The following is a 52,144-nucleotide window of genomic DNA, read 5'->3' on the forward strand; positions in this document are numbered from 1 at the left end:
CGCGCGGCCCGGGCGCGCGGGGGCCCCCCGGGGGGGGGCGGGGGGGGGGGGGGGGGGGGGGGGGTTGGGGGGGGGGGGGGGGGGGGGGGGGGGGGGGGGGGGGCCCCCCCCCCCCCCCGGGGGCGCGGGCCCCCCCCCCCCCCCCGCCGGTCGGGCGCGGTCGCTCAGGCGACGGTGAACTTGAAGGTGCGGTCCTTGTCGCCGCTCTTGTCGAGCAGCGGGGTGAGCGCGTCGGCGACGTCCTGCGCGGTGATCGCCGCGGACTGGCCGTTCTTCTTGATCTTGACCTTGTCGAAGACGTTGCCGAGCTGGGCGTTGAGCGCGTCCAGGTCCCACTTGGGCGTCAGCTTGCCCGAGGCGTCCGGCACGAGGGTCAGCGCCTTGGCGGCGGTCAGCTTGCCGAAGTTAAACGTCTTGGCGCCGGCCGTGATGTGGATCGGGCCGCTGACCGCGGACTTGCCGAGGCCGTCCGCGGCGGCCTGCAGGGCCTGGGCGGAGACCTTCGGCTGGGCGGCCGTGACGTTCAGCGCGATCGGCTGGTCGGGCTTGCCGGCGGCGCGGTCGCGGTAGGCCTGCTCGACCACGGCGACGGCGCTCGCGGAGTCCAGCGCCTGACCGGCCTTGCCGGGCACGACGACCGGGTCGCCGGTGTCGCCGAACTTGACGTAGCCCTCCTGCAGGCCCTGGCCCGCCCCGGCGGCCAGGCCGTCGAGCGCGGCCTTGAGCTTGGCCCGGTCGACCTTGACCTCCGGCGCGACGTTCTTCGTGCCGCCCTGCAGCGACTTGATGACGTCGACCGGGCTGTAGCTGTGCTGGGTGAGGCCGTCGACGGTGGCCGTGGTGTCGAAGCCGAGTCCGGCGACGGTCGGGTCCAGGTCGACGCTCTGGTCGCCGATCTTCAGCTTGAGCGGCTGCTGGCCGGCCTTGCCCACCGTCTCGTCGAGCTGGTGGATGGCCTGGTCGCGGTTGTTGCCGCCGATGTCGGTGCCGAGCACCACGGTGCCCTTGGGGATGTCCGACTGGTTCAGCATCAGGCCGGTGCCGTACGCGGCGGCGCCGAGGAACAGGACGCCGCCGATGCCGTAGACGCCGAGCTTGACGATCTTCTTGCCGGCGCCGCCCTTCTTCTTGGCCTTGCCCTGCGCCTTGGCGGGCGCGGCCTTCGCGGGCTCCGCGGCGGCGGGGGCCGGGCCGCCGGCCTCCGGGCGGGGGCCGGGCGGGGGGGCCGGCAGCGGGGTGACCGCGGTGGCCTCCGGGTCGCGGCCGGGCTGCCGCGCACCGGCCGGGGCGGCGCCGAACGGATCGGTGCCGAACGGGCCGGTGCCGAACGGGTCGGCGGGGGAGGCCTTGCCGCCCGGTGCGCCCGGCGCGGCGGGGGCGCCGGGGAACAGGCCGCCGGGGGCGGCGAACGCGTCCTGGCCGGCGGGCGCACCGGGGCGCTGCGCGGCGAACGGGTCGGCGCCGGTGGGCGCGGAGGCGAACAGGCCCGGCTGCTGGCGGCCCTCGCCGGCACCCCGGCCGGCGCGCTGGGCGCCGTCCTGGGGCAGGCCGGGTATGGCGGCCGGCGCCGGAACGTCCTCGCGGATCGGCGCGAAGCCGTCGACGGAGGTGTCCTCGGGGTCGGCCGCGCCGCCGGCCGGGAAGGGCCGGGCGCTCTGCGGGCCGCGGTTCTGCGGGCGGCCGTCCGGGGCGCCGGCACCCTGCGGACCGCGCTTCTGCGGACGGCCGTTCTGCGGGCCGCGCGGACCGGCGGGGGTCGCCGCGGCGGGAGGAACGGGGGCGAACGGGTCGGCGGCGAACGGGGCCGCCGCGGCCTCGTACACGCCGGGCTCGTCGGCCCGGCCCTCCGGGCCGCCGAACGGCGCGGGAGCCGGGGCGGGCGCGGCGCCGTTGGCCTGCGCCTGGGCGGGGACCGGACGGCCGCTCTGCCGGGCGGCGCCCTGGCCGGAGCGCTGGGCGCCGTTCTGCGGGGCGCCCTCGGGGCGCGCGCCGTTCGGCTGGGGCTTGGGCCGGGCCTGGGCCTTGGCCTGCGGCTGGGCCTGGGGCTCGGCTCCGGCGCCCGGCGCACCGGCCGGGACCGGGGCGGGCGCGGCCTCGTTGGGCGCCGACGCGGCCTTCTTCTGCCGCGGCCGGAACCACGCGCCGGTCGACTCGGACTCGGAGGTCGCCGGCGGGATCGGCGGGATCTGCCACTCCGGCGGCAGGTTCGGCGGCGTCGCCGTGCGGCCGCCGCCCTCCATCACGCCGAGGACGGGGGAGGAGGGCGCGGAGCGGTGGCGCGCGCCGCCCGCCTCGGGGGCGGACGCCGGGGCCTCGTCGCCGGGGCCCTCCTCGTTCTTGACGGCGCTGCGGACGACGACCGGCGGGATCGGGCGCGAGCCGGGGATGTTGATCCGGACCCGGGTGGTCAGGGTGGTCTCGGTCTTCGGGACCTCGTCCTCGCCGCCCGACGCCGCGCCCTGGGCGGCACCGTTGCCGGCCCGGTCGCCGCCGGGCAGGCCCGGTGTGCCGTAGGGCGGGGTGCCCGACGGGTAGGCGTCCGGGCCCGTGCGCCGGGGCGTCGGGTGGGCGTTGTCAGATTCGCGGCTGCTCAATGCTGCTCTGCTCCGGGTTCGCGGGCGGGCCGTGCGGCGCGACCGCGGTTCGTGGTCGCCGGGCCTGGGGCGGGCGGCGGTCGGGTACGGCGTTCTGCGGCACCACCATACTGGGAAGAACTGAGCGGTGAACGGGTTCGGACAGATCCTGATACGTCCGGTTCCTCCGGTATGAGAGTACGGCCGTGTGGTCCTGACTGCGCGTCGTGCGCGGTACCGTACGCGCCGCACTCCCGGGCTCAGCGGGGCGGGTTGGGGACCCCGGGGAACCAGCTCGCGCGGGTGGGCAGGGTGGCGCAGATCACGCCCAGGATCGAGCCGGCGAACATCCAGGCGAGCGAGGTGGCATTGGGCCACAGCACGGTGTCGCCCTCCGGCCGCGGCACGATGACGACGACCAGGGCGATGAACCAGCCGGCCGCGGGCAGGGCGGCGCCCAGCCGGGTGCCGGTGACGCGCAGTCCGCCGTAGAAGGTGGCGGCGGTCGCGCCGAGCGCGAGCAGGACCCCCACGGGCGGCCACAAGGCCTGCACAAAGGATCCGCAGACCGAGACCGCGAAGCCGAGCGCGAAGAACAGGACATACGCCACGAACCGGGCGCCGCGCGGGGGCTGAGCCTCGGCCAGGCGCTCGTCCCGGGTGCCGAGGACGGTGGCGGCGAACGAGCGCTTCGGCGCCTGCGGCGGCTTCCGGTCGGCGGGGCCGGCGGACCCGGCCGGCGTGCGGTCGGCGGACTTGTTCATCGGGCGCCCTCCTCGGCGGTCGCCGCAGCGGTCTCTTCGGCGGTGGTGCGCTCGGCGTCCAGGCCGGCGAACAGGTCGTCCTCGGGCCGTCCGGGCCCCGCCTGCCCGCGCACCAGCTGGTAGTACTCGGTGGCCACCAGCGGCTGGCCGAGGTGGTTGGAGAGCGCGAACGAGGCGCCGTCCACGGTGATCTGGGTGACGTGCGCGGCCATCGCGGCGGCCTTCCGCCCGGCGTACGCGGCGCCGTCCACCGCGGTGGTGACCACCGCGTCGTCCACCACCCCGGGGACGTCCGACGGGGCGGCCGTGCCCGGGAAAGCCGCGCCGGCGGCGGTGGCGGCGAGCCCGGCCTCGATCACCGAGCGGGGCATCCGGTTCCAGTACACCTTGGCGATCCGCCATGCCGGGCCGAGCCCGGGCCCGTACGCCGGGTCGGCCGCGAGGTCGTACGCGCGCATCGCGACCCGGTGCGCCTGGATGTGGTCCGGGTGCCCGTAGCCGCCGTTCTCGTCGTACGTGACCAGGACCTGCGGCCGCACCTCGCGGATCACGGCGACGAGGTGGCCGGCCGCCTCGTCCACGTCGGCCCGCCAGAAGCAGCCGGGCGCGTCGTTCTCGGGCACGCCCATCATCCCGGAGTCGCGGTAGCGCCCCGGGCCGCCGAGGAAGCGGAAGTCGGTGACGCCGAGGGTGGCCATGGCGTCGGTCAGCTCGCCGATCCGGTGCGCGCCGAGGGCGTCGTCCCGATCGGCCGTCAGGTGCGCCAGCCCGGGCGGGATCACCTCGCCGCCCTCGCCGAGGGTGCAGGTCACCAGGGTGACGCGGGCGCCCTCGGCGGCGTACCGGGCCATGGTGGCGCCGTTGCCGATCGACTCGTCGTCGGGGTGGGCGTGCACCAGCAGCAGGCGGCGTCCGGTAGTCGAGGTCATGGGAGGAAGCCTAACGACCGGCCCGGCGGGCGCGGGAGCGCGCGCGGTTCAGAGCTTCAGGCCGTTGATCATCCCGGCGAGGTTGCTGGTGACCTGGCTGATCGACGGGGCGATGGAGCTGGACGCCAGGTAGAAGCCGAGCAGCGCGCAGATGATCGCGTGCGAGAGCTTCAGGCCGGAGCGGCGGACCATCACCACCACGATGACCAGCATCAGCATGGCTGCGGAGACGGACAAAGCCATGTCGGCTCACACCCCTTCTCGGGTGCGCCGCCCCCTGGGGAGGTCGGCGGTCGGACCGTGCGGGACTTGCGGTCGGGCGACCGGCGGTCCGGGACGGGGCCGGACGATCACCCGCCTGATCAGTCTTACCCGATGGGTGAGCGGAGCATTACGTTCGGTGAGTCCGCGCGCGCCGGGGTACGGCAGCACTCGTGGGGCGCATGGGCCGGTCGGAGGGGGTGCGGACCACTTTGGGGCGTACTTCCCGACGATGCTCCGAACGAGTGATCAAAACGCTCCCGGCAGCGCGCGCGAGAGGTCGTAGGGTCTGGTGCCATGACCTCCCACACCCCTGCGGACACCTTCCCCCGGCAGTACGCGCGGACCCTGCGCTACACCGTCGGCGCGCCCCGGTCGTTCTCCGTCGCACCGGACGGCTCCCGGGTCGTCTTCCTCCGCTCCCGCTCGGGCAGCGACCGGGCGAACCTGCTCTGGACCCTCGACACCGCCACCGCCGAGGAGCGGATCGCCGCCGACCCGGCCGTCCTGCTCGGCGGCGGCGAGGAGGACCTCTCCCCGGCCGAGAAGGCCCGCCGCGAGCGCAGCCGCGAGGGCTCGGCCGGCATCGTCGGCTACGCCCTCGACGCGGCCGGCCGGCTGGCCGCCTTCGCCCTGTCCGGCCGCCTGTTCACCGCCGACCTCGTGACCGGCGCCACCGCCGAACTCCCCGCCGAGGGCCCGCTGCTGGACCCGCGTCCCTCCCCGGACGGCCGGTACGTCGCGTACGCCAACACCGCCGGCGAGCTGCGGCTCACCCGCACCGACGGCAGCGGCGACCGCGCCCTCGCCGAGCCCGACGGGCCGAACGTCACGTGGGGGCAGGCCGAGTTCATCGCCCAGGAGGAGATGAGCCGCGACCGCGGCCACTGGTGGTCCCCGCAGGGCGACCGGCTGCTGGTCGAGCGCGCCGACGACACCCCGGTGCGCCGCTGGTGGATCGCCGACCCGGCCAACCCGGAGCGCGAGCCCGCCGAGGTCGCCTACCCCGCCGCCGGCACCGCCGACGCCGAGGTCGGGCTCTGGGTGTTCGACCTGGACGGCGGCCGCACCGAGGTCGACTGGGACCGCGCGGCCTTCCCCTACCTCGCCCGGGTGCACTGGTCCGGGGGCGGCGTGCCGCTGCTGCTCGTCCAGGCCCGCGACCAGCGCAGCCAGCGGATCCTCGGCCTCGACGTCGCCACCGGCGCCACCGAGGTGCTGTTCGAGGAGCACGACGACACCTGGCTGGAGCTGTTCCAGGGCGTCCCGGCCTGGACGCCGGACGGCAAGCTCGTGCGGATCTCCGACGAGGGCGGGGGCCGGGCGCTGGTGATCGGCGACCAGGCCGTCACCGGGGACGACCTGCACCTGCGCTCCGTCGTCGCGGTCACCGCCGACGAGGTGTTCTTCACCGCCTCCGGCGGCGCCGCCGAGACCGACCCCGAGCCCGGCTGGGTCGCCGTCGGCCGGATCGGCCACGACGGCAAGCGGCTCGCCTGGGAGGCCGCCAACGGCCGCCCGTTCACCTCCGTCACCACCGCCGTGCACGCGGCCGGCATCACCGTCCGGGCCACCGCCGAGCCCGACCTGCCCGGCAGCCTCGTCCAGGTCTCCCGGGACCTGCCCGAGGGCGTGGTCGTCGACGACGTCGCCACCATCGCCTCGTACGCCGAGACCCCGGTCATCACCGCCCGCCCGGTCTTCCGCTTCGCCGGCGAGCGCCGCATCCCCGCCGCCGTCTTCCTGCCCACCGGCTACGACCGCGAGCGCGACGGCCTGCTGCCCGTCCTCATGGACCCGTACGGCGGCCCGCACGGCCAGCGCGTCGTCCAGGCGCACAACCCGCACCTCACCTCGCAGTGGTTCGCCGACCAGGGCTTCGCCGTGATCGTCGCCGACGGGCGCGGCACCCCCGGGCGCGGTCCGGACTGGGAGAAGTCGATCGCCTTCGACTTCGCCGGGAGCACCCTGGACGACCAGGTGGACGCGCTCCAGGCGCTGGCCGGGGAGTTCCCGCTCGACCTCGGCAAGGTCGCCATCCGCGGCTGGTCCTACGGCGGCTACCTGTCCGCGCTCGCCGTGCTGCGCCGCCCGGACGTCTTCCACGCGGCCGTCGCCGGCGCGCCGGTGGCCGACTGGGAGCTGTACGACACCCACTACACCGAGCGCTACCTGGGCCACCCGGCCGAGCGGCCCGAGGTGTACGCGGCGAACTCGCTCACCGGGTACGCGGCCGGTCTGGAGCGCCCGCTGATGATCATCCACGGGCTCGCGGACGACAACGTGGTGGCCGCCCACACCCTGCGCCTGTCCTCCGCCCTGCTCGCCGCCGGCCGCCCGCACACCGTGCTGCCGCTGTCGGGCGTCACCCACATGACGCCGCAGGAGGAGGTCGCGGAGAACCTGCTGCTGCTCCAGGTCGACTTCGTGAAGCGCTCGCTGGGAATGTGACCCCGGCAGGGGCGCGCCAAAGCCCCTGACCAGCGGTTTCGGCGGCCGGTACCCCTGACGGGGGTACCGGCCGCCGGCATGACATCCGTCATACGGAACGCACGACGGCGGACACTGCCGCCGTACCCGGCCCGCGCGGGACTCTGAGGTGGTGCGAACGGCACCGGACGCGACACCACCAGGGGACAGGAGCAGGGCGATGGGCACGGATGTGGCCGCCTTCCGCGGCGTCGGCAAGAGCTACGGGCGGGTACGGGCCGTCGACGGGCTGGACCTCGTGCTGCGGCCGGGCGAGACCGTCGCCCTGCTCGGGCCCAACGGCGCGGGCAAGTCGACCAGCCTCGACCTGCTGCTCGGCCTGCGGGAGCCCGACCAGGGCACCGTCTCGCTGTTCGGCACCGGCCCGCGCGAGGCGATCGCGGCCGGGCGGGTCGGCGCGATGCTGCAGAGCGGCGGGCTGATGGCCGACGTCAAGGTCCGTGAACTGGTCAAGCTCGTCTGCGACGTCCACCCGCGCGGCCGCGCGGTCGCCCAGGTACTGACCGACGCGGGGGTCACCGAGCTGGCCGAGCGCCGGGTCGACAAGCTGTCCGGCGGCCAGGAGCAGCGGGTCCGCTTCGCCCTCGCGATCGCCGGCGACAGCGACCTGATCGTGCTGGACGAGCCCACCACCGGCATGGACGTCACCGTCCGGCAGGCGTTCTGGGCGAGCATGCGCGCCCAGGCCGACGCCGGGCGGACGGTGCTGTTCGCCACCCACTACCTGGAGGAGGCGGACTCGATCGCCGACCGCGTCCTGGTCCTGCACCGGGGCCGGCTGATCGCCGACGGCACCTCCGCGGAGATCAAGGCGCGTGCGGGCGCCCGCCGGGTGGCCTTCGAGCTCCACGACGCCGACCTCGCTCCGGACGCCGGCCCGTTCGACGGCGGCGTGCTGCGCACCCTGCCGGGCGTGCAGTCCCTGGACGTCACCGCCCGCGTGCCCGGCGTGCGGACGGTCCGGATCCGGACGGCGGACGCGGACGCGAGCGTCGCCGGGCTCTACCGGGCGGGCCTGTACCCGCGCGGACTGGAGGTCACTGGGCTGGGCCTGGAGCAGGCCTTCCTCACCATCACCGGCGAGCAGGACGACCGCGACGACCGGAACGCCGCCCCGAAGGAGACCGTGCGATGACCACCCTGATCCAGCTGGAGATCCTGCGGACCTTCCGCAACCGGCGCTACCTGTTCTTCACCGTTGCCTACCCGGCGCTGATGTACTTCTTCTTCATCCACGCCTACGGCTCCGCCAACCAGGCGGGCGGCCTCCCGGTGAAGACCTACTTCATGGTTTCGATGGCCACCTTCGGCGCGGTCGGCGCGGTGCTCACCGGCAACGCGCAGCGGATCTCGCTGGAGCGCAAGAGCGGCTGGACGCGTCAGCTGCGGCTGACGGCGCTGCCGGGCCGGGCGTACACCGTCGGCAAGATCGCGGCGAGCGCGGTGACCACGCTGCCGGCGATCCTGGTGGTGTTCGCGGTCGGCGCGAGCCAGGGCGTGTCGCTGGGCGCCGCGCAGTGGATCGGCCTCGCGGCCGCGCTGTGGCTGGGCAGCTTCGTGTTCGCCGCGCTCGGCGTGGCGCTCGGGTACGCGGCGGCGCCGGACTCGGTGCAGCCGATCGTGATGATCACCTACATGGCGATGGCGCTGCTCGGCGGCACCTGGTTCCCGGTGAGCGGTTCGCTGGAGAAGTTCGCCCGCTTCAACCCGGTGTTCCTGTACAACAAGCTGGCCGCCTTCACCCAGCCCGGGCACTCGCTGGACACCGTCGCCGTCGCGGGGCTGGCCGCCTTCCTCGCGGTGTTCGTCGCCGCCGCCACCGCCTTGTACCGGCGCGACACCCGACAGGCATGATGATCCACATGGACGACACCCGCCGCACCCACCGCACCGACGAGCAGCCGGAGGTGGGTGTGGCGCGCGCGTCGTTCATGAACGTCCCCGGATCCCCGGTGGAGACCAGGCGGCAGATGCTGGTCAAGGTCGCCTGGATGCTGCTGTGGATGCTCTACCTGGCCTACCCGGCGGGCGAGCTGCTGCGCGGCGGCCACAGCGAGGCCGCCCGGGTCTTCGGCTGGGTGTGCCTGGTCGGCTTCGTGGCCGCCTACGTCCTGCTGGTGATCTTCCGCTCGACGGCGGGGATGAAGCCGCGGGCCTGCCGGGTGATCGTCGCGATGATGGTCGTGCTCGCGGTCGTGGCCACCTTCGTCCTCGGCGGCACCTTCCTGACGCTCTTCATCTACGCCTCGGTCTGCCTCGCGATCATCACGCCGGTGCGGCTCGCGCCGCGCGCGCTCCTCGGCATGGCGGTGCTCACCGGCGCCACCGGCCTGGCCGTCGACGCCGGTTCGGACGCCACCACGACCTTCGCCCTCAGCGCCTTCCTCTCCGGCATCGCGATGACCGGCCTGCAGCGGCTCGTCGCCACCATGAAGGAGCTGCGCGAGGCCCGGGCCGCCGTCGCGCACCTGGCCGCCTCCGAGGAGCGGCTGCGGCTCGCCCGCGACCTGCACGACCTGCTCGGGCACTCGCTGTCGCTGATCACGCTGAAGAGCGAGCTCGCCGGGCGGTTCATGGACGCCGGGAAGGACGAGGCGGCGCGGGCGCAGGTCGCGGACATCGAGCAGGTGGCGCGGCAGTCGCTGATCGACGTCCGGGAGGCGGTGACCGGCTTCCGCCGGCCCACCCTGCCGGTCGAACTCGCCGCCGCCCGCACGGCGCTGGCCGCGGCGCAGGTGCGGCTGGACGCGTCGCCGGAGCTCGTCGACAGCTGGCCGGGCCTCGCCACCGAGGAGGCGGGCGCGCTGGCCTGGGCGCTGCGCGAGGCCGTCACCAACATCGTCCGTCACGGCGAGGGCGCCACCGTCTGCACCGTCACCGCCGACACGGCGTGGGAGGACAGCGGCGAGCGCTTCGCCGTCCTGCAGATCACCGACGACGGGCGCGGCCCGGGCAAGTCCCAGCCGGGCAACGGCCTCTCGGGCCTGGACGAGCGCCTCGCCCTCGTCGGCGGCCGCCTGGAGCGCGGCCCGGGGGAGCGCGGCAAGGGCTTCCGGCTGCGCGCGATGGTGCCGCTGCGCGAGGTGCCGGCGCCGGTGACGCCGACGGCCGAGCGGTCGTAGGGGGAACGCAGAGGAGCCCGTGCGCGGGTGCGCACGGGCTCCTCCTGCTCACGGTGGGCGGACCGAGCCCCACGGGGTGCCGCCGGTCACCCCGGCCGCTGCGGTCAGCCGCAGGAGCTCGCCACCGCGCCGAGGCCGCTGATGTCGCCGAAGGCCGCCAGCAGGGCCTTCATGCGCTGCTCGAAGTTCTTGCCCTTGATGAGCACCTTGGCGAGCTTCACCACGCCGCCGAACTTGCGGATCTTCGAGACCGCGAGCGCGTTGCCCGCGATGAAACCGCCGACGGCACCCACGCACTTGGCCAGGTGCCACGCGTCGCCCCAGCCCCAGAACTGCGGGGTGACGGCGCCCTCCGGCGCGCCGGTTCCGGTCGCGTCGTCCGAGGACGCGTCGTCCGACGCCGCGGTGAGGTAGGCGAGGGCCGACGCCTGGGCGTCCTCGTCGTCCGGGTACATCGCCTGGACGACCTGGTCGAGCGAGGCGTCCTCCGGCAGGTCCGCCAGGCGGTCCTCCAGCCCGTCCTCGACGATCGTCGGGGCGGGCGTGCCCTCGAAGGCCTGGGCGAGGGCGTGCGCCTCGACGGTGGCCTGCGCGAGCCGGACGTTGTGCTGCTCGGTGGCGCTCGCCATGCCCGCACCACTGCCCAGTGCGAGAGCGGTGACGACCGTGACGGCGGCCATGCGGAGCTGGTTCTTGGTCACTTTCGTTTCCCTGTCTGTTGTGCGCACACAGGGGTCCTCGTATCCGTTCGGGAGGAAGTGCACAACCGCGAGCAGGATCCCCCGAATTGCGGCGCCGAAGCCCCCGAGCGCGCCGATCCCCGTCGGTCCGGGACGATCACGGATGATCGCGCCCCCGGCGGTGGTCGAGCCCGCCGGTCCGGACGAGTGGAAAACGTAGCGGAAACCGGTGACCAAGGCCCGTAAATGAGGGTGACCGGACCAACGTGATAGTGCAATTGTCAGCGGGGGACTGCTACTTGATAGTGGTCCGGACTGCACGGGTCCGAGAATCGGGGGAAGCGGCTGTGCCTGCGCACGGGGGAGACGCGACGTTGACGGCGGGGCCGGCCCGGGAGTCCGGGCCGGACGCCTACTGGTCCGCCACGACGGGTGACCTGGTCGAGTACCGGACCGGACTGGAGCGCGCCTGGCTGACGCTCCTCGACTTCGACCCGGGGATCACCGCCTTCGCCACCCGGCCGCTGCGGTTCGGGGCGGTCGACGACGACGGCCCGTGGCGGCACGCCCCGTTCGTCCTGGCGCGCCGCGCCGACGGCCGGAGCCTGGTCCTGGAGACCGACGAGCCGGCGCCCGGGCACCGGGCCGAGCGGGTCCGGCGCGCCTGCGCCGAACTGGGCTGGGACCACCGCCGGGTGGGCGAGCCGGACCGCCAGCGCTGGGCGAACGTCGAGTTCCTCTCCGGAGCGAGACGCCCGGTCCACCTCGGTGCCGAACTCGCCCCCCGGCTGCTGCGACTGGCCCGCGGCGGCACCACGATCGGCGGCCTGCTGGCCCGCATGCCGTACCCCGACCTGGCCCGCGGCGTGCTGTTCCACCTGATGTGGCACCACCGCGTGGTCGCCGACCTCGACGTACCCCTGCGGGAGGCGACCCTCGTCACGACCGCCGGGGAGCCGGCGTGACCCCGGCCACCCGCGGACCGTTCCGGCTGCACTGCGGCGCCCGGCTCTGGCTCGACGGCCGGCCGCACACCGTCACCGGCATCACCGACGACACGGTCCGGCTCCGCGCGGACACCGGAGCACTCACCCTGATCGGCGCCGGCGCCCTGCTCGCCGAGCCCACCTTCCGGCCGTACGGCCAGGCACCGGACGGCACGGCCCCCGAGGAGGGCCGCCCGGACGCCGGCGCCCTGCTGGACCGGCTGAGTCCCCAGCAGTGGCGCGAACTCTTACGGGCCCAGGAGCACCTCCTGGAACTCACCACCGGCTACCGTTCCGGCTGCCCGGACGACTCCAGGCCGGACGAGCCCCGGGCCCAGTACGCGCCGGGGCTCTCCCTGACCCGCCGGGTGGAGAGCAAGGCCGCCGAACTCGGCTACGCGCCCGTGCAGATGTGGCGGCGCCTGAAGCGCTGGCGGGAGGAGGGCCTGTGGGGGCTGGTGGACCGCCGCTCGCTGCGCCGCTCCGGCCCCGCCGGCCCGGCGGGCGCACCCGCGAAGCCCGACCGGGCCGAGCCGCCGGAGATCCCCGGCCTGCCCCTGGTGGCGCACCGCCCCGGCGCGGTGGTGCTGGTCGACACCGTCCCGCTGGACGTGAGCGCCGTCGACCCGGCCACCGGCGCCGTGACCCCGGTCGGCCTGACCGCCGCCGTCGACCTCTGCACCCGCAGCCTGCTGGGCTGGCGCCTGCTGCCGGGCGGTGCGGGGCCGGTGGACGCCGGGCTCGTGATCGCCGACGCCCTCGTGCCCGAGCCGATGCGGCCGGGCTGGCCGGACGATCTGCGGCACCGGACGCTGCGGCTGCCCTGCGAACCGCTGCTGGCGGCGGACGAGCGGTTCGCGGCCGCCGCGGCCCGTCCGGTGGTCTTCCCCGAGCGGATCGTCGTCGACCGCGGCGCGGCGGTCGTCCCGGAGACGGTCAAGGACGTCTGCCGCCGCTACGGCATCGTCGTCCAGGGCGGCCGGGCGTACCCGCCGGCCGGCAAACCCCAGGCCGTCGCCGCCCTCGCGCACGTCCGGGCGCAGTTCGCCGCCCACCTCGCCGGCCGCGGCGAGAAGCCGGACCGCCCCCGGACGACCGGCGAACTGGAGGAGCTCTTCGCCGAGTACGCCGTCGCCGGCTACCAGCGCCGCCGCCAGCCCGGACTGGCCCTGCCCGGCCTGCCCGGCTCCGACCTCAGCCCGAACGAGGCCTACCGGCTCGCGGTCCACCGCTGCGGCTACATCGCCGCCCCGCGCGATCCGGCGCTGTTCCTCGAACTCCTCCCGATCCACTGGGCCGTGATCCGCCCCGACGGGGTGCACAAGGACGGCCTGCGCTACGACGGCCGCGCGCTGCGGCGCCACGTCGGCCGGCCGTCGCCGTACCCCGGGGGCCGGTGGCCGATCCGCTACGACCCCCGCGACCCCGGCCGGGTCCACTTCCACGACCCGGGCACCGGGACGTGGTCGGCGCTGGCCAGGACCTCCGGCCCGGGCGGGGTCGAGCCGTTCGCGGACCTGACGCCGGCTCTGCGGGAGGTCCTCGTCCACCGCGGCGCCCGCACCGGCGCCGTCCCCGCGCAGCGCGGCCCGCTGAGCCGGGAGCGGGCCGCCGAACCGGCCGGCGGACTCCCGGGGGAGCAGGCCGCCGTGCCAAGATCAGCCAATGAGTGACGATCAGAACGGCCCCTCGATCCGCGTGCTGCTGGCCGAGGACCAGGGGATGGTCCGGGAGGCGCTGGCGGCGCTGCTCGGACTGGAGGGGGACATCGACGTCGTGGCGCAGGTGGGCCGCGGCGACGAGGTGGTGGCGGCGGTGCTGGCGAACGACGTCCAGGTCGCCGTACTGGACATCGAGATGCCCGGCATGACGGGCATCGAGGCGGCGGCGAAGCTGCACCGGGAGGCGCCGGGGACGAAGGTCGTGATCGCGACGACCTTCGGGCGGCCCGGCTACCTGCGGCGGGCGATGGAGTCCGGCGCGGACGCGTTCCTGGTGAAGGACGCGCCCGCCTCCGAACTCGCCGAGGCGATCCGCCGGGTGCTGCGCGGGGAGCGGGTGATCGACCCGGCGCTGGCCGCCGCCGCGCTGGCCGAGGGCGCCAACCCGCTGACCGCCCGCGAGCGGGACGTCCTCGGGGCGGCGGCGGACGGCGCGGTGAACGCGGACATCGCCAAGCGCCTGCACCTGTCCGAGGGCACGGTCCGCAACTACCTCTCGATGGCGATCCAGAAGACCGAGGCCCGCAACCGCACCGAGGCGGTCCGCATCGCCCGCGAGAAGGGCTGGCTGTAGTCCGTCGGTCGAGTCGGTCGAGTCGGTCGAGTCAGTCGAGTCGGTCGAGTCAGTTGAGCCGGTGCCGGGCCGCCCTGGCCTCCTGGCGGACCTTGGCCGCCGCGTCCGGGTCGAAGGCGTCGAGGATCTCGGCGTAGGCGTCCATCTCGGCCGAGCCGCCGAGGAAGTCCCCGGTCCGGACGAGGAGTTCGGCGCGTTCGAGGCGCAGCTGGGCGGGGTGGCGGGGGAGCAGCAGGGCGAGTTCGGTGGCCCAGAGCTGGGTGCGGGCGTGTTCGGGCCGTTCGGAGGCCCAGGCCCGGATGTTGCCGAGGACGCGGTGGACGATGTCGAGCGGCTGGGCGGGGGTGAGCAGCGCGGGCGCGAAGGGGTGCCCGGTGGCCTCGACGAGGCGCTCGGCGTCGCCGGGGTCGAGCAGCCGTCCGCCGTGGAAGGGGTCGGCCAGGACGTACTCCTCGCCGCCGGCCGGGCCGCCGACGGCGACGATGAAGTGGCCGGGCAGCGCGATGCCGTGGACGGTGAGCCCGGCCCGCCGGCCGACCGCCATCCATACCAGGGACAGCGTGATGGGCAGCCCGCGCCGCCGCCGCAGGACCTCCGGCAGCAGCGAGGACTCCAGCCGCCGGTAGTCGGACTGCCGCCCGTGGAACCGCTCCCGCCCGCCGAGGACGGCGGCGAGCAGGGCGGCGGTCTCCTCGGGCCCGGCGGGGGCGCGTTCGGCGACCGCGAGGCGGACGGCGGCGGCGTGCCGGTCGAGGGCGGCCCCGCACGCGGCGAGCAGGGCGTCGAGGCCCGGCGGCTCGCCGGGGTCGTCCGGGTCGGTGAGGGGGCCGTGTTCGGCGGCGGCGAGCAGGCAGAGCAGCACGGGGTCGGGCTGTTCGGCGCGGGCGGCGGTCCGGAAGCGGTCTCTGCTCTGCTCGGTCACGGTGACGGCGACGGCTTTCCTACGGCGGGCGGGCGATCGGGCAAGCGGTGGCCTGGGCTACCCCTGGGGCGGCCGGGCGTAGTGGTAAGTGTGACTGGTCGTGAAGCCGAGTCCGTCATAGAGCGCGACCGCACCGTCGTTGTCCGCCTCGACCTGCAGGTAGGCCCCGGTGGCGCCCTCCTCGGCGGCGCGGGCGGCGAGCACCGCCATGACGGCCGTGGCCAGCCCGGCCCGCCGGGCGTGCGGCTGGACCTCGATGGCGCCGAAGCAGGCCCACGCGCCGTCGACGACGCAGCGTCCGATGGCCAGCGGCGGCTGTCCCGCGGCGCCGGGCACGGTGGCGAACCAGACCGAGGGCCCGCCGTGCAGGACCCGCCGGGCGGCCTCGCGCACCGCCGGGTCCGCGCTCAGCTTCCCGTACAGGGACATCCAGTCGGGCCCGGCCGTGCGGGAGAGCCGCACCCGATCGTGCCCGGAGCCGATCCTGGCGAGTGCGGCCAGCGGGGCGGTGCGCACCAGCGTCGGCGACTGCGCGGGGCCGAGCAGTTCGCGCAGTCCGTCCGCGGTGCCGGGCGTGACGACCTCGACGAGGGCGGGCAGTTCGCGCTCGGCGTACCAGTCCCGGACGGCGGCCAGTGCCGCCGGCAGCGGCAGCCCGGGGTCGCCGAGCGCCTGGACGGAGTTGGCCCGCTGGGTGAACCCGGCCGAGGCGCGCAGGGTCCACTCGCCGAGCGCCTCCTGCTCGACGCCGGGCCAGCCGCGCGCCGCGATCCGCTGGAGCTCGACCGGCGTCGCGGCCGGCAGCGGGGCCCGTCGGGCCGGGAAGAGCGGGACCACCTTGCCCGCGACCAGCAGTTTCTCGGGGAAGGAGACCGGCTCGCCCGCGCGGGGCACGACCGTCAACCCGTGATCGTCCCACGATGTGAGCACGCCGATCACATCACGGAAGACCGGCCGGTCGTCCACGAACCCGGACAGCCGCCGGGCGGACACGCGTCGTCCCACGTCGGAGCGATCTATCCGGACCTCCGGACGGTCCTGCGGACGGCTGCTTTCCGGGCCGCCTGCCGTCATCTGGGCACCTCCTGTGCATTTGCGGTCTCCGACCCGCGATACTAGGGGCGGGCATCGACGACGCCGCGCTCACCGCGCACGCGAGCAGAACAGAACGGGCCGCCAGGGCCCTTCCGAGGAGGAACGACAGCGTGACTTACGTCATCGCGCAGCCTTGTGTCGACGTGAAGGACAAGGCGTGCATCGAAGAGTGCCCGGTTGACTGCATCTACGAGGGCGAGCGATCGCTCTACATCCACCCGGATGAGTGTGTCGACTGTGGCGCTTGCGAGCCGGTCTGCCCGGTCGAGGCGATCTTCTACGAGGACGACACTCCGGAGGAGTGGAAGGACTACTACAAGGCGAACGTCGAGTTCTTCGACGACCTCGGTTCGCCCGGTGGCGCCTCGAAGCTCGGCCTGATCGAGCGTGACCACCCGTTCATCGCCGCTCTGCCGCCGCAGAACGCCGACCACTGACGATCGGTGGCATCTGAGCTGTGAGCACCGACAACAGCACGCGCGCGCCGTTCCCGGGCCACCCGGGGGCGGCGCGCCGCGTTTCGGACCGCCTGCCCGTCTTCCCGTGGGACAAGCTGGAGCCGTACAAGCGGACGGCCCTCGCCCACCCGGGCGGCCTGTGCGACTTCTCCGTCGGCACCCCCGTCGACCCGGTCCCCGAGGTGATCCAGAAGGCGCTGGCCGCCCACTCGGACACCCCCGGTTACCCGACCGTCTGGGGCCCGCTGGAGCTGCGCGAGGCGATCGCCGGCTGGCTGCGCCGCCGCTGCGGCGCCGAGATCGGCCCGCAGGCCGTGCTGCCGACCATCGGCTCCAAGGAGCTGGTGGCCTGGCTGCCGACCCAGCTCGGCCTCGGCCCGGGCGACCAGGTCGCCTACCCGCGCCTCGCCTATCCCACCTACGAGGTGGGCGCGCGGCTGTGCGGCGCGGAGCCCGTCGAGTACGACTCGGTGGACGAGCTGGACGGCTCGCGCGTGCGCCTGCTCTGGGTGAACACGCCGTCCAACCCGACCGGCCGGGTGCTCGGCGCGGACGAGCTGCGCCGCACCGTCGCGTGGGCCAGGGAGCACCGGGTGCTGCTGGTCAGCGACGAGTGCTACCTGGAGCTCGGCTGGGAGGCCGAGCCGGTGTCCGTCCTGCGCCCGGACGTGTGCGGGAGCGACCACGAGGGCCTGCTGGCCGTCCACTCGCTCTCCAAGCGCTCCAACCTGGCCGGCTACCGCTCCTCCTTCCTGGCGGGCGACCCGGTCGTGGTCAAGGAGCTGCTGGGGCTGCGCAAGCACGGCGGCATGATGGTCGCCGCGCCCGTGCAGGCCGCGACGATCGCCGCGCTGGACGACGACGCCCACGTGGCCGAGCAGCGGGAGCGCTACGCGGCCCGGCGCTCGGCGCTGCGGGCGGCGCTGGAGGCGTACGGCTTCCGGATCGAGCACTCGGAGGCGAGCCTCTACCTGTGGGCCACCCAGGACCGCCCGTGCTGGGAGACGGTGGCCGAACTGGCCGCCCTCGGCATCCTGGTGGCGCCCGGGGAGTTCTACGGCCCGGCCGGCGGGCAGTTCGTCCGGGTCGCCTTCACGGCGACGGACGAGCGGGTCGCCGCGGCCGTCGAGCGGCTGAACGCGGCGGCGCGCTAGCGGGACCGCACGAAGGGCCGGTGTCCGCCTCGGACACCGGCCCTTCGCCGTCTTCGTCGTACGTCGTCGAGGCCCCGTCAGCGGGCCCGTCCGGGGGTGGCCTAGAGGCCGACGCCGCCGCCGTTCACGGCGCCCAGCAGGCCGCCGATCGGGCCGAGCGCACCGGTGACGCCGGACAGCGGGTTGTTCGGGCCGAGGTCGGCGCCGCCGAGGCGGTTGGCCGAGCCGTGCTCGGCGAGGCCGAGGACGTCGGCGCCGGGCAGGGCGCCCGCCAGGCCGCCGGCCGGCAGCGAGCGCTCGACGGAGCCCAGCGGCAGCGCGTCGGTGACGGCGCTGGTGCTGGGCACGCCGTTGGTGAGGCTGCCGAGGCTGGGCACCTGCTTGGCGACCGAGCCGGTCTGGGCGAGCCCGCCGACCGGGCTGGCGGCGCTGCGGGTGCCCATGGCCTTGCCGGTGACGGCCTCGCCGAGCTTGCCGGCCAGCGCGGAGGCGACCTTCGGGGTGACGGCGGAGAGCTGCCCGGTGGTGGCGGCGGTCTGGTCGACCGGGGCGGTCAGCGAGCTGGCCTTCTCGTTCGCCTCGGGCAGCTGGTGGGCGACGATGTTGCCGGCGGCGTCGGCGGAGGCCGGTACGCCCGCGGCGACGGTGGCGGCGCCGGTGGTCCCGGCGGCCTCGCCGAGCTGGTGGGTGGTGTGCTGGAGGCTGGAACCCGCGTCGGTGTTGGTCAGCTGGCCCAGCGGAGCGGCGAGGTCGCTCTTGGGCAGCAGGGCGTCGCCGCCCAGGGCGGACGCGGAGCCGGCCGCGACCAGCGGGGTCGCTCCGGCCGCCACGACGAGCGCGGCCTGGGCGATCCGGCGCGTGAGGGGGTGAGACATGGGGCTCCTCGAAGGGTCTGGGTCCGTCCCGTCCGCCGGGTGGACGACCGGGCGGACGACGTTGTTACCGCTTGAGAAGCCAGAAGGTTTCGGCCGGTGCAAGGAAAGTGTCCGACCGACCATCGGATCGTATGACCACACGGGAGTGCCCTGGCGGAGCCCGTCGGAGCCCGTGGATCCTGCACCGGGCAAGGGGAGTGACGGTTCTCCGGCGGGGGTCGCCGGAACGGGCGGCCGGTCCACAAAGGTTGACCGGAATCACCCGTCCGGCGGCAACCCGTACGTCAGTGCGTCAGCTCTTGTCGGACGGCGCCAGGGTGACCTGGACGAGCTTGGTCGTCGTCCCCGTCGGCTGCGACTGCCAGCCGTCCTCCGACGAGGTCTTGCGCCAGATCTTCCCGTCGTAGGCCACCGTCGCGATGCCCAGCTGCTGCGCCTGGGCGACCGCCCAGTGCGCGACCTCCCAGCCGCTCGCCCGCTCGGCGGCCGCGGTGGCGTCGGCCCCGGCGTCCGCCGAGGTGGTCAGCGCGGCGGCGGACGGGTCCGGGGTCAGCGCGACGGCGTTCTCGGCCCCCTTGATCGACGACGTGTAGCCGGGGGCCGCGGCGACCGTGCGGCCGAACTCGCGGCGCACCCGGTCGGAGAGCACCTGGGTGCGGTCCGGCGCCGCCGCCGGGGTCGCGGAGGCGGACGCGGTCGGCGAGGCGGAGTCGGCGGAGTCGTCCGTCCCCGGCTTGGCGTAGTCGTGCACGACGCAGCTGAACGAGGCGGGCTCGCGGCCGGCCAGCGCCGAGGTGAGCAGCGTCGCCTTGGTCTCGTGCTTGGCGTACGCCTGCGGGTAGCCGCTCTTCTGCACCGCCTGGGCGGCGTCGGTCAGCGGCAGCCGGGTGTAGCCGGGCACCTTGACCAGGCCGTCCAGGAACTTGTTGGTCGCGTAGACCGGGTCCTGGATCTGCGCCGCGGTGCCCCAGCCCATCGAGGGGCGCTGCTGGAACAGGCCGAGCGAGTCCCGGTCGCCGCCGGCGAGGTTGCGCAGCTTGGACTCCTGCATGGCCGTGGCCAGCGAGATCGCCGTCGCCCGGTCCGGCAGCCCGCGCGAGCGGGCCACCGCGGCGATCGTCGCGGCGTTGGCGGCCTGCGACACCTCCAGGGTGCCCTCGCCGGTCGCGGTCTTCACCGTGCAGCCCTCGGGCTCGGTGCCCTTGAAACCGAACCACCAGATGCCGACCACGGCCGCCCCGCCGACCAGCGCGAGACCGAGCAGCCCGACGATCACGAGCAGCAGGGCACGCAGCGGCCCGCGGCGGGGGGGCTCCAATTCGTCGCCCTGGTCCTCGCTGCTCTTCTTCCTGGCCACCCTCGCCCCTCTCGCGCCTGCTTCTTGATCCGACACCGTACCCACTCGGACGGGTGTGCGGCGCCCCCCGGTTGCCGTTACGCTTCGCCGACCCTGTCACAGGACCGCTACGCAGGGTCTCCGCGGCGCGCACTAGGCTGGCGTCATGAGCAGCCCCGAGACGACGCCCCTGGACCTCACCCTCGACGGCGGCACGCTGACCGCCCGCCTCGTCGACTTCCCGTCCGTGAGCGGCGACGAGCAGCCGCTCGCCGACGCCGTGGAGGCCGCCCTGCGCGCCTACCCGCACCTGACCGTCGACCGGTACGGGAACAACGTGGTGGCCCGCACCCGCCTCGGCCGCTCCGAGCGCGTCCTGCTGGCCGGCCACCTGGACACCGTCCCGATCGCCGACAATGTGCCCTCGTACGTCGACGGGGACCTGCTCTACGGCTGCGGCACCTCGGACATGAAGTCCGGTGTCGCCGTCCAGCTGCGGCTCGCGGCCACGCTGCCCGAGCCCAACCGCGACCTGACCTTCGTGTTCTACGACTGCGAGGAGGTGGAGGCCCACCGCAACGGCCTCGGCCACCTCGCCAGGGAGCGGCCCGACTGGCTGGCCGCCGACTTCGCGGTGCTGCTGGAGCCCAGCGGCGGCGTCGTCGAGGGCGGCTGCCAGGGCACCCTGCGGGCCCAGGTCAGGCTCACCGGCGTGCGCGCCCACGCGGCCCGTAGCTGGCTCGGCGACAACGCCATCCACCACGCCGCCGAGGTGCTCTCCCGGCTCGCGGCCTACGAGCCGCGCCGGGTGGAGATCGACGGGCTGGAGTACCGCGAGGGCCTGAACGCGGTGCGGATCGACGGCGGCGTGGCCGGCAACGTCATCCCGGACGAGTGCGTCGTGACGGTCAACTTCCGCTACGCGCCGGACCGCAGCGAGGCGGAGGCGGAGAAGCACGTCCGCGAGGTCTTCGACGGCTTCGAGGTGACCGTCACCGACTTCGCCCCCGGCGCCCTGCCCGGCCTCGCCCAGCCGGCCGCGCAGGCCTTCCTGGCGGCCACCGGCGGCCAGGCCAGGGCCAAGTTCGGCTGGACCGACGTCGCCCGCTTCAGCGCGCTCGGCGTCCCGGCGGTCAACTACGGCCCCGGTGACCCGAACCTCGCGCACAAGCGGGAGGAGCACTGCTCGCTGAGCGCCATCGCCGAGGCCGAGGAGCGGCTGCGCGCCTGGCTCACCAGCTGACCGCCGGCTGCTCGGCAGCTGATCCGATCAGAAGCCGAACGCCATCTTCCGGTTCCCCAACCGACCTTCCCCCGTTGCCTGAAAACGGGGGAGGTCCGGCGTAGGGTTTCGTCATGACAGGCACCGGAGACGAGAAGCAGTACGGGCACGGCCCCGAGCAGGTCGGCGTGCCGCGGAAGAAGAAGGCCTGGCCGGAGAAGCAGAAGGGCCCGGTGCTGGTGCGCCGGGACCAGGTCGGCACGAGCACCACGGACCAGCGCCTGCTGGACACCACCGGGCCGACCGACTGGCTGCACACCGATCCGTGGCGGGTGCTGCGGATCACCTCGGAGTTCGTCGAGGGCTTCGGCGCCCTCGCCGAACTCCCGCCCGCGATCAGCGTGTTCGGCTCGGCCCGGACGCCGGTCGACTCGCCCGAGTACGAGTCCGGCGTGGCCATCGGCCGCGCGCTCGCCGAGGCCGGCTACGCGGTGATCACCGGCGGCGGCCCGGGGGCCATGGAGGCCGCCAACCGCGGCGCCTCCGAGGCCGGCGGCCTGAGCGTGGGCCTCGGCATCGAGCTGCCCTTCGAGCAGGGGCTGAACGAGTTCGTCGACCTCGGGCTGAACTTCCGTTACTTCTTCGTCCGCAAGACGATGTTCGTGAAGTACGCCCAGGGCTTCGTGGTCCTGCCCGGCGGGCTGGGCACGCTGGACGAGCTGTTCGAGGCGCTCACCCTCGTCCAGACGAAGAAGGTCACCCGCTTCCCGGTGATCCTCTTCGGCAGCTCCTACTGGGGCGGGCTCTACGAGTGGCTCAAGAACACCCTCGTCGCGCAGGGCAAGGCGGCCCCGCGCGACCTGGAGCTGTTCCACATCACCGACGAGATCGACGACGTCCTGAAGATCCTCGCCGACGCTCGCCGGCCGGTCAACGAGATCTGAGCCGACGGGATCCGGGTCGACGGGATCCGGGCAAGCGGGATCCGGGCCGACCGGATCCGGGCGCCGCGGTCAGGCCAGTCCCCGGCGGGCCACCGCCGGGGGCCGGGTGCCCCGGATCGAGGCGACCATGTCCAGCACCTGCCGGGTCTCGGCGACCTGGTGCACCCGGTAGACCCGCGCGCCCAGCCAGGCCGAGACGGCCGTCGTCGCGAGCGTGCCCAGCAGCCGCTCGTCCACCGGCTTGTCGAGCGTCTCGCCGACGAAGTCCTTGTTGGACAGCGACACCAGCACCGGGAAGCCGGTCGCGGTCATCTCCGGCAGCCGCCGGGTCGCCTCCAGCGAGTGCCGGGTGTTCTTGCCGAAGTCGTGCCCGGGGTCGATGATCAGCGCGTCCCGCCGCACGCCCAGCTCCACGGCCCGCTCGGCCAGGCCGACGGTCACCCGCAGGATGTCCGCCATGACGTCCTCGTAGCCCACCCGGTGCGGCCGGGTGCGCGGCTCGGCGCCGCCCGCGTGCGTGCAGACCAGCCCCGCGTCGTACCGCGCGGCCACCTCGGCGAGCTTCGGGTCCACCCCGCCCCAGGCGTCGTTCAGCAGGTCCGCGCCGGCCTCGCAGACCGCCTCGCCGACCTCGTGCCGCCAGGTGTCCACGCTGATCACGGCGTCCGGGTGGCGCTTGCGCAGCTCCGCGACGAACGGCACCGTGCGGCGCAGCTCCTCCTCGACGGTGACCTCGTCGCCCGGCCCGGCCTTGACCCCGCCGATGTCCAGGATCGCGGCGCCCTCGGCCACCGCCCGGTCGGCGGCCGCGAAGGCGGCCTCGTCCGCGAACGTCGCCCCCCGGTCGAAGAACGAGTCCGGGGTCCGGTTGACGATGGCCATGATCACCAGCTCGTCGTCACCGAATTCGCGCGGTCCCAGGCGCAGCGCCACCGATGTCTCCTCCACGGCTCCCCAGGGTGCGATGATGGCCCCCGGCCTCACTAGGGACCATGCTGTCATGATCAGCGCGGTCCGGGCACCTGACAGCAGGCCGGCCGGGAAGTCGGGAGGACAGCTCGTGTTCTGGGTGATCGTGGTCGCCATGGCCGTGGTGGTCGGCGGCGCCGCGCTGGTGGCGCTCGGCGGCGGCGGTTCGATGCCCGAGGCGGTTCAGGACCGCCTCGCGGCGCGGCTGCCGCAGGACCGTCCGCTGCACAAGACGGACGTGGACGACCTGCGCCTGCCGATGGCCGTGCGCGGCTACCGGATGGACGAGGTCGACGACGTCCTGGACCGCCTCGGCGCCGAACTCGCCTACCGCGACTCGCGGATCGCCGAACTGGAGGCCGCCGCCCACCTGCGCGGCGCGGTCGAGGCCACCACGGGACCCGACGCCGGCGCCGAACCGCTGCCGGGCCTGGAGGCGTTCGCCAAGGTCGTCGAGCCGGCCGGGGCGCCCGAGGACGCGAAGCCGGTGGAGGACCGGTGACCGGTCCGCAGGACGGCACCGTCCTCGGCGCCGACGGCCTGCGCCGCTGCGGCTGGGGCGACTCGACCGACGACTACCGGGTCTACCACGACACCGAGTGGGGCCGCCCGGTGCACGGCGACGACGCCCTGTTCGAACGGGTCTGCCTGGAGGCCTTCCAGTCCGGCCTGTCCTGGCTGACCATCCTGCGCCGCCGCGAGGGCTTCCGGGCCGCGTTCGCCGGTTTCGAGATCGCCGCGGTCGCCGAGTTCGGCGAGGCCGACGTCGAGCGGCTGCTCGCCGACGCCGGCATCATCCGCAACCGGGCCAAGATCGAGGCGGCCATCGCCAACGCCCGGGTCGCCCGCGGGCTCGACGGCGGCCTGGAAGAGCTGATCTGGGGCTTCGCCGGAGACCCGGACCGGCCGGCCCCCCGCACGCTCGCGGAGGTTCCGGCCGTCACGCCCGGGTCGACGGCGCTCGCGAAGGCGCTCAAGAAGGAGGGCTTCCGCTTCGTCGGCCCCACCACCGCCTACGCGCTCATGCAGGCCTGCGGCCTGGTCGACGACCACCTGGCGGCCTGCCACGTGCGCACCGAGCTCCGGAGCCCGTCCGGCAAGGCCCGGCGGCCCCGGTAACGCGGCGCTCAGCGGCCCCGGTAGGCGGGCTTCTCCTTGGCGATGAAGGCGCGGACCGCGATCCGGTGGTCCTCGCTCTCACCGGCCAGGGTCTGCAGCTCGTCCTCCTTGTCGAGCAGTTCGTCCAGCGAGTGCGAAGCCCCGTACGCCAGCGACTCCTTGATGGCGCCGTAGGCCACCGTCGGGCCCTCGGCCAGCTCGCGGGCGAAGACCCGTGCGGTGGCGGCCAGTTCCTCGGGCGCGACGACCTTGGTGGCCAGGCCCAGCTCCATCGCCTCGGTGGCCCGGACCGTCCGCGGCAGCATCAGCAGCTCGGTGGCCTTGGCGTGCCCGACCAGCCGGGGGAGCGTCCAGGAGGCGCCCGAGTCCGCGGTCAGCCCGATCCCGGCGAACGCGGTGTTGAAGCCGGCCTTCTCGGACAGGATCCGGAAGTCGCAGGCGAAGGCGAGCGAGGCGCCCGCGCCCGCCGCGACCCCGCCGACCGCCGCGACGGTCGGCTTGCGCATGCCCGCCAGCGCCCGCACCAGCGGGTTGTAGTGCTCGGCGACGGTCCGCAGCGCGCCCTCGCCGGTCTCGTCGGCCCGCTTGAGCATCGCGAGGTGCTCGTTGAGGTCCTGTCCGACGCAGAACGCGCGCTCGCCCGCCCCGGTCAGCAGCACGGCGCGCACCGCCGGGTCGGCCGCCGCGGCGGTCATCGTGTCCCGCAGCGCGACCTTCGTCGCGACGTCCAGCGCGTTCATCGCCTCCGGACGGTTGATCGTGATGACGGCCAGGCCGCCGTCCAGCTCGTACAGCACGGAATCGGACATGGGCGAGGGGTCTCCCTTGTGATCGCTGCGGTCTCGTCGGGTGTCAGGATGCCGGAGCACCGGGCCGCCTGGGGAGTGTGAGGTATCGCACCTTCCGGTGGTGTCCGCACCGCCGGCGTGCCGGGGCTTATGACGGCAAATGCGGCGGTTGGGGCGGATCCGGCCGAGGTTGCACCGAGAGTGATGTTGGTCATCAGGCCGTGGCATGCGGGATAATGGCTTCCGATCAATGCGTTCGATACCGGCGGTGGACGGACTGCCGGTGCGTAGCTGAGCGGTTGCAGGAAGGGGAACGAGCATGGCGGCCATGAAGCCGCGGACGGGTGACGGCCCGCTCGAAGTCACCAAAGAGGGGCGGGGCATCATCATGCGCGTTCCGCTCGAAGGCGGCGGACGCCTCGTGGTGGAGCTCACGCCTGACGAGGCCGACGCCCTCGGCGAGGCCCTGAAGAAGGCCTGCGGCTGACCGCAGCGGGTGCTCCCCATCTCCTGGAGATGTACTGCCGGCCCGGGTCCGACGTCATGTCGGCCCGGGCCGGCGGCTTCCCGGGACCGGCCCGGGACCGGCCCGGAGGCGCTCCCGGGGGCGCTCCTGGGGCGCTCAGCGTTTGACGGCGCAGAGCAGCCCGTCCGAGACCGGCAGCAGCGCGGGCAGCAGCCCGTCGCTCTCCCGGACGTCCTGGACCAGGTTGCGCACCGCGTCCGTCTGCGGGTCCTGCAGCTCCGGCTCGGCCAGCCGGCCCTCCTGGAAGACCCCCTCGAAGCAGACCATCCCGCCCGGCCGCAGCAGCCGCAGCGCCTCCGCCAGGTACTCCCGCGACTCCGCCGGATCGCCGTCGCAGAACACCAGGTCGTACTGGCCGTCCGCGAGCCTCGGCAGCACCTCCAGCGCCCGTCCCGGTATGAACCGCGAGCGGTTGGCCGCGAAACCCGCCGCCTGGTACGCCTCGCGCGCCAGCTGCTGGCGCACCGGCTCGGAGTCCACCGTGGTCAGCACGCCGTCCGGCCGCATCCCGCGCAGCAGGTAGACCCCGGAGACGCCCGTCCCGGTACCGATCTCGGCGACCGCCTTGGCGTCCAGCGCGGCCGCCATCAGTCTCAGGCACGCCCCGCCGCTCGGCCCGATCGCCCTTATCCCCGTCCGCGCGGACTGTGCCCGGGCGTAGGTCAGCACCGCGTCCTCGCCCACGTAGGTGTCTGCGAGGGCCGCGCGCGCGGGCCCGAACTCGCTGATGGCTGCCTCTTTCGGAGCCCCGGGTGGCGGCCCGGTGCCGGGGGATGTCGATATTTCCTGCCACAGATTACTGGCCGGGCGGGAACCGCGTACGGCGGCGGGCCGTTGTGAGGAGGGACCGGGTGCGGGAGACCTCCCGGGCACTTTTATCCGGGCTTGACGGGTGAGGTGGATATGGTGGTGGCCCTGCTGGGCAGAAGAGCCGACCGAGGAGGTGTGGCCGAGGGCGACGTCCCCGTGCGGCGGCACGTCCGCGGCACCGCGTCGGCCCGTACGCCGAAGCCCGTGATGAACCAGCCTGCGCACTCCGACCTGGACCAGCCCGCCGCCGCGACGCCGGACGCCGGTACCACCGAGGCCCCCGCCCTCGCGACCTTCACCGAGGGCCCCGACGCGCAGTCCTGGACTCCCCCCACGTGGGAGGAGATCGTCGAGGCCCACAGTGCCCGCGTCTACCGCCTCGCCTACCGCCTGACGGGCAACCAGCACGACGCCGAGGACCTCACGCAGGAGGTCTTCGTCCGGGTGTTCCGTTCGCTGTCCACGTACACCCCCGGCACGTTCGAGGGCTGGCTGCACCGGATCACCACCAACCTGTTCCTGGACATGGTCCGCCGCCGCCAGCGCATCCGCTTCGACGCGCTCGGCGACGACGCGGCCGAGCGCCTCGCCTCCCGCGAGCCCAGCCCGGCCCAGCACTTCAGCGACACCCACTTCGACGCCGACGTCCAGCAGGCGCTGGACACCCTCGCGCCGGAGTTCCGCGCCGCCGTGGTGCTCTGCGACATCGAGGGCCTGTCCTACGAGGAGATCGCCGCCACGCTGGGCGTCAAGCTCGGCACCGTCCGCAGCCGCATCCACCGCGGCCGCTCCCACCTGCGCGCCGCGCTCAAGCACCGCGCCCCCGGCTCGGCCCCCGGGCGCGAGCGCCGCGGCGGCTCGGAGGAGCCGGTGCCGGTGGGCGCCGCCGCCGGCGAGGTCCCGGCGGCACCGGGCGGGCGCGGACGGAGGCGATCGTGAGCGGAACCGGCCGCTCGGGGTCGGGCCGTCCGGAGCCGTCCGGCCGGTCCGCCGCCAGGCGGGGCTGGTCCCTGCCCGGCCGCCGCGGCGGTGACGAGCCGGGCGAGCCGCTGCCGTCCGCCGCCCCGCTGCCCGGCGACGCCGAGCTGCGGGCCGTGGCCGTGCGCCCCGCCGAGCCCGCCGCCGAGGAGCACCACCTCGGCGAGCGCCTGTCCGCCTTCCTGGACGGCGAGCTCGGACACGACTCCCGCGAACGCGTCCAGGCCCACCTGGCGACCTGCCCGCAGTGCCTGGCCGAGGCGGACGAGGGCCGCGGCGTCAAGCACCTGCTGACCCGCACCGGCACCCCCGGCCCGTCCTCGGGCCTGATGGCCCGCCTGATGGCCGTCGGGAGCCTGCCGGACGACGAGCAGCCCGGCTCCGACTGGCGCGACGGCCGGGACGACGACGACCTGCCCGGCGGCGGCGTCACCGGCCCCGGCACGCTCGGCGGCAGCCGGCTCGACGGCGGCTCCTTCGGCCGCGGCGCCGGCGCCTCCTTCGGCGCGGGCGCGCTCGGCGCCGGCACCCCGCTGCCCGGGGTCGACCCGCGCGCGTTCGGCCGCGGCGGGGCCGTCCTGCGCCCGCTGATGGGCCGCCGCGCCGCGCGCCCCGAGGCCCCGGCCCGGCCGCAGCCCGCCGCCGCGGTGGCCGTGGTCCGGCCGTCCGCGCCGCGCGGGCGCCGCTTCGTCTTCGCCGCCGCCGGCGCCTTCTCGGTGGCCGCGGTGACGCTGGGCGGCGTCGGCGGCCTGAGCGCGCAGAGCGAGGACCAGCACGGTACGTCGGTGAGCCCGGTCGGCTCGGCCGGCACCCCCGGCCGCGGTGGCGGGCTGGTCCCGATGAACGCGCAGGTCCCGGTGGACTTCCCGGGCTTCCCGGTCGCCGCGACGCGCGAGGCGACCCCCTTGCCGGACCGCCCGGTGGGCGGGCTGACCGCCCTGCACCGGGAACTCCGCTAGACCCGGTCCTCAAGACCCGCGCCACAGCGCCGCTCGCGGACGGCTTCCGGCCATCGGCCGGTCTTTACCACGGGTTCATCACACCGTGGACCGGAGACCCGCCGATGGCCATTACCCTGTAGGAACCGTCGTCCGGCGAGCTAGGGAGCATAGGTGTTCAGCGACGTAGGCGGGCTGGAGATCCTGACCCTGATCGTCATGGCGATCATCATCTTCGGCCCCGACAAGCTTCCGAAGCTGATCCAGGACACGATGGGCTTCATCCGCAAGGTCCGCTCCTTCGCCGACAGCGCGAAGGAGGACATCCGCAGCGAGCTCGGCCCGGAGTTCAAGGACTTCGAGTTCGAGGACCTGCACCCCAAGACCTTCGTCCGCAAGCAGCTCATGGGCGGCAACGAGGACCCGCTGGGCCTCAAGGACATGAAGGACTCGCTGGACATCCGGTCGGTCCTGGACGACAAGCCCACCGGCCCGGTGAACGGCCGCGCCGGCAGCGTCAGCTTCGACAAGGCCGCCGCCCCGGCCGCCGCCTCCGCCGGCCCGCCGCTCCAGCCCGGCGAGCGCCCCCCGTTCGACCCCGACGCGACCTGACCGCGCCCCCGCGCCGTCGCTCTTCGGCCACGCCGCCGCCCCGCTCGCCCGCACGGTTGAGCGGGGCGGCGGCGTGCGCGCCGCTATTGTGCTGATTGTTCCCGTCGAGCTGTCCGTCAGTTCCCGCGCCCGCGCGGGCCGCAGGACGCGCGGCGGGGGCGCCGGGGCCCGCCACCAAGGGAGCGGGGTCCCGGCAGGCACACGTGCTTTAGAGGAGGCCCGGGGATGGACGCGACGAGTCAGGCGGGAGGGGCGACGGCCACGGCCGGCGGCCCGGTGGTCGGCGGGCAGGCCGGCCCGGCGGACCCGCTGGTGCCCTACCTGTCCGCCGACTTCCCGTGGTACGGCCTGGACGACGGCTGGACCGGCCGCCGCTACCTGATGCAGGCCGGCGCCGGCGGCCCCCGCGGCGGGGCGTCCGCCGGGGTCGACTACGGCACCCTCGGCCACGGCGAGGAGCCGGCCCGCCAGTTCGAGCCGCGCGACGTGCGCAAGTTCGCCGTCGTCGTCACCGTCGCCCGCCGCGACAGCCGCCGCAGCGCCGACAACACCGGCACCCTGGAGGCGACCTCCGCCTCCTCCGCCGCCTGGCTGGCCGGCTCCGGCCTGCTCGCCGCCACCTGGCCCGGCCAGCTGGACCGGGCGCTGCGCCAGGACTGGCTGGAACAGCAGAGCTCCCTCGCGTGGGACCTCGCCGACGACCTGGCCGGCCCCGGCTGGTCCACCCTGAGCCTGCCGGTGAACGGGCTGCCGCAGCCGTTCCGCTACCGCGAGTCCGAGTACGGCTGGGTGCTGGCCGGCGAGGCCCCCGGCGTCCTGCTGGGCGCGTACGGCCGTGGCGTCAGCGCCTACGGCGCCGGCTTCTCGACCGTCCCGGACCTGACCGCCTACACCCGCCCCTAGCGCCACGGTACCGGCACCGGTCCGGCGCCCCGTCCGCGAACGCGCCGAGGGGCCGGGTGGCGCACCACCCGGCCCCTCGTGACGTACGGCTAGAACTTGTTCCTGGGCGTCAGGCCGAGCGACATGCCGGACAGGCCGCGCTGGCGCCCGCCGAGCTTGCCGGCGACGGCGCGCAGGGCGGCGCCGGCCGGGGAGTCGGGCGCGGCGAGCACGACCGGGCGGCCGTCGTCGCCGCCCTCGCGCAGGCGGACGTCGATCGGGATCGAGCCGAGCACCGGCACGGTCGCGCCGACGGTGCGGGTGAGCGCCTCCGCGACGGTCTGGCCGCCGCCGGTGCCGAAGACGTCGATCATCTCGTCGCAGTGCGGGCACGGCATGCCGGACATGTTCTCGATCACGCCGACGATCTTCTGGTGCGTCTGCACCGCGATCGTGCCGGCCCGCTCGGCCACCTCGGCGGCGGCCATCTGCGGGGTGGTGACGATCAGGATCTCGGCGTTCGGGACCAGCTGCGCCACCGAGATCGCGATGTCGCCGGTGCCGGGCGGCAGGTCCAGCAGCAGCACGTCCAGGTCGCCCCAGTACACGTCGGCGAGGAACTGCTGGAGGGCGCGGTGCAGCATCGGGCCGCGCCACACGACCGGGGCGTTGCCCGGGGTGAACATGCCGATCGAGATGACCTTCACGCCGTTCGCCTGCGGCGGCATGATCATGTCCTGGACCTGGGTGGGCCGGCCCTCGACGCCCAGCATGCGCGGCACGCTGTGGCCGTAGATGTCGGCGTCCACCACGGCGACCTTCAGGCCGTCCGCGGCCATCGCGGCGGCCAGGTTGACGGTCACCGAGGACTTGCCGACGCCGCCCTTGCCGGAGGCGACGGCGTAGACGCGGGTGAGGGTGCCGGGCTTGGCGAACGGGATCTCCCGCTCGGGGGCGCCGCCGCGCAGCAGCTGGGAGAGCTCCTTGCGCTGCTCGTCGCTCATCACGTCGAGCTCGACCTCGACGCCGCTCACGCCGGGGACCCGTCCGACCGCCTCGCGGACCCGGGTGACGATGGTCTCGCGCATCGGACAGCCGGAGACGGTCAGGTAGACCGCGACCCGCACCGCGCCGCCCTCGGCGATCTCGACCGATTTCACCATGCCGATCTCGGTGATCGGGCGGTTGATCTCCGGGTCGTTGACGGTCGACAGCGCCTGGCGCACGGAGTCCTCCGTGACGCCGGCCGCGACCTCTGTCTCGTTGGCCATGCCTTGATGGTACGGCGCCCGCCGATCCCCTTAACCCGTCGGTAGCGTGCCGCCGGTCACAGCGCCTCGCTGGTCTCCCGGCGCTCCTCGATCTCCTTCAGCAGGGACTGGAGTTCGGAACGGATGAAGTCCCGGGTCGCGACCTCGCCGAGGCCCTGGCGCAGCGCCGCCACCTCGCGGGTCAGGTACTCGGTGTCGGCGATGTTGCGGTCGCTGCGGGCCCGGTCCTGCTCCATGTTGACGCGGTCCCGGTTGTCCTGGCGGTTCTGCGCGAGCAGGATCAGCGGCGCCGCGTAGGAGGCCTGCAGCGACAGGACCAGGGTCAGGAAGATGAACGGGTAGGAGTCGAAGCGCACGTCGTCCGGGAGCAGGGTGTTCCAGGCCACCCAGATGATGATCACCACGGTCATCCAGACGATGAACCGTCCGGTGCCGAGGAAGCGGGCGATGCGCTCGGAGAGCTTGCCGAAGGCCTCCGGGTCGTACGAGGGCAGGGAGAGCAGGCCCGGCCGGGCGGTGCGCGGCTGGTCGAACCGGGCGCGGTTGGAGCCGCTGATCGGGGAGGTCTCCAGGCGCTCGCGGCTGCTGCCCTCGCGGGTGCGCAGCTCGCGCAGCTGGCGCAGTTCCCGCAGCTCGCCGCGCAGTCGCCGGCGTGCGGGGTCGTCGTCCGCCCGTCCCTTGCGGTCAGCGTCCACCGATCGCCCCTTCCGTCTCGTGCTGGTCGTGGTCCCGGGCGTGCAGCGCGGCGTCGCGCCAGTCCTCCGGCAGCAGGTGGTCGAGCACGTCGTCGACGGTGACGGCGCCGAGCAGGTGGTCCGCGTCGTCGACGACCGGGGCCGCGACCAGGTTGTAGGTCGCCAGGTAGCTGGTGATCAGCGGCAGCGGGGTGTCCGGCGGCAGCGGGTCGAGGTCGTCGTCGACCAGCGAGCCGACCAGGACGTACGGGGGCTCGCGCAGCAGCCGCTGGAAGTGCACGGTGCCGAGGTAGCGGCCGGTCGGGGTCTCGTTCGGCGGGCGGCAGACGAAGACCTGAGCGGCGAGCGCGGGCTTGTGGTCGCGCACCCGGATCCGGGCGAGGGCCTCGGCGACCGTCGCGTCCGGCTCCAGCACGACCGGCTCGGTGGTCATCAGACCGCCCGCGGTGTCCTCCTCGTAGGACAGCAGGCGGCGCACCGGCTCGGCCTCGTCCGGCTCCATCAGCTGGAGCAGGCGCTCCGCCTCGTCGTTCGGCAGCTCGGAGAGCAGGTCGGCGGCGTCGTCCGGGTCCATCGCCTCCAGGACGTCGGCGGCGCGCTCCTCCTGGAGCTTGCCGATGATCTCGACCTGGTCGTCCTCGGGGAGCTCCTCCAGGACGTCGGCGAGCCGCTCGTCGTCGAGCGCGGCGGCCACCTCGGCTCGGCGCTTGGCGGACAGGTGGTGCATCACGCCGGCGAGGTCGGCGGGGCGCAGCTGCTCGAAGGTGGCGAGCAGGTTGGCCGCGCCCTGGTCCTGTTCGAGCAGGGCGAAGCCGGTGACGTCCTGCCAGTCCAGGGTGAGCCGCTCGCCCTTGCCCTTGCGCAGCCGCCCGGCCCGGCCGACCTGGACGAAGACCTTGCTGATCTCCCACTCGCGCAGCCGGCTCTGGACCATGCCGACGTCCAGCACGGTGACCGGCTCGTCGGTCTTCGACCACGTGACGGTGCGGTCCAGCAGCTCGGCGAGGACGAGGGTCTCGGCGGGGCGCTGCTCGAAGCGGCGCAGGTTGATCACGCCGGTGGTGAGCACCTGGCCGGACTCCAGGCTGGTGATCCTGGTCATCGGGAGGAAGATCCGGCGCCGCCCGACCACCTCGACCACGAGTCCGAGCACCCGCGGCGGGCGCCCGCCCAGGCGCAGGGTGACGACCACGTCGCGGACCCGGCCGACCTGGTCCCCGTTCGGGTCGAAGACCGCGATCGCGGAGAGATGGGAGATGAAGACCCGGGTGCCTGGCCCTGCCATGAACTCCCTCGACTCGCTCGACCGGTCCGAAACCGTGCTGGGCGCGCGCCGCGGCGCACCCGTTGGCCAAGGCTACCCGCGGCGTGCGGGAGCGGCCCGACGAGGCACTGTCGCGACGGAGTACCGGAGGCGAACCTTCAGCGGCGCTTGAACAGCAGTTTGGGCAGGCCGGCCGGGATCGGCCGGCGGGTGGTCGCCGGGGTCGCCGGCGGCACGGCGGCGTGCGAGCCGTCCGGCATCGCGCCCGGGCGCTCGGCCAGGGCGCCGGCCGGCGCCAGCCGCAGCACCCGGCACTCGCGGGCCCAGCGGTCGGCGATGGTGTCGGTGTCGGGCGCGTTCAGCCGCTTGCCCTTGAGCTCCTCGACCGCGCCCAGCCAGGCCTCGCTGTGCGGGGCCAGTTCGGTGACCCGGGCCGGCCAGCCGGTGAGCCGCCCGCCCTTGTCCTTGCTGCGGACGGTGACCACGGCGCCGGAGCCGGCGGCCAGGCCGTGCAGCGGCTGCTCGCCGCCGTCGCCGACGACGACCACGGCGCCGTCGTGCCACGCGTGCCAGACCGGGCGGGACTGCTCCTGGCCGTCGGCGCGGACCCAGAGCAGTCCGGACTTCTTCGCGGCCTCCTCCAGGAGGGCCTGGTCGAGGAAGTCGTCGGCGGTGGCGGGCGTACGGTCCATGGCCCACAGCGTACGGCCTCCACCTCGTACGGGCCGTCTCACCCGTCGGGCGACAGTTCCATCGCTCTGGCACGGGCCTTACGGTGAGACCCGCTCAGCCACCCCGCCAGCCACCCTCGCCCGCGAAGGAGCGCCGTGCCCGCCGCCCGGCCCGCCACCGCCCCCGCGCCCACCGCCGGTGCGTCCCCCTCGCACCCGCTGCCCACCCTCGACCTCCTGCTGCTCGCCGTCTCCATCAGCGGCATCTCGCTCTCCGGCCCGCTGATCAGCGCCACCGCCGCGCCGGCGCTCGCGATCGCGTTCTGGCGCAACGTCATGTCGGTCGGCGTGATCGCCCCGTACGCGCTGCTGCGCCACCGCGCCGAGCTGCGCGGGATCGGCCGGCGGGCGCTGCTGCTCGCGACCGCGGCCGGCGCCCTGCTCGCGCTGCACTTCGCACTCTGGATGCCGAGCCTGCGGATGACCTCGGTGGCCTCGGCGACCGCCCTGGTCACCACGTCCCCGCTGTGGACGATCCTGCTGATGCGGCTGTTCGGCACCCGGGCGCCACGGATGGTCTGGCTCGGCATGGGCGCCGCCTTCGCCGGCGTGCTGGTGCTCACCGGCGTCGACCTCTCGCTCTCCCCGCGCGCGCTCCTCGGCGACGCCCTCGCGCTCGGCGCGGGCCTGGCCGCGGCCGGGTACATGCTGCTGGGCGCCGAGGTCCGCAAGACCGTCAGCACCACCGCGTACACACTGGTCTGCTACGCCACCACGGCGGTCGTGCTGCTGGGGATCTGCCTGGCCGCCGGGACGCGGATGTCCGGCTGGCCGGCCGGGGTGTGGTGGCAGATCGTGCTGCTGATGGTCGCCGCGCAGTTCCTCGGCCACTCGCTGAGCAACCGCGTGGTGCGCACGCTCGGCCCGTCCGTCACCTCCACCGCCATCCTGCTGGAGGCCCCGGGCGCGGCGCTGATCGCGGCGCTCTGGCTCGGCCAGTGGCCCCCGGCGGCCGCCTACCCGGCGGTGGTGCTGATCCTGCTCGGCCTGGTGCTGGTGGCCCGCGCCGGGCGGCGCTGACGGCGTCCCGCCGGCCGGGGCGTGCGCTACAGCCAGCCGTTGCGGCGGAAGCCGCGGTACATCGCCACGCAGATCACGGCCACCGTGCCGAGCACCAGCGGGTAGCCGAACCGGTGGTGCAGCTCGGGCATGTAGTCGAAGTTCATGCCGTACACGCCGGTGATCATGGTGGGCACGGCGAAGATCGCGGCCCAGGCGGTGATCTTGCGCATGTCCTCGTTCTGCGCGACGGACACCTGCGCGAGGTTCGCCTGGAGCAGTGAGTTGAGCAGTTCGTCGAAGCCGTGCACCTGCTCGGTCACCCGCGCCAGGTGGTCGGCGACGTCCCGGAAGTACTTCTGGACGTCCGGGTCGACGAGCCCCTGCTGCGGCTCCGAGAGCTGCTGCATCGGGCGCAGCAGCGGGACCACCGCCCGCTTGAACTCCAGCACCTCGCGCTTGAGCTGGTAGACCCGGCCGACGTCGGTGCCGCGCCCGCCGCGGTTGCAGAAGACGTCGAACTCGATCTCGTCCACGTCGTTCTGCAGCCGCTCGGCGACCAGCAGGTAGTTGTCCACGACGTGGTCGGCGATCGCGTGCAGCACCGCGGCCGGGCCCTTGGCGAGCAGCCCGGCCTCGTCCGCGTCCGCCTCCAGCCGGTGGCGCAGGTCCTGGAGCGAGCCGTGACCGCCGTGCCGGACGGTGATCACGAAGTCCCGCCCGGCGAAGACCATCAGCTCGCCGGTCTCCACGACCTCGCTGGTCGGCGTCAGCTGGTCGTGCTCGACGTAGCGGATCGTCTTGAACACCGCGAACAGCACGTCGTCGTAGCGCTCGACCTTGGGCCGCTGGTGCGCGTGCACCGCGTCCTCGACCGCGAGCGGGTGCAGCCCGAAGCGCTGGGCGATGCCCTCGAACTCCTCCTCGGTCGGCTCGTGCAGTCCGATCCAGCTGAACGAGCCCGCTCCGCCCGGCAGTTGACGCGCGGCCCGGACCCGCCGGGCGGCCTCGCGCGGGCTGCAGCGCTGCCCGTGCCGACGGCCGTCCTGGTAGACCGCGCAGTCCACCACGGCCGAGCCGGCATCACCCGGCGGCACGGTGTCGTAGCGGCCGGTGGCCGGACGGCGGCGGCCCGGGCGGACGGCGGCGCGCAGGTTGTTGATCATCGACATGGCAGGCTCCCTGGAACAGGAGCCGCCGCACGTGCGGCGCGAGCGGGCGGAGGGCCGCGGGTGCGACGGCGAGGAACACCGGTGAAGGGCGGGGAGCTCTCCCGGCCGGTTTCTCCGCGGGCCGCCCCCGGTCGCCGCTACGGGATCAGCGGGCGGGGCGGGACGTGCGGGAAGGGCGCAGGGGAGAGCTGCCGGTACTCCGATCTCGGCCGGTATCCACCGCAACCACCTCCTTCGCGCCGCGGCCCCGGAAGGCCCGAACTCATGGTTCCCGGTGGCCAGTCGCTCACCCTAACATCCGGCCGGCGACCGGCGCCGGGCCCGGTGCGCGGGATACGCTCACGGGCATGGCGCACGACTTCCCGATCTTCGGCGACCCCCACGGCTCCTCCCCGGAACTCTCCCGGGAGGCGGTGCTGGCGGCCGTCGAGGCCCGGCTGATCGCCACCTTCGGCGAGCCGAGCGGCCGCGCCGCGGTCACCTTCCTCGGCACCGACCGGATCGAGCTGCTGCGCTTCGGCCCGGACGCTGGCGGCCTCGTCCGCTACACGACCCTCGGCATGGCCGCCGTCCCGATGGCCGACCCGACCGCGATGGTCGCCGACCAGGTGCGCGGCCCGCGCGCCGAACTCGTCCTGACCGTCCGCGGCGGACGCGACGACGTGCTGCGCAGCCTCGCCACCTTCGCCGCCACGCCGCAGGTGGAGGGCCTGGTGGTGGCCCCCGGCGGCTCGCTGGACCTGGGCTCCCCGCTGTGGGCGGGCGCGCCGTTCACCTCGGTCCTGGTCGCCGAGCCGGGCGGCCTGGTGCCGGACCTCGACCTGGACGAGCCGGCCGACCCGGTGCGCTTCCTCCCGCTGCTGCCGATGACCCCCAACGAGGCCGGCTGGAAGCGCGTCCACGGCGCCGCCGCCCTCCAGGAGCGCTGGCTGGAGCACGGTACGGACCTGCGCGACCCGGAACGCCGCGGCGTCCGCCTGGACTGACGGGGCGCCACCCGGGGTGCGGCTCTCGGCTCAGGCCGGGGCCCTGCGATCCGGACCGGAAGGCACGCCCGGGCGCGCGCTCCGGGCGCACCCCGCCCCGGCGCTCCCGCACGCCCGCGCGGCTCCGCGCGCGGGCTCAGCCCCCGATCGGCTTCGCGCCGGTGGCCTGGGCCAGCAGCGCCTCGTACACCCCGGGGTCGGTGGTGTGCTCGCCGAGCCGGACGGTCTTGCGCTCGCCGTGGTAGTCGCTGGACCCGGTGACCAGCAGCCCGAGCTCGCCGGCGAGGCCGCGCAGCCGGGCCCTGGTCTCCTCGTCGTGGTCGGTGTGGTCGACCTCCAGCCCGGCCAGCCCGGCCGCCGCGAGCCCGGCGATCACCTCGTCGGAGACGGTCCGCCCGCGCTTGACCGCGCCGGGGTGGGCGAACACCGGCACGCCGCCGGCCGCCCGGACCAGCCGGACCGCCTCGGCCGGGTCGGTCTCGTGCTTGCGGACGTCCGCCCGGCCGCCGTTGGCGAGCCACTCGGCGGTGAAGGCGTCCGAGACGGTCGCCACCACGCCGGCCTCGACCAGCGCGCTCGCGATGTGTGGCCGGCCCACCGAGCCCTCGCCCGCGATCCGCTTCACCTGCTCCCAGTCGATGTCCGCCCCCAGCTCCCGGCAGCGCTCGACGATCGCCTGCCCGCGCCGGAACCGGTCGGTGCGCACCAGCTCCCGCTCGGCCGCGAAGGCCGGCTCGGCCGGGTCGAACAGGTACGCCAGCAGGTGCATGCTGATGCCGTCCACGACGCAGGACAGCTCGGCCCCTGGCACGAGGGTCAGCGCGGTGCCGGGCGGCAGCGCGTGCACGGCCTCGGCGGCCTCGGCGTGCCCCGCGACGGTGTCGTGGTCGGTGAGCGCGACGACGTCGAGGCCCGCGGCCACCGCCGCCGCGACCAGCTCGGCCGGGCTGTCGGTGCCGTCGGACGCGGTGCTGTGGACGTGCAGGTCGATGCGCACGGGTCGGACCTCCTGGAGCTCGCGGATGCGGCCCAGGATAGGGCGCTCAGCCCAGGAGCCGGGGGGAGAGGGCCCCGCAGGGCAGGAGGTCCAGTTCGGCGCCCGCCTCGCGCAGGTCGGTGAGGACGAGCTCGTCGTACATCACCAGCGCGGACTGCTCGGGCCACGCGACGGCCCACAGCCAGAGCCCGCGGGCCTCGCCGACGAACACGGCGCGGTCGGCCGGGGCGTCCGGGACGTGGAACATCGGGGTGGGCCGCCCGGCGGCCATCAGCTTGGCGTCGGCGGGCTTGTAGAGGGCGACGGACTCGCCCGGGTCGGGACCGGGCATCCCGGCGTAGCGGGCGCCGAGGCCGACGCCCAGCTCCTCCGCCACCAGCACCAGCTCGCCGAAACCGCCGAGCGGGGCCGGCCCGGAACAGGCGACGGCGGTGGCGCGGGCGCCGGAGACGTCGTCGCCGACGTGCGCGATGCCGGTGTAGAGCCAGCCGACCGGCAGCGGCCAGGGCAGCCACACCGGGACCTGGGAACGGGCGACGGCCACGCCGAGCGCCTCCACGCTCGGGGGCAGCACCGGCTGCATCGGGTGCACGGCTCCGTGCTGGTCGCACTGCCAGGTGTCCGAAAACAGGCCGGGGGCGCGGACCCGACCGGCGCACCTCGGGCAGCTGGGCTCGCCCCTCATAGCCGACAACGCTCCTCCCTCCGGACCGCCGCGTCAAGGACGATCACCCGTACGGAGGGTTCGGCGGCACCTGTCGGTGGCGGGACGCCCGGCCCGGCGCGGGTGGGCGCGGGTGCGGGCGGCTCAGGTTGGGGGATGTCCAGCGGCGGGGGGCGGCAAACGTCGGGCCGGTGGGGCCGGGCCGGGCCCGGACGCACTGACGCCCCGTCATCGGCGATAGCGGTGACGGGGCGTCAGTCGGGTTTCGGCACGTCCGGATCGGACGCTCCGGGCTCGTCGGCGGCGGGCGGGGTCTCCCGGTCGGAGGCGCCGCGCGGGGTCAGACGGTCGGGCACGGACGGATGAGCAGGCGCTCGCCGGTGCGGGCGGCGGCCTGCACGACCTCGCGGACGGTCTCGGCGTCGGCGATCAGGCGGTCGGTCGCGGAGCCGTTGGCGTCGTCCAGCCGGACGATCTCGAAACGCATGGGCTTCGTCATGGGCGTCTCCTTTCCTCGCCCCGCGTCGCGGGGCGGTTGCGGCTGAGTCGGTATCAGCCCTTCCAGGGTCTTGCGGGCGGTCCGGCGATGGGGCCGGATCACGCGGCTCGTACGTGTGGCGGTCTGCTGCGGCAAGGGCTCCCCCTGCTTGCCCGGTGCTGCTGGTGCCTCGTGGACCACGGTGTCGTGGCGGTGCTTCCGGGCCGTTGCCCGTCCGTTAAGTACTGGTTTCAGTGGATTGAAACCCGCGGAGGGCCGGCGATGATTCCCGGACAGAATCAAAGATTACCGTAACTAACGACTTTTGTCCTCTGTTGAACGCGGTCGAACTTCGAGAAGTGGTTCAGACCACGTCGGGCGAGGCCCCGCCACCGGCCCAGAACGCGGCCAGCGCCTGCGCCGTCGCGGCCGGGCGCTCGGCGTTGGGGGAGTGGCCGGCGTCCTCGACGACCACGCGGCGGGCGCCGAGCCGCTCCGCCATGCGCGTCTGCGCCGGCACCGGCCAGGCGTGGTCCCGCACGCCGGAGAGCACCAGCACGGGCAGCCCGGCGGTGGCGGCGGCCAGCTCGTCGACCCGGTCGGGCCCGGCGACCAGGTGGCCGCCGGTGACGGCCAGCGCGCGCGGCACGTTGGCCAGCCAGCGGCGGTGCAGGAACGCGGCGACGTCGGCGGCCGGGCGCTCCTTCCGATCGCCGCCGCCCTCCTCCATCTGCCGCATGACCTGCCAGATCTCCTCCAGGCTCAGCACCGGCAGCGCGTCCAGCAGCAGCTTGGTGCGGGCCGCCTCGGCCGGGTCGATGGCGCCCGCGCCGGTGGACATCAGCGTCAGCGAGGCCCACGGCAGGGCCCCCTCGGCCGCCGCCGCGAGCACCGCCTCCCGCACCACCTGCCCGCCGAAGGAGTGCCCCACGACGTGCAGCGGCCGGCCGTCGCCGGCCTCCCCGGCGAGGGCACGGGTGAGCGCCCGGACGTCCTCCCCGAGGGCCCCGACGGCGTACGCGGCCGGATCGTCGGGCCCGCCGGTCTCGTGCTGCCCGCGCTGGTCGACGGCCGTCACCCGGTACCCGGCCGCCGCGAGCGGCTCCAGCAGCGCGATGAAGTCCTCCTTGCTGCCGGTGAACCCGGGCACCAGGAGCGCCGACCCACGCACCTCGCCGGCCGGCTCGGCCCGCAGCGCCGCGAATCCGCCCCGCTCGGTCGCGACCCGCACGGCGCGGGCACAACGGGGAAGGGTGAGGAACGGCGGCGTGCTCATGGGCCTGCTCTCCTGCGTGCGTCGTACGACTACCCGGGCGAAGCCCGAGCCTAGGGCGTGTCTCCACGTCCTGGGGCCCGTCTCCACGCCCCGGGAACGCCGGAGGGGGTGGGCAGGCCCGTTGTCGGCCCGCCCACCCCCTCCGGGGTGGGTGCGTCAGCTCTCCGGGGTCGCCTCGGCGGCCTTGCGGGCGCGCGTCCGGCGGCGCGGGGCCGGGACCTCGGCGGTCTCGGCGGCCGCAGCCTCGGTCTCGGCCGCGACGGCCTCGGCCTTGGGCTTGCGGGTCCGGGTGCGCGTGGCGGGCTTCTCCTCGGCCGGGGCCTCGGTGACGGCGGCGTCGGCCACGGTCTCGGCCTTCGGCTTGCGGGTGCGCGTCCGGGTGGCGGGCTTCTTCTCCTCGGCCGGAGCCTCGGTGACGACGGCCTCCGCCACGACCTCGGCCACGACGGCCTCGGCGGCCTCGACCACGGCCTCCGCCTTGGGCTTCCGCGTCCGGGTCCGGGTGCGCGCGGCCGGCTTCTCCTCGGCCGGAGCCTCGGTGGCCGCCACGGCCTCGGCGACGACGGCCTCGGCGGCCTCGACCACCGCGGCCTCGGCCACGGCAGCCTCGGCGCCCGACGCACCACCGCGCGAGCGGCGGCGACGACGGCGCGGCGCGGCCTCGCCCTCGGCGCCCTCGACGGCCGGGGCCGTCGCGGCGGACGCGGTCACCGCGGCAGCGGCCTCGCCCTCGGCGCCGACCTCGGAGCCCCGCCGGGTGCGCCGGCGCTCGCGGGTCCGCTTCGGCTTCTCCTCGGCCGCCTCGACGGCCGGGCCGCCCGGACGGCCGGAGCGACCGGAGCCGCCGGAGCCGCCCGAGCCGTTCGAGCCGGCGGACCCGCCGCGGCCACCCCGGCCGGAGCGCGCCCCGCGCCCGCCGGTCTCGCCGAGGTCCTCGACCTCCTCCGCGCCCAGGCCGGCGCGGGTGCGCTCCGAGCGGGGCAGGATGCCCTTGGTGCCCGGCGCGATCTTCAGCAGCTCGTAGAGGTGCGGCGAGGTGGAGTAGGTCTCCTCCGGCTCGTTGAACGGCAGGTCCAGCGCCTTGTTGATCAGCTGCCAGCGCGGGATGTCGTCCCAGTCGACCAGGGTGACGGCGGTGCCGGAGGCGCCGGCCCGGCCGGTGCGGCCGATCCGGTGCAGGTAGGTCTTCTCGTCCTCGGGGCACTGGTAGTTGATGACGTGCGTGACGCCCTCGACGTCGATGCCGCGGGCGGCGACGTCGGTGCACACCAGCACGTCGACCTTGCCGTTGCGGAAGGCCCGCAGGGCCTGCTCGCGGGCGCCCTGGCCGAGGTCGCCGTGGACCGCGCCGGCCGCGAAGCCGCGCTGGGTCAGCTGGTCGGACACGTCGGCGGCGGTGCGCTTGGTGCGGCAGAAGATCATCGCGAGCCCGCGGCCGTCGGCCTGCAGGATGCGCGAGACCATCTCGACCTTGTCCAGCGAGTGCGCGCGGAAGATGTGCTGCTCGATGTTGGCGACGGTCGCGCCGGTGTCGTCCGGCGCGGCGGCCCGGATGTGCGTCGGCTGGCTCATGTACCGGCGGGCGAGGTTGATGACCTGGCCCGGCATGGTGGCCGAGAACAGCAGGGTCTGCCGCTTGGCCGGCAGCATGGTGATGATCTTCTCGACGTCGGGCAGGAAGCCCAGGTCGAGCATCTCGTCGGCCTCGTCCAGGACCAGCGCGCGGACCCTGGACAGGTTGAGCTTCTTCTGGCCGGCCAGGTCGAGCAGGCGCCCCGGGGTGCCGACGACGATGTCGACGCCCTTGGTGAGCGCCTCCACCTGCGGCTCGTACGCCCGGCCGCCGTAGACGGCGAGGACGCGCACGTTGCGGACCTTGCCGGCGGTCTGCAGGTCGTTGGTGACCTGGGTGCACAGCTCGCGGGTCGGGACGACGATCAGCGCCTGCGGGAAGTCGGTGAGCTGTTCCTCGGTGGCGCGGCCGGCGTCCACGTCGGCGCGCACGACGGCCCGCTCGATCAGCGGGAGGCCGAAGCCGAGGGTCTTGCCGGTGCCGGTCTTGGCCTGGCCGATGACGTCGTGGCCGGTCAGCGCGACCGGCAGGGTCATCTCCTGGATGGGGAACGGGTGGACGATGCCGACGGCCTCCAGGGCCTCGGCGGTCTCCGGGAGGATTCCCAGCTCTCGGAACGTCGTCTTGATGGGTTCAGCGGTGGTGGACAGGGTGCTGCCTCTTCCGTGTGGGAGGGGCCGAGAGCGAGCGGCGGGCGGGCGGGCGCGCGGCTGCGTACGGACCTGGACGGTCCTGAAACAGCTGCGCGGACGCACAACCGCGCCGGTCCCTGCGGCCGGCCGGTGCGCGCGGCCCGATGGCGGGGCGCGTCGCCGGCGGCGTCGGGGAGGATTCCCGTGAGGGACCTGCGCGGGACCTCCGCCGGGTGGGCGCGGTCTCGGCGGCCCTCGCTCGGCCACTGATGCGGTGCCAAGGCTTGAAGTCCAAGCCATGGTCGGAGCCGATCGGCTCTCCGACCGGGCATCCGCGTACGTGAGTACCCGTGCCTCCGATGCGGACACGTCCGAGGGGACGGTGCCGCTGGGGAGCGGGCTTGCGCGGGACACCGAGACGGCGGTGACACCGTGCGAGCACGACGGGGCTCCGTACCACCATACAGTCAGGCGACGACTCGAACACGTGACGCGTCTGACATTGCCCCCGGCGACCGGCGCGTGACCGGGCGTTCCGGGTGGTCACCCGGCACGCCCGGGGGCTGCCGGTCCGTGTGGGGGAGCCGGGCGGGCGGGACTAAGGTGGCGGGTCATGGAGACCCATGGTGAGACGCAGGACGAGGCCGGCTCGATCGGTGACTGGGCGAGCTGCTCGGCCGACCCGGGCTACCGCGCGGCGGTGCTGGACCTGCTCGGCGCCCTCGCGTACGGCGAGCTGAGCGCCTTCGAGCGGCTCGCCGAGGACGCCAAGCTGGCGCCCGACCTCGCCGACAAGGCGGCCCTGGCCCGGATGGCCTCCTCCGAGTTCCAGCACTACCAGCGCCTGCACGACCGGCTCGCCGAGATCGGCGCGGACCCGCAGGAGGCCATGCGCCCCTTCGTCGAGCCGCTGGAGCTGTTCCACCGCATGACGGCGCCCTCGGACTGGCTGGAGGGCCTGGTCAAGGCCTACGTCGGCGACGCCATCGCGACGGACTTCTACCGCGAGGTGGCCGTCCGCCTCGACGACGACACCCGGGACCTCGTCCTCGGCGTCATGTCCGACACCGGCCACGCCCAGTTCGCCGTCGACAAGGTGCGCCAGGCGATCGAGGCCGACCCGCGGGCCGGCGGCCGGCTCGCCCTGTGGGGCCGGCGGCTGATGGGCGAGGCGCTCAGCCAGGCCCAGCGGGTGGTCGCCGAGCGTGACGCGCTGTCCAACCTGCTGGTCGGCGGCGTGCAGGTGCAGGGCTTCGACCTGGTCGAGGTCGGCAAGATGTTCAACCGGATCACCGAGGCGCACACCAGGCGGATGGCCGCCCTCGGCCTGGCCTCCTAGGGCCCGTCCCGACGACGCGCCCTACGCCGGCCGGTGCCGCCGCGGCGCGCGGTGGGCGCCCCCGCGGTGCGGGTGGTGCCGGTGCGCCGGGGCCCGGCCGGCGGCCACGTCGGGCCGGGCCAGCATCGAGGTGAGCACCACCGAGGCGACCGCCGCCGCGAAGGCCGCTCCGGCCGGGTAGCGCCCGGCCAGGCCGAAGGCCGCGACCGCCCCGCCGACCAGCGCCGCCGCCACCGCGGTGCCGAGCACCAGGGCGCGGGCCGCCGGGAAGTACGCCGGCAGCGCCAGGAGCGCGGCCAGGCCCACGACCAGGCCGACGAGGGCGAAGACGATCGACTCGACCAGCAAGGCTGCCTCCCCGGGGGACGGGCGCGCGGCACTCGAACGGCCGCACCTGCGCCCTACCCCGGTCCGACCGGCCGTACACGCAACGGTGCCCCGCTCCCTCGGGGGGAACGGGGCACCGGGCGGGCGACTCAGAGAGTGCCGAAACCGACCTTGCGGACGGCCTGCTCGCCGATCTCCACGTACGCCAGGCGCTCGGCCGGGACGATGACGCGGCGGCCGTGCTCGTCGGTCAGCGAGAAGAGCTTCGAGCTGCCCTCCAGCGCCTTGGCGACCGCGCTCTCGACCTCATCGGCAGTCTGCGTGCTCTCGATCACGATCTCGCGCGGCGCGTTCTGCACGCCGATCTTGACCTCCACGGCTTCCGTCCCTCCGGGGTTGCAGCCATCCACGCGCGGGCACCGGAGCGCCTGGGACAAGCGTTCGCGACGACCGCGCCGTACGGCTTCACCATAGAGCACGCGATCACCGCGGAGGCGAAGGTCAGCGGATCACCGGAGCCCACCGCGGCCGCGGGCCGGCCCTAGGCCGACTCGCCGGCCGGGTGCATCGGGAAGCCCTTCAGACCGCGCCAGGCGAGGCTGGCGACCAGCCGGACCGCCTCGTCGCGCGGGATCTCCAGGCCCTGCGACAGCCAGTAGCGGGCGGTGATCTGGGCGAGGCCGCAGACCCCGGCGGCGAGCAGCTTGGACTCCGCCTCGGGCAGGTCGGTGTCCTCCTGGATCACCTGGCTGACCAGCGTCGCGCTGGCCTCCGAGGCCCGCTCGACCCGCTCGCGCACGGCCGGCTCGTTGGTCAGGTCCGACTCGAAGACCAGCCGGAAGGCGCCCGACTCGCTGGAGACGTAGTTGAAGTACGCCTCCATCGTCGCGGCCACCCGCAGCTTGTTGTCGATCGTGGTGGACAGCGCCTCGCGGGTCGACTCCACGAGGGCGTCGCAGTGCTTGTCCAGCAGCGCCAGGTAGAGCTCCAGCTTCCCGGGGAAGTGCTGGTAGAGCACCGGCTTGCTGACCCCGGCGCGGTCGGCGATGTCGTCCATGGCGGCCGCGTGGTAGCCCTGCGCGACGAACACCTCCTGGGCGGCACCGAGCAGTTGTTCACGGCGGGCGCTTCGCGGCAGGCGGGCACCGCGCGGGCGCTCCTGCGCCTCCTGGATGGCCGTCACGGCGCTCCTCACTTCGGGGTTCGTACGGGGCTGCGAGGTGACCGATTCTACTTTTCGGTAACCGCGTCCGCGTTCGGCGGACGTGAGAAAAGCCCCCGGCCTCCTTGTCAGGAGCCCACAATACGGCGCTGACCTCGGCATCGGCAGTGGTGTGACGGGGGTGGAACGGCCCGGCCACGCAGGGTGCCCGCCCGGCGGCGGCCGCCCGGCCGGCGCTCACTACCATCGTCCACCATGAGCGGCGCTGAGCAGCAGATACGGTCGGTCGAGGTCCCCGGCGCGGTGCTCGCGGTGCACCGGCCGGCCGGTGCGGGCGGGCCCGGCGGGAGAGGGACGGACGGGCGGGAGCCGGGGCTGTTCGTGCACGGGCTCGGCGGCTCGGCCGGCAACTGGAGGGCCCTCATGGGCCTGCTCGCCGACCGGATCGACGGCGAGGCCGTGGACCTGCCCGGCTTCGGCGCCTCCGCGCCGCCCGCGGACGGCGACCTGAGCGTCAACGGCCACGTCCGGACCGTCATCGGCTACCTGGAGGCCGCCGGCCGCGGGCCCGTCCACCTCTTCGGCAACTCGCTGGGCGGTGCCGTCGCCGTCCGGCTCGCGGCCCTGCGCCCCGACCTCGTCCGCACCCTCACCCTGGTCTCGCCCGCGCTGCCCGAGCTGCCGCCGCAGCGCACCGCCTGGCCGACCGGCCTGCTCGCGGTGCCCGGGCTGCCCGGTCTGCTGGGCCGGCTCCCGGCGGGCGCGCGCGGCCCCGAGGAGGCCGCCGACGGCATCCTGCGGCTGGTCTACGGCGACCCGGACGGGCTGCCCGCGGCCACCCGGGCCGAGGTGGTGGCCGAGTACCGGCGCCGGCTCGCGGTGCCGCACGCGGCGCGGGCCCTGGTCGGCTCGGTGCGCGGGATCGTCTCCGCCTACACCGAGCGCGGCGAGCAGGCGCTGTGGCGCCAGGCCGGGCAGGTGCGCGTGCCGGTGCTGCTCGTGTACGGGCTGCGCGACAAGCTCGTCTCCTACCGCTCGGCCCGGCGGGCCTGCGCGGCCTTCGCGGACGCCCGGCTGCTGGTGCTCCCGGAGTCCGGGCACGTGGCGATGATGGAGCACCCCGGGCAGGTGGCGCGCGAGGTGCGGGAGCTGCTGGCCGCCCGCGCCCGGTAGCGGCGGCGCTAACGGCCCCATTCGCGGCGAGGTCACGCCGGTTCACTCGTTCAGGTGGCAACCAGGCATGTGACCGATGGATGGCCGCGGGCCGGTCCTACCTTTCTGCTGCCGGACCGAACAGGTGTGGGGGGAGAGCCACACACGCCGCGCCACACGGCGGGCAGCAGGCGGTCGGCCACCAGCTTCCGCAGCCCCCGGGAGGGGCAGCAAGAGGAGGTCTTCCGTGCGCGTCGCGCTGCTCACCGAGGGTGCCCGTCCGTACCCGGGCCGTGGCACCGGACCCTGGTGCGACCGGCTGGCCGAGGGCCTGCCGGAGCACGGGTTCGAGCTCTACCTGCTCACGGGCCCGGACGCCCTCGGCGTCGGGGACCGGATCTCGCCCGCCTGGCGCGGGGTCCACGAACTGGCGCTGTGGGGGCGCAGGCCGGCCGGGCGGGCCCCCGGCGCACTCCGCAGACGCCAGTACGCGCGGGCGTACGAGGAACTGGTGCGCGCCCTGGTCCTGCCGGGCGAGCGCGACGGGTTCGGGGCCGGGCTGTACCGGCTGGCCGCGCTCGCCCGGGAGGACGCCGGCCTGTCCGCGTTCCTGGCCTCCGCGCACGCCCGCCGCGCCCTGGAGCGGGTCTGGCGGCTGCCCGGCGCGGACACCTCGGCCGGGCAGCCGCTGGTGTGCGACGTCCTGGTCGCCGCCGACCTCCTGGAGCAGTGCCTGCGCCCGCTGTCCGCGCCCTGGTACGGCACCGGGCCCGGCGGCCTCGGCGGCGCCGACCTGTGCCACGTCGTGGGCGGCGGCCCGGCCGCGCTGCCCGCCCTGGTGGCCCGGCACCTGCACGGCGTCCCGTTCGTCGTCACCGAGCACGGGCTGCACCTGCGCGAGCAGTACCTCGGCTACCGCGAGGCGCCCTACCGGTGGCCCGTCCGGGCCCTGCTGCTGGCCTTCTTCCGGGCGCTCACCGAGGAGACGTACCGGCAGGCCGCGATACTGACCCCGGGCAGCGCGCACGACCAGCAGTGGCAGCGCCGCTGCGGGGCGGACCCGGCGCGCACCCGGGTGGTGTACGAGGGCACGCCCGCGGTGTCCCGGCCCGCCGCCGGACCGGAACCGGCCGCGCCGACCCTGACCTGGGCGGGCGCCCTGGAACCCGGCCGCGACACCGAGCTGATGCTGCACGCCTTCGCCCGGGTGCGGGCCGAACTCCCCGACGCCCGGCTCGTCGTCCACGGCGAGGAGGCGCGGCCCGGCTACCTCGCGCACTGCGCGGCGCTGGCCGACCGGCTCGGGATCGCGGCGGGGGTGGACTTCGCCGGGCGGCCCGACTCGCTCGCCGCGGCCTGGGAGAGCGGCACGGTGGCGGTGTTCTCCGCGCTGGCCCAGCGCCGGCCGCGGCTGCTCGCGGACGCGATGCTGAGCGGCCGGGCGGTCGTGTCGACCGACGTCGGGGTGGCCCGCGAGGTGGTCGGACCGACCGGGCTCCTGGTGCCCCCGCGCGACCCGAGCGCCCTGGCCGGCGCCTGCTTGGCGCTGCTGCGCGACGAGGAGCGGCGCTCGCGGCTCGGGCTCGCCGGACGGCTCAGGGCGCAGGAACGCTTCGCCGTCGAACCGGTGATCGGCGCCTTCCGGGAGATTTACCTGGAGCTCGTCTCGCAGTTCCCGGCCTTCCCCGGCGGCGGGGGCGGCGGCACGCCCGGCGAGGCGCCCCGCCCGTTCGCCCGGCCCGCCGAGTTCTGGCTGCGCGGCGGCGCCGACGGGGTCGGCCGCGGCGCCCCCGACGACGCGGCCGAGGACGGCGGCGACGGAGCGCGGGAGCGCGGGGGCCGGCTGCGGACCCCCGCCCGTCCGGCGGCCCTCCGGGCGGACGGCGGGAGCCTGGAGACGGACCCCGGCGCCCTCGCGGAGGCGGTCTGATGTCCGCGGGCGGCGCGGAGGCGGGGGGCGGTGCCGGCCGCCCCTCGGGCGATCCGGTGCGCGAGGTGATGGCCGAGCACCGGGCGCTGTGCGAGCGGGCCGTCGACCCGCTGGAGATCGCCGCCGGGCTGGAGGAGGCGGGCCTCGGCGCCGAGGCGGCGGCCCGCTGCCGGCACGCCGACCTGTTCGCGCTGGCCGACGAGCTGTACGCGCGCGTGCCGCGCCGCCCGTACGTGCCGCCGCAGCCCCCCGGCCGGGAGTGCGGCGCCGCCGCCAGGGCCACGCTCGTCGCCGTCGCCCTGGCCGCCCCGCCGTGCGCGGCGGTGGCCTGGTTCGGGGCGCGCTGGCCGGTGCTGCTGACCGCCGCCGTCCCGCTCGTGCTCGTCCCCGCCCTCACCGCGGACCGGCCGGCCGGCCCGCCCCGGCCACCGTTCGCCGGCCCCGCCGCCCCCGACGGCCTCGGCCCCGAGGCCGCCCCGCCCGGCACCGGCACCCGCTGGCGCCCCGCCGCCCTCGCCTACGGCCTCGGCCTGGCCGCCCTCCTGCTGCTCCCGCCCGCGCTGCCCGGCGGGGACCGCCCGCTGACCATCGCCCTGGCGCTGGCGGCCGCCGCGTCGGCCGGGTCGGCCGAGCGGGCGGCCCGGTGGTACCGGCAGGTCGGCCGGGGCCACCTGGGCGCGGCGGGCACGCTGGCCGAGTTCCGGGCCCGGATGCGGCCGGTGCTGCCGGTCGCGGTGGCCCTGCACCTCGCCGTCCTCGCGGTGCTGACCTTCGCCGCGCTCGCCGTGCTGACCGTCGTCGCGCCGCGCCCGGGGCCGTCCCACGGGGGCGGGCTGCTGCACGTGGCCGCCGAGCGCTCCGGCGCCCTCCCGTGGGCGGCGCAGGGCGTGCTGGGTCTGCTGCTGGTGCTGCCCGCGCTGCTGGCGCGCTGCGGCCGGTGGACCGCGGCCGCGCTGGGCGCGCTCGCGGGCCCGGCCGCCACCCTGGCGGTGCTCGGGCTCGGCCGCTCCGGCCCGTCGGCCGCTCTGCTCGGCGGCGGCGGCGTCGCGGCGGTGCTGCTCGGGTACGCCTGGGCGGTGCTCGGCCGCGCCGAGGCGCACCGCTGACCCGTACCGCGCGTCCGTCCGCCCGCACGCCCCGATCCCCTGGACCCCGGCCGTCGAACCGGCCCCCGTACATGCCCGATTTCAGCCCGCCAGGTCGACCCCGACCTCGCTTCGTGGAAGGACACCCCCGATGAGGGTGCTGCTGCTGGGTGCCGACGGCTTCATCGGCCGCCGCGTCACCGACCGTCTGCTGCTGGACCAGGAGTTGCAGGTGACGGTCCTCGGCCGGCGCGACTCGGCCGACATCCGCTTCGACCTGACCACCGGCAGCCCGGGCGCGCTGGCGCGCTTCCTGGACGCCGTCGCCCCCCAGGTGGTGATCAACTGCGCGGGCGCCACCTACGGCAGCTCGCGCACCCTGATCCGGGCGAACACGCTGGCGGTCGCCACCGTCTGCGAGGCGATCCGGCGCAGCCGGGAGCCGGCCCGGCTGGTGCACGTCGGCTCGGCGGCCGAGTACGGACCGGTGCCCGGCGGGGTGCCGGTGTCGGAGCAGGCCGAGCCGCGGCCGGTCGGCCCGTACGGGGTGTCCAAGCTGGCCGGGACGGAGCTGGTGCTGGCCTCCGGCCTGGACGCGACGGTGCTGCGGGTGTTCGACGTGGTGGGCCCGGGGGCGCCGACCGCCTCGCTGTTCGGACGGCTCGCGGAGGGGCTGCGCCGGGCGCTGGAGCGGGACGAGTCGCAGGTGCGGATGCCGGACCTGTCCGGATACCGGGATTTCGTGGACGTGCGGGACGTCGCGCGGGCGATCCAGTCGGCGGCGGTGTCGGCCGCGACCGGGGTGATCAACATCGGCAGCGGGCACGCCGTCCGGGCCCGGGACGCGGCGCAGCTGCTGGTGCGGGCGGCGGGCTTCGAGGGGGCCGTCGTGGAGGAGAACCGGCAGGTCCTGCTGCCCGCGCAGGCCGTCGCGGCGGGCGGGGACCACCCGCCCGGGCACGCGCCGGGGCCGTACCTGCCGGGGCACCGCCCGGAGGGGCCGCGGGCCGAGGGCCGGCCGGCCCCGGGGGAGCCGGTGCCGTGGCGGCAGGCGGACGTGCGCACCGCCAGGGACCGTCTCGGATGGCGGACGCAGGTGCCGCTGGAGGAGTCGCTCGGGGACGTCTGGCTGGAGACGGCCTGCCGGGTCTGAGCGGTCCGGGCGGCGGCCCGGCGGGCGCGTCCGGCCCGTTGGGAGGGGCCGGGGCGCCGTCCGGGGGGGCCGAGGCGGCGGGTCCACGATCCGACGCCGCCCGTCTCGCCCATCGGACGGGCTGTCTCGGAATACCGGAGGGGCGTGACACTGTTGGCGTAGCAGAGCCACCCGAGTGGCGGAGCAACATGCCCACAGACAGGCTGGCCCCGGCCACCTGAAACCGACGACCATCGGAGTTTCCGTGTCGCTGCCACCCCTGGTCGAGCCGGCCGACGAGCTCACCGTTGACGAGGTCCGCAGGTACTCGCGCCACCTGATCATCCCCGACGTGGGCATGGCCGGGCAGAAGCGGCTGAAGAACGCCAGGGTGCTCTGCGTCGGCGCCGGCGGCCTCGGCTCGCCCGCGCTCATGTACCTCGCCGCGGCCGGTGTGGGCACGCTCGGCATCGTCGAGTTCGACGTGGTGGACGAGTCGAACCTGCAGCGCCAGATCATCCACGGCCAGTCCGACATCGGCCGCTCCAAGGGGGAGTCGGCGCGGGACTCGGTCAAGGAGATCAACCCCTACGTCGACGTGATCCTCCACGAGGAGCGCCTCGACAACTCCAACGTCATGGAGATCTTCTCCGGCTACGACCTGATCGTGGACGGCACCGACAACTTCGCCACCCGCTACCTGGTGAACGACGCCGCGGTGCTGCTCGGCAAGCCGTACGTGTGGGGCTCGATCTACCGCTTCGACGGCCAGGCCAGCGTCTTCTGGGCCGAGCACGGCCCCTGCTACCGCTGCCTGTACCCGGAGGCCCCGCCGCCGGGCATGGTCCCCTCCTGCGCCGAGGGCGGCGTGCTGGGCGTGCTGTGCGCGTCGATCGGCTCGATCCAGGTGACCGAGGCCATCAAGCTGCTGGCCGGCGTGGGCGACCCGCTGGTCGGCCGGCTGATGATCTACGACGCCCTGGAGATGAACTACCGCCAGGTGAAGGTCCGCAAGGACCCGAACTGCGCGCTCTGCGGCGACAACCCGACGGTCACCGAGCTGATCGACTACGAGGCCTTCTGCGGCGTCGTGTCGGAGGAGGCGCAGGCCGCCGCCGCCGGTTCGACGATCACCTCGAAGCAGCTGAAGGAGTGGCAGGACGAGAAGGAGGACATCTTCCTGATCGACGTCCGCGAGCCCGGCGAGTACGAGATCGTCAGCATCCCCGGCGCGGTGCTGATCCCGAAGAACGAGTTCCTCATGGGCGACGCCCTGGAGAAGCTGCCGCAGGACAAGAAGATCGTGCTGCACTGCAAGTCGGGCGTGCGCTCGGCCGAGGTGCTGGCCGTGGTCAAGGCCGCGGGCTTCTCGAACGCCGTGCACCTCGGCGGCGGCGTGCTCGGCTGGGTGAACCAGATCGAGCCGCACAAGCCGGTCTACTAGGCCCGGCGCGCACGTACGGAGGAGGGCCCCACCGCCGGGCGCGTGGGCCCCCCCCCCGAAACCCGCGTGTTTCCGAGACCGCACAAGGCGCGGGTGCGCCGGGACCA

51 protein-coding genes are annotated in these 52,144 nt (G+C 75.1%); 26 read left to right on the plus strand and 25 right to left on the minus strand.

The features are described from left to right. Nucleotides 1-164 precede the first annotated feature (164 nt). The 4 genes from ACFV4G_RS09250 to ACFV4G_RS09265 all read right to left on the minus strand — a co-directional run bounded on the left by ACFV4G_RS09250 (nt 165) and on the right by ACFV4G_RS09265 (nt 4,509). Entirely contained in the window at nt 165-2,594 is a 2,430-nt protein-coding gene (locus ACFV4G_RS09250; protein WP_380438157.1) for a hypothetical protein, read from the minus strand. Nucleotides 2,595-2,833: 239 nt separating this feature from the next. After that, nucleotides 2,834-3,337, minus strand: a complete 504-nt coding sequence (locus tag ACFV4G_RS09255; protein WP_380438159.1) for a DUF6113 family protein — start codon at nt 3,335-3,337, stop codon at nt 2,834-2,836. Then, the gene (mshB, locus tag ACFV4G_RS09260; protein WP_380438161.1) at nt 3,334-4,266 is read right to left on the minus strand and encodes an N-acetyl-1-D-myo-inositol-2-amino-2-deoxy-alpha-D-glucopyranoside deacetylase; all 933 of its coding nucleotides are present in this window, start codon (nt 4,264-4,266) and stop codon (nt 3,334-3,336) included. Before mshB ends, ACFV4G_RS09255 begins: the two co-directional genes overlap by 4 nt. 48 nt (nt 4,267-4,314) lie before the next feature. Next, nucleotides 4,315-4,509 carry a DUF2304 family protein gene (locus ACFV4G_RS09265; protein WP_380438163.1) on the minus strand — a complete coding sequence of 65 codons (195 nt, stop codon included), beginning with the start codon at nt 4,507-4,509 and terminating at the stop codon, nt 4,315-4,317. A gap of 315 nt (nt 4,510-4,824) precedes the next feature. Between ACFV4G_RS09265 and ACFV4G_RS09270 the strand changes: the two genes are divergently transcribed. The 4 genes from ACFV4G_RS09270 (at nt 4,825) to ACFV4G_RS09285 (ending at nt 10,139) form a co-directional block, all read left to right on the plus strand. Next, complete coding sequence (locus tag ACFV4G_RS09270) at nt 4,825-6,978, plus strand: prolyl oligopeptidase family serine peptidase (protein ID WP_380438165.1); 2,154 nt, start codon at nt 4,825-4,827, stop codon at nt 6,976-6,978. Between the two features lie 199 nt (nt 6,979-7,177). Next, nucleotides 7,178-8,152, plus strand: coding sequence for an ABC transporter ATP-binding protein (locus ACFV4G_RS09275; RefSeq protein WP_380438167.1), 975 nt, complete (start codon nt 7,178-7,180; stop codon nt 8,150-8,152). Then, nucleotides 8,149-8,871 (plus strand): ABC transporter permease, encoded by a 723-nt coding sequence (locus ACFV4G_RS09280; RefSeq protein ID WP_380438169.1) that lies wholly within the window; start codon nt 8,149-8,151, stop codon nt 8,869-8,871. The genes ACFV4G_RS09275 and ACFV4G_RS09280 overlap by 4 nt, the downstream gene beginning before the upstream one ends. An 8-nt stretch (nt 8,872-8,879) precedes the next feature. Next, nucleotides 8,880-10,139 carry a sensor histidine kinase gene (locus ACFV4G_RS09285; protein ID WP_380438171.1) on the plus strand — a complete coding sequence of 420 codons (1,260 nt, stop codon included), beginning with the start codon at nt 8,880-8,882 and terminating at the stop codon, nt 10,137-10,139. A 104-nt stretch (nt 10,140-10,243) separates the two neighbouring features. On the opposite strand, the gene ACFV4G_RS09290 is transcribed toward ACFV4G_RS09285, so the two are convergent. Beyond that, nucleotides 10,244-10,840 carry a hypothetical protein gene (locus tag ACFV4G_RS09290; RefSeq protein WP_380438173.1) on the minus strand — a complete coding sequence of 199 codons (597 nt, stop codon included), beginning with the start codon at nt 10,838-10,840 and terminating at the stop codon, nt 10,244-10,246. A 353-nt stretch (nt 10,841-11,193) separates the two neighbouring features. Here ACFV4G_RS09290 and ACFV4G_RS09295 point away from each other — a divergent pair, with 353 nt between their 5' ends. From ACFV4G_RS09295 to ACFV4G_RS09305, 3 genes are read left to right on the plus strand one after another with little or no spacing between them, the layout of a single operon-like run. Beyond that, nucleotides 11,194-11,784, plus strand: coding sequence for a TnsA-like heteromeric transposase endonuclease subunit (locus ACFV4G_RS09295; protein WP_380438175.1), 591 nt, complete (start codon nt 11,194-11,196; stop codon nt 11,782-11,784). After that, nucleotides 11,781-13,478 (plus strand): Mu transposase C-terminal domain-containing protein, encoded by a 1,698-nt coding sequence (locus ACFV4G_RS09300; RefSeq protein WP_380438178.1) that lies wholly within the window; start codon nt 11,781-11,783, stop codon nt 13,476-13,478. Before ACFV4G_RS09295 ends, ACFV4G_RS09300 begins: the two co-directional genes overlap by 4 nt. Continuing rightward, nucleotides 13,471-14,100, plus strand: a complete 630-nt coding sequence (locus ACFV4G_RS09305) for a response regulator transcription factor (RefSeq protein WP_359963282.1) — start codon at nt 13,471-13,473, stop codon at nt 14,098-14,100. The genes ACFV4G_RS09300 and ACFV4G_RS09305 overlap by 8 nt, the downstream gene beginning before the upstream one ends. Before the next feature lie 49 nt (nt 14,101-14,149). On the opposite strand, the gene ACFV4G_RS09310 is transcribed toward ACFV4G_RS09305, so the two are convergent. Both ACFV4G_RS09310 and ACFV4G_RS09315 read right to left on the minus strand, forming a co-directional pair. Then, the gene (locus ACFV4G_RS09310) at nt 14,150-15,022 is read right to left on the minus strand and encodes a transglutaminase family protein (RefSeq protein WP_380438180.1); all 873 of its coding nucleotides are present in this window, start codon (nt 15,020-15,022) and stop codon (nt 14,150-14,152) included. Nucleotides 15,023-15,079: 57 nt separating this feature from the next. After that, on the minus strand, nt 15,080-16,096 hold the full coding sequence (locus tag ACFV4G_RS09315; RefSeq protein ID WP_380438182.1) for a GNAT family N-acetyltransferase: 1,017 nt from the start codon (nt 16,094-16,096) through the stop codon (nt 15,080-15,082). A 131-nt stretch (nt 16,097-16,227) separates the two neighbouring features. On the opposite strand from ACFV4G_RS09315, the gene fdxA reads away from it, so the two are divergent. Both fdxA and dapC read left to right on the plus strand, forming a co-directional pair. Beyond that, nucleotides 16,228-16,554: a ferredoxin gene (gene fdxA, locus ACFV4G_RS09320; RefSeq protein WP_030061559.1), complete on the plus strand. Its 327-nt coding sequence runs from the start codon at nt 16,228-16,230 to the stop codon at nt 16,552-16,554. A 20-nt stretch (nt 16,555-16,574) separates the two neighbouring features. Then, a complete protein-coding gene (dapC, locus tag ACFV4G_RS09325; protein WP_380438184.1) occupies nt 16,575-17,729 on the plus strand; it encodes a succinyldiaminopimelate transaminase in 1,155 nt (384 codons plus the stop codon). A 101-nt stretch (nt 17,730-17,830) separates the two neighbouring features. Here the strand turns inward: dapC and ACFV4G_RS09330 are convergent, their stop codons facing one another. Next, nucleotides 17,831-18,604 (minus strand): hypothetical protein, encoded by a 774-nt coding sequence (locus tag ACFV4G_RS09330; RefSeq protein ID WP_380438186.1) that lies wholly within the window; start codon nt 18,602-18,604, stop codon nt 17,831-17,833. Nucleotides 18,605-18,896: 292 nt separating this feature from the next. Then, entirely contained in the window at nt 18,897-19,961 is a 1,065-nt protein-coding gene (locus tag ACFV4G_RS09335) for a hypothetical protein (RefSeq protein WP_380438188.1), read from the minus strand. A gap of 145 nt (nt 19,962-20,106) precedes the next feature. On the opposite strand from ACFV4G_RS09335, the gene dapE reads away from it, so the two are divergent. Both dapE and ACFV4G_RS09345 read left to right on the plus strand, forming a co-directional pair. After that, entirely contained in the window at nt 20,107-21,183 is a 1,077-nt protein-coding gene (gene dapE, locus ACFV4G_RS09340; protein WP_380438190.1) for a succinyl-diaminopimelate desuccinylase, read from the plus strand. A gap of 113 nt (nt 21,184-21,296) precedes the next feature. Next, complete coding sequence (locus ACFV4G_RS09345; protein WP_380438192.1) at nt 21,297-22,106, plus strand: TIGR00730 family Rossman fold protein; 810 nt, start codon at nt 21,297-21,299, stop codon at nt 22,104-22,106. Nucleotides 22,107-22,175: 69 nt separating this feature from the next. Here ACFV4G_RS09345 and folP read toward each other — a convergent pair whose 3' ends face one another. Next, the gene (folP, locus tag ACFV4G_RS09350) at nt 22,176-22,988 is read right to left on the minus strand and encodes a dihydropteroate synthase (protein WP_380438276.1); all 813 of its coding nucleotides are present in this window, start codon (nt 22,986-22,988) and stop codon (nt 22,176-22,178) included. A gap of 118 nt (nt 22,989-23,106) precedes the next feature. Here folP and ACFV4G_RS09355 point away from each other — a divergent pair, with 118 nt between their 5' ends. Both ACFV4G_RS09355 and ACFV4G_RS09360 read left to right on the plus strand, forming a co-directional pair. Beyond that, a complete protein-coding gene (locus tag ACFV4G_RS09355; protein ID WP_380438194.1) occupies nt 23,107-23,577 on the plus strand; it encodes a DivIVA domain-containing protein in 471 nt (156 codons plus the stop codon). Then, nucleotides 23,574-24,194 carry a DNA-3-methyladenine glycosylase I gene (locus tag ACFV4G_RS09360; protein WP_380438196.1) on the plus strand — a complete coding sequence of 207 codons (621 nt, stop codon included), beginning with the start codon at nt 23,574-23,576 and terminating at the stop codon, nt 24,192-24,194. The genes ACFV4G_RS09355 and ACFV4G_RS09360 overlap by 4 nt, the downstream gene beginning before the upstream one ends. 8 nt (nt 24,195-24,202) lie before the next feature. On the opposite strand, the gene ACFV4G_RS09365 is transcribed toward ACFV4G_RS09360, so the two are convergent. Next, nucleotides 24,203-25,003, minus strand: a complete 801-nt coding sequence (locus ACFV4G_RS09365; protein ID WP_380438198.1) for an enoyl-CoA hydratase-related protein — start codon at nt 25,001-25,003, stop codon at nt 24,203-24,205. Between the two features lie 298 nt (nt 25,004-25,301). Between ACFV4G_RS09365 and ACFV4G_RS09370 the strand changes: the two genes are divergently transcribed. Continuing rightward, nucleotides 25,302-25,469, plus strand: coding sequence for a DUF3117 domain-containing protein (locus ACFV4G_RS09370; RefSeq protein ID WP_014137929.1), 168 nt, complete (start codon nt 25,302-25,304; stop codon nt 25,467-25,469). 135 nt (nt 25,470-25,604) lie between these two features. Here ACFV4G_RS09370 and ACFV4G_RS09375 read toward each other — a convergent pair whose 3' ends face one another. Beyond that, nucleotides 25,605-26,237, minus strand: coding sequence for an O-methyltransferase (locus ACFV4G_RS09375; RefSeq protein ID WP_329928162.1), 633 nt, complete (start codon nt 26,235-26,237; stop codon nt 25,605-25,607). 288 nt (nt 26,238-26,525) lie between these two features. Between ACFV4G_RS09375 and sigE the strand changes: the two genes are divergently transcribed. The 4 genes from sigE to ACFV4G_RS09395 all read left to right on the plus strand — a co-directional run bounded on the left by sigE (nt 26,526) and on the right by ACFV4G_RS09395 (nt 29,749). Then, a complete protein-coding gene (gene sigE / locus ACFV4G_RS09380) occupies nt 26,526-27,257 on the plus strand; it encodes an RNA polymerase sigma factor SigE (protein ID WP_380438278.1) in 732 nt (243 codons plus the stop codon). Then, a complete protein-coding gene (locus tag ACFV4G_RS09385; RefSeq protein WP_380438200.1) occupies nt 27,254-28,255 on the plus strand; it encodes a zf-HC2 domain-containing protein in 1,002 nt (333 codons plus the stop codon). Before sigE ends, ACFV4G_RS09385 begins: the two co-directional genes overlap by 4 nt. A gap of 153 nt (nt 28,256-28,408) precedes the next feature. Then, nucleotides 28,409-28,846 carry a sec-independent translocase gene (locus tag ACFV4G_RS09390; RefSeq protein WP_380438202.1) on the plus strand — a complete coding sequence of 146 codons (438 nt, stop codon included), beginning with the start codon at nt 28,409-28,411 and terminating at the stop codon, nt 28,844-28,846. 225 nt (nt 28,847-29,071) lie between these two features. Next, nucleotides 29,072-29,749 carry a hypothetical protein gene (locus tag ACFV4G_RS09395; RefSeq protein ID WP_380438204.1) on the plus strand — a complete coding sequence of 226 codons (678 nt, stop codon included), beginning with the start codon at nt 29,072-29,074 and terminating at the stop codon, nt 29,747-29,749. An 89-nt stretch (nt 29,750-29,838) separates the two neighbouring features. Here ACFV4G_RS09395 and ACFV4G_RS09400 read toward each other — a convergent pair whose 3' ends face one another. From ACFV4G_RS09400 to ACFV4G_RS09415, 4 genes are all read right to left on the minus strand, one after another. Continuing rightward, nucleotides 29,839-30,999 (minus strand): Mrp/NBP35 family ATP-binding protein, encoded by a 1,161-nt coding sequence (locus tag ACFV4G_RS09400; protein ID WP_380438206.1) that lies wholly within the window; start codon nt 30,997-30,999, stop codon nt 29,839-29,841. Nucleotides 31,000-31,055: 56 nt separating this feature from the next. Next, entirely contained in the window at nt 31,056-31,643 is a 588-nt protein-coding gene (locus ACFV4G_RS09405; protein ID WP_380438280.1) for a DUF1003 domain-containing protein, read from the minus strand. A gap of 40 nt (nt 31,644-31,683) precedes the next feature. After that, on the minus strand, nt 31,684-32,979 hold the full coding sequence (locus ACFV4G_RS09410) for a magnesium transporter MgtE N-terminal domain-containing protein (protein WP_380438208.1): 1,296 nt from the start codon (nt 32,977-32,979) through the stop codon (nt 31,684-31,686). Nucleotides 32,980-33,116: 137 nt separating this feature from the next. After that, entirely contained in the window at nt 33,117-33,650 is a 534-nt protein-coding gene (locus ACFV4G_RS09415) for a hypothetical protein (RefSeq protein WP_380438210.1), read from the minus strand. A 135-nt stretch (nt 33,651-33,785) separates the two neighbouring features. Here ACFV4G_RS09415 and ACFV4G_RS09420 point away from each other — a divergent pair, with 135 nt between their 5' ends. Then, nucleotides 33,786-34,709: a DMT family transporter gene (locus ACFV4G_RS09420; RefSeq protein WP_380438212.1), complete on the plus strand. Its 924-nt coding sequence runs from the start codon at nt 33,786-33,788 to the stop codon at nt 34,707-34,709. Between the two features lie 26 nt (nt 34,710-34,735). Here the strand turns inward: ACFV4G_RS09420 and corA are convergent, their stop codons facing one another. After that, nucleotides 34,736-35,860 carry a magnesium/cobalt transporter CorA gene (gene corA / locus ACFV4G_RS09425; protein ID WP_380438214.1) on the minus strand — a complete coding sequence of 375 codons (1,125 nt, stop codon included), beginning with the start codon at nt 35,858-35,860 and terminating at the stop codon, nt 34,736-34,738. Between the two features lie 347 nt (nt 35,861-36,207). Between corA and ACFV4G_RS09430 the strand changes: the two genes are divergently transcribed. Further along, a complete protein-coding gene (locus tag ACFV4G_RS09430; RefSeq protein ID WP_380438216.1) occupies nt 36,208-36,846 on the plus strand; it encodes a suppressor of fused domain protein in 639 nt (212 codons plus the stop codon). Between the two features lie 136 nt (nt 36,847-36,982). Here the strand turns inward: ACFV4G_RS09430 and ACFV4G_RS09435 are convergent, their stop codons facing one another. From ACFV4G_RS09435 to ACFV4G_RS09455, 5 genes are all read right to left on the minus strand, one after another. Beyond that, on the minus strand, nt 36,983-37,843 hold the full coding sequence (locus ACFV4G_RS09435) for a PHP domain-containing protein (RefSeq protein ID WP_380438219.1): 861 nt from the start codon (nt 37,841-37,843) through the stop codon (nt 36,983-36,985). A gap of 46 nt (nt 37,844-37,889) precedes the next feature. Beyond that, nucleotides 37,890-38,528 (minus strand): DUF6758 family protein, encoded by a 639-nt coding sequence (locus ACFV4G_RS09440; protein WP_380438221.1) that lies wholly within the window; start codon nt 38,526-38,528, stop codon nt 37,890-37,892. A 319-nt stretch (nt 38,529-38,847) separates the two neighbouring features. Continuing rightward, nucleotides 38,848-39,006, minus strand: coding sequence for a hypothetical protein (locus ACFV4G_RS09445; RefSeq protein ID WP_359963543.1), 159 nt, complete (start codon nt 39,004-39,006; stop codon nt 38,848-38,850). Between the two features lie 343 nt (nt 39,007-39,349). Beyond that, a complete protein-coding gene (locus tag ACFV4G_RS09450) occupies nt 39,350-40,261 on the minus strand; it encodes an alpha/beta fold hydrolase (protein WP_380438223.1) in 912 nt (303 codons plus the stop codon). 156 nt (nt 40,262-40,417) lie between these two features. Next, nucleotides 40,418-42,370, minus strand: a complete 1,953-nt coding sequence (locus ACFV4G_RS09455) for a DEAD/DEAH box helicase (protein WP_380438225.1) — start codon at nt 42,368-42,370, stop codon at nt 40,418-40,420. 709 nt (nt 42,371-43,079) lie between these two features. Here ACFV4G_RS09455 and ACFV4G_RS09460 point away from each other — a divergent pair. After that, nucleotides 43,080-43,805, plus strand: coding sequence for a ferritin-like fold-containing protein (locus tag ACFV4G_RS09460; RefSeq protein WP_380438227.1), 726 nt, complete (start codon nt 43,080-43,082; stop codon nt 43,803-43,805). A 21-nt stretch (nt 43,806-43,826) separates the two neighbouring features. Here ACFV4G_RS09460 and ACFV4G_RS09465 read toward each other — a convergent pair whose 3' ends face one another. The 3 genes from ACFV4G_RS09465 to ACFV4G_RS09475 form a co-directional block, all read right to left on the minus strand. Continuing rightward, a complete protein-coding gene (locus ACFV4G_RS09465; protein ID WP_380438229.1) occupies nt 43,827-44,153 on the minus strand; it encodes a hypothetical protein in 327 nt (108 codons plus the stop codon). Nucleotides 44,154-44,281: 128 nt separating this feature from the next. Next, on the minus strand, nt 44,282-44,509 hold the full coding sequence (locus ACFV4G_RS09470) for a DUF3107 domain-containing protein (protein ID WP_359963217.1): 228 nt from the start codon (nt 44,507-44,509) through the stop codon (nt 44,282-44,284). A gap of 164 nt (nt 44,510-44,673) precedes the next feature. After that, a complete protein-coding gene (locus tag ACFV4G_RS09475; protein WP_380438231.1) occupies nt 44,674-45,315 on the minus strand; it encodes a TetR/AcrR family transcriptional regulator in 642 nt (213 codons plus the stop codon). A gap of 234 nt (nt 45,316-45,549) precedes the next feature. Between ACFV4G_RS09475 and ACFV4G_RS09480 the strand changes: the two genes are divergently transcribed. The 5 genes from ACFV4G_RS09480 (at nt 45,550) to moeZ (ending at nt 52,037) form a co-directional block, all read left to right on the plus strand. Then, on the plus strand, nt 45,550-46,467 hold the full coding sequence (locus ACFV4G_RS09480; RefSeq protein WP_380438233.1) for an alpha/beta fold hydrolase: 918 nt from the start codon (nt 45,550-45,552) through the stop codon (nt 46,465-46,467). A 226-nt stretch (nt 46,468-46,693) separates the two neighbouring features. Continuing rightward, nucleotides 46,694-48,376 (plus strand): DUF3492 domain-containing protein, encoded by a 1,683-nt coding sequence (locus tag ACFV4G_RS09485; RefSeq protein ID WP_380438235.1) that lies wholly within the window; start codon nt 46,694-46,696, stop codon nt 48,374-48,376. After that, nucleotides 48,376-49,482, plus strand: coding sequence for a hypothetical protein (locus ACFV4G_RS09490; protein ID WP_380438237.1), 1,107 nt, complete (start codon nt 48,376-48,378; stop codon nt 49,480-49,482). Before ACFV4G_RS09485 ends, ACFV4G_RS09490 begins: the two co-directional genes overlap by 1 nt. A 130-nt stretch (nt 49,483-49,612) precedes the next feature. Beyond that, nucleotides 49,613-50,614 (plus strand): NAD-dependent epimerase/dehydratase family protein, encoded by a 1,002-nt coding sequence (locus ACFV4G_RS09495; protein ID WP_380438239.1) that lies wholly within the window; start codon nt 49,613-49,615, stop codon nt 50,612-50,614. A 244-nt stretch (nt 50,615-50,858) separates the two neighbouring features. Continuing rightward, a complete protein-coding gene (gene moeZ, locus ACFV4G_RS09500; RefSeq protein ID WP_380438241.1) occupies nt 50,859-52,037 on the plus strand; it encodes an adenylyltransferase/sulfurtransferase MoeZ in 1,179 nt (392 codons plus the stop codon). Nucleotides 52,038-52,144 lie beyond the last annotated feature (107 nt).

Source organism: Kitasatospora sp. NPDC059747, from assembly GCF_042732955.1.
Classification (GTDB): domain Bacteria; phylum Actinomycetota; class Actinomycetes; order Streptomycetales; family Streptomycetaceae; genus Kitasatospora.

Bases quoted from the DNA above. Each gene is read 5' to 3' on its own strand.
- ACFV4G_RS09305 (WP_359963282.1), top strand. From the start codon at position 13,471: ATGAGTGACGATCAGAACGGCCCCTCGATCCGCGTGCTGCTGGCCGAG.
- ACFV4G_RS09265 (WP_380438163.1), bottom strand. From the start codon at position 4,509: ATGGCTTTGTCCGTCTCCGCAGCCATGCTGATGCTGGTCATCGTGGTG.
- ACFV4G_RS09460 (WP_380438227.1), top strand. From the start codon at position 43,080: ATGGAGACCCATGGTGAGACGCAGGACGAGGCCGGCTCGATCGGTGAC.
- ACFV4G_RS09280 (WP_380438169.1), top strand. From the start codon at position 8,149: ATGACCACCCTGATCCAGCTGGAGATCCTGCGGACCTTCCGCAACCGG.
- ACFV4G_RS09415 (WP_380438210.1), bottom strand. From the start codon at position 33,650: ATGGACCGTACGCCCGCCACCGCCGACGACTTCCTCGACCAGGCCCTC.
- ACFV4G_RS09285 (WP_380438171.1), top strand. From the start codon at position 8,880: ATGGACGACACCCGCCGCACCCACCGCACCGACGAGCAGCCGGAGGTG.
- ACFV4G_RS09445 (WP_359963543.1), bottom strand. From the start codon at position 39,006: ATGACGAAGCCCATGCGTTTCGAGATCGTCCGGCTGGACGACGCCAAC.
- ACFV4G_RS09275 (WP_380438167.1), top strand. From the start codon at position 7,178: ATGGGCACGGATGTGGCCGCCTTCCGCGGCGTCGGCAAGAGCTACGGG.
- ACFV4G_RS09480 (WP_380438233.1), top strand. From the start codon at position 45,550: ATGAGCGGCGCTGAGCAGCAGATACGGTCGGTCGAGGTCCCCGGCGCG.
- ACFV4G_RS09365 (WP_380438198.1), bottom strand. From the start codon at position 25,003: ATGTCCGATTCCGTGCTGTACGAGCTGGACGGCGGCCTGGCCGTCATC.
- ACFV4G_RS09450 (WP_380438223.1), bottom strand. From the start codon at position 40,261: ATGAGCACGCCGCCGTTCCTCACCCTTCCCCGTTGTGCCCGCGCCGTG.
- ACFV4G_RS09430 (WP_380438216.1), top strand. From the start codon at position 36,208: ATGGCGCACGACTTCCCGATCTTCGGCGACCCCCACGGCTCCTCCCCG.
- ACFV4G_RS09370 (WP_014137929.1), top strand. From the start codon at position 25,302: ATGGCGGCCATGAAGCCGCGGACGGGTGACGGCCCGCTCGAAGTCACC.
- ACFV4G_RS09400 (WP_380438206.1), bottom strand. From the start codon at position 30,999: ATGGCCAACGAGACAGAGGTCGCGGCCGGCGTCACGGAGGACTCCGTG.
- ACFV4G_RS09270 (WP_380438165.1), top strand. From the start codon at position 4,825: ATGACCTCCCACACCCCTGCGGACACCTTCCCCCGGCAGTACGCGCGG.
- sigE (WP_380438278.1), top strand. From the start codon at position 26,526: ATGAACCAGCCTGCGCACTCCGACCTGGACCAGCCCGCCGCCGCGACG.
- ACFV4G_RS09345 (WP_380438192.1), top strand. From the start codon at position 21,297: ATGACAGGCACCGGAGACGAGAAGCAGTACGGGCACGGCCCCGAGCAG.
- ACFV4G_RS09495 (WP_380438239.1), top strand. From the start codon at position 49,613: ATGAGGGTGCTGCTGCTGGGTGCCGACGGCTTCATCGGCCGCCGCGTC.
- corA (WP_380438214.1), bottom strand. From the start codon at position 35,860: ATGTCGATGATCAACAACCTGCGCGCCGCCGTCCGCCCGGGCCGCCGC.
- ACFV4G_RS09255 (WP_380438159.1), bottom strand. From the start codon at position 3,337: ATGAACAAGTCCGCCGACCGCACGCCGGCCGGGTCCGCCGGCCCCGCC.
- ACFV4G_RS09395 (WP_380438204.1), top strand. From the start codon at position 29,072: ATGGACGCGACGAGTCAGGCGGGAGGGGCGACGGCCACGGCCGGCGGC.
- ACFV4G_RS09455 (WP_380438225.1), bottom strand. From the start codon at position 42,370: ATGACCCTGCCGGTCGCGCTGACCGGCCACGACGTCATCGGCCAGGCC.
- ACFV4G_RS09355 (WP_380438194.1), top strand. From the start codon at position 23,107: ATGATCAGCGCGGTCCGGGCACCTGACAGCAGGCCGGCCGGGAAGTCG.
- mshB (WP_380438161.1), bottom strand. From the start codon at position 4,266: ATGACCTCGACTACCGGACGCCGCCTGCTGCTGGTGCACGCCCACCCC.
- folP (WP_380438276.1), bottom strand. From the start codon at position 22,988: ATGGCCATCGTCAACCGGACCCCGGACTCGTTCTTCGACCGGGGGGCG.
- ACFV4G_RS09410 (WP_380438208.1), bottom strand. From the start codon at position 32,979: ATGGCAGGGCCAGGCACCCGGGTCTTCATCTCCCATCTCTCCGCGATC.
- ACFV4G_RS09490 (WP_380438237.1), top strand. From the start codon at position 48,376: ATGTCCGCGGGCGGCGCGGAGGCGGGGGGCGGTGCCGGCCGCCCCTCG.
- ACFV4G_RS09330 (WP_380438186.1), bottom strand. From the start codon at position 18,604: ATGTCTCACCCCCTCACGCGCCGGATCGCCCAGGCCGCGCTCGTCGTG.
- ACFV4G_RS09315 (WP_380438182.1), bottom strand. From the start codon at position 16,096: ATGACGGCAGGCGGCCCGGAAAGCAGCCGTCCGCAGGACCGTCCGGAG.
- ACFV4G_RS09440 (WP_380438221.1), bottom strand. From the start codon at position 38,528: ATGAGGGGCGAGCCCAGCTGCCCGAGGTGCGCCGGTCGGGTCCGCGCC.
- dapE (WP_380438190.1), top strand. From the start codon at position 20,107: ATGAGCAGCCCCGAGACGACGCCCCTGGACCTCACCCTCGACGGCGGC.